Here is a 57,671-nt window from a genome sequence, read left to right on the forward strand (position 1 = left end):
CGGCTGGTGCCTCTTCAACAATTTTCTGATGTCTTCTTTGGAGTGAACAATCTCTTTCAAATAAGTGAACGCCGTGACCGAACGAATCAAAAAGAACTTGAATTTCGATGTGCCGTGCGTGTTCAATCACCTTTTCCATGTACAACGTACCGTCTTGAAAGAAACTTTGTGCTCTTTTTTGATTTCCTTCAAACGCTCGATGCAGCTCTTCGTCGTTGCGGACGAGCTGCATACCAATCCCACCGCCGCCGCTTGATGCTTTTAGCATAATGGGATAGCCGAGTGTCTGTGCTTTATGAACCCCTTCGTCTGCATCATGAAGCGGGGCTGAAACACCAGGAACGATTGGGATGCCCGCTTGTTCCATCGTTTTTCTCGCTTCAATTTTATTTCCCATCTGCTGAATGACTTGTGCAGATGGTCCAATAAAGGCAATGCCCTCGCTCCGGCAGCGCTCAGCAAATGCCGCATTTTCTGATAAAAGACCATACCCTGGGTGGATAGCATCAGCATTTGTTTGTTTGGCAACCTTAATGATCGCTTCCATGTTTAAATAGCTTTCAGAAACTTTAGCGCCGCCGATATAATAAGCGCTGTCTGCTTCTTGCACATGAAGTGCATGCTGATCAGCCTCTGAATAAACGGCAACGGTTTTGATTCCGAGCCGTTTACATGTCCGAATCACTCTACGGGCAATTTCGCCTCGATTGGCGATCAATACTTGTTCAAACATCGCTGCCTTCACTCCTTTATTAGATCAAGCGCCTGCTTTTTCAAGCGGAATTTCTGAATTTTGCCTGAGGCGGTCATTGGGTACTCATCTGTAATGAAAAAGTATTTCGGGATTTTGTAGCGTGCCATTTGTGACTGACAATAGCTCGTTAATGTCTCAATTGAGACCGACTTCCCTTGTTTCAGCCGAATGAATGCGGCTGCTTCCTCGCCGTATGTCTCGTCAGGAATACCAACGACCTGTGCGTCAAGAATGGCAGGGTGAGTGTATAGGACATCCTCAATCTCTTTTGGGTACACATTCTCTCCGCCTCTGATGATCATATCTTTGAGCCGGCCTGTGATTTTCACATAACCGTCATGATCCATCTCAGCTAAATCCCCTGTATGAAGCCATCCGTCCTCATCAATGACTTCATTTGTTGCTTCTTCGTTTTTATAATAGCCCTTCATGACATGGTAACCTCTTGTACAAAGCTCTCCTTGCTGTCCTCTTGGCACTTCTTCTGATGTCCCTGGTAAAGCAATTTTGACTTCAATTTGAGGAAGCGCACGTCCGACCGTTTGAACACGTCTTTCAAACGAATCATCGGTTCTTGTTTGGGTAATGACGGGTGAACTTTCGGTTTGACCATAGGCAATCGTGAGCTCTCTTAATCCCATTTTTTCAATGACTGCTTTCATGACGTGGGATGGGCAGAGTGAACCGGCCATAATCCCCGTTCGTAATGTGGACAGGTCATAAGAGTGGAAATTTGGATGATCGAGCTCTGCGATGAACATGGTTGGTACACCGTGAAGAACCGTGCATTTTTCTTTTTCTACTGTTTGAAGGACTCGTTCTGGATGGAATGATTCAAGTGGAATGATCGTTCCCCCTTTTGTGAGACAAGCAAGTACACCAAGAACAGAGCCGAAGCAATGAAAAAACGGCACTGGGATACACATACGGTCCTGCTCTGTTAATTTCATACAATCTGCGATCTGACTCGCATTACAGACGATGTTTGTGTGGCTGAGCATGACGCCTTTTGGATAGCCGGTTGTGCCTGAAGTGTACTGCATATTAATAACGTCATCAGGCGTGAGCTCATTCATTCGCTTCTCCCATTCATGATCTTCGGTTCTTTTGGCTGCCACTTGAAGACGATCCCAGCTGAGCATGCCGTTTGGTACATGCTGACCGATATAGATACATCTTTTTAAATAAGGAAATTGTGTGGAAGTGATTTCCTCTTGATGAGCGGTTTGAAGTTCTGGAATCAGCTCTTCAAGCATGTTGACATAGGACGTTTCTTTAAAGCCGTCTACAATAAACAACATTTTGCTGTCAGAATGCTTGAGTAAATAGGCGAGTTCCTGTGATTGAAAATTGGTATTCACAGTGACAAGAACAGCACCAATGGAGGCGCAGGCAAATTGAAGAATGAGCCATTCAGGTATATTTGGTGCCATAATGGCGATGTGATCTCCCTTTTGAACCCCTAATGCCATGAGACCTTTACCTGTTGCCTTGACCTCTTGATAAAACGCTTCGTACGAATAACGTAAAGAACGTTCTGGGTAAACAATGGCTTCATGTGCTGGATGCTGTTCTTTTTTTTCTCTTAATAGGGAGCCAATCGTTTGCGGATGAATCGACATCATTGCTTTCCTCCCTCATGCATAGTAAGCGTTTTCATTAAGGTATTACGCTAACAGCTGTCTTGCGATCACGAGCCGCTGAATTTCAGAGGTTCCTTCTCCGATTTCCATCAGCTTGGCATCTCTCACAAGCCGTTCAACACCGCATTCTTTCATATAGCCTGTTCCGCCATGAATTTGGACCGCATCAAGACTCGCTTTTGTGGCCATTTCTGAAGCAAACAGTTTGGCATAGGCCGCTTCTTTTGTAAATGGTTTGCCTTGATCTTTCAGCCAAGCGGCTTTCCAGACCATTTGTCTTGCAAGCTCTATTTGCATCGCCATATCCGCCAGCTTAAACTGGATGGCCTGGAAGGATGAGAGCGTCTTTCCAAATTGCTTTCTTTCTTTTGCATAGGAAAGTGAAGCATCAAGTGCCGCTTGTGCAATTCCGACAGATAAGGCTGCAATGGAAATTCGTCCGCCGTCTAATGTATATAAAAATTGCTTGAATCCTTTCGATTTGTCTCCCAATATATGATGCGCTGGTACACGTACTTCGTCTAAAATGATTTCAGCTGTATCTGAACCGCGAACCCCCATTTTGTCATATGGATTTGTAATCGACAGTCCCTTTTGCCCTTTCTCCACAATAAAGGCGGAGATGATCGGACGTCCGTTTTCATCATGATCTGTTACAGCGGTGACAATGATCGTTCTGGCATAATTGGCATTTGTGATCCAGCACTTTTCCCCACTGATGACATATTCTTGTCCGTCTTGAATGGCTTTTGTTTTTGTTCCTTTTGCATCTGATCCAGCGTTTGGTTCTGTTAATCCGAAGGAGCCAAGCGCTGTTCCAGAGGCTAATGGAACAAGATGGTCCATCTTTTGCTCCTCCGTCCCGAAGTAATAAAGTGGACTTGCGCCTAAGGAAACCGCTGCGGCATAACTTAAACCTGTACTCGCACACTGTTTTCCAATTTCCTCGACTGCCAGTGCATACGAGATCGTATCTCCTCCAGATCCTCCATATTTCTCTGGAAAGGGTATACCCATAAAACCGAGCTCCCCCATTTTTTGAAATGTTTTTACGGGAAATGCTGCCTGTTCATCAACAGTTTGAGCGTGCGGTGCAATTTCTGTTTTTGCAAATTCTTTGACCATCTGACGGATCATTTGCTGCTCTTTCGTTAATTCAAAATCCATTTTGCTTCCCCCTTTGGCGCTTTTCTATCATATTTATTATTGAAATAGCTGCTTCATGCCAAGCTTGATTGAATTCAGAAAATTAAAATAAAAATAGTAGAAAAATAGAGAAAGCAAAAAAGCATAAATGGAGGAAAACCCTCATTTATGCTGTCTTTGTTATTTTACTGTTTTTGTAGAAGGTTTGCTTTCATGATGAAGGCGATTGAGTGCCGTCACTTTATAGGTATAGCTCTTCTTTTGATTGGCTAAAATGTCTTTCGTTTGTGTGAAGGAACCTGTTTCTTTTCTGACCGTTTGCACAAATTCGTATGTCCCTTTATTCGACAATCGATAGACTGCATAATAGGATGCACTAGAGCGCGGATCATTTTGTATCTGTAAAACTGCGCCATCCTCTGTCTTTTTCACAGATTGGATGATTGGTTTTTTTGGCGCTTTTTGATGAAGCCATGGCATCTCTGGTATGAGAGCTGGTTTGCTATAGGTTTCTTCTATTAATCGTTTCTTTACATTCAAGGGATTCCGATTGATATCTTTCAGACTAAAATGCATGCTTCCTTGTACGAGCTGTGACTGCCTGTTCAGCTCGATCTGGCGAAAATACTCCTCTGGATCAGACCAAGCAGGATCACTGTTTTGATTGATTTTATACGTCGCTTGACCAATGTACAAATGAACAGGCTGCCCCTTCACTTCATTTGACCACCATTTCGTCAGCACATCATAGGCAGCGGGCTGAAAGCCGATACTCCAATAAATTTGCGGGGTGATATAATCAATATGGTGCTGCTGTATCCATTCTCTTGTATCAGCATACAAATCATCATAATTGGTCATCCCTGCTGTTGTGTTTGAACCGGTTGGGTCATCTTTTATGTTGCGCCATACACCAAATGGGCTAATGCCGAATTTCACATACGGCTTTTCTTTCTTAATGGTGTTATTGATTTGCTTCACTAGCTCGTTCACATTATCTCTTCGCCAATCTTCTATGTGTGTGAATTTCTGCCCGTAAGTTTCATACGTTTCTTGATCTGGAAATGGCACACCAGCGATTTTATTCGGGTAAAAATAATCATCCATATGCACCGCATCAATATCGTAGTTTTTCACTACTTCCTCTATCCCGTCAACAATGAAGTCCTGAGCATCAGGAATGCCTGGATTAAAGTACAGCTGATTTCCGTAGGCGATGGTCCACTCAGGGTGTGCTCTTGCAGGATGATCGGCTGATAACCGGTTGAGATCGGTATGATTCATGGTGATTCGATAAGGGTTAAACCAAGCATGAAATTCAAGGCCGCGTTTATGTGCTTCTTCTATCATAAATTCAAGCGGGTCATATCCAGGGTCTTTCCCTTGTGTACCAGTCAAATATTCAGACCATGGCCCGAATTTCGACGGATAAAAGGCATCTGCTGTTGGTTTAATTTGCATGATGACGGTGTTCATATTCATCGCTTTGATGTCGTCTAACAGTTGAATGAACTCTTGTTTCTGCTCATCTGCGGGCAGTCCTTTCTTTGAAGGCCAATCTAAGTTATAAACTGATGCGACCCACACTGCACGCATCTCTCTTGTGCTCTCAAGCTTCCCTTTTGGCATCGAACGAGCTAGACTGCTAGACGGAATCAATAAGAAGACACCCATGAAAACTAGTGTCAGAACCGTCATACTGATCTTTTTCAGCATGTTTTGCATCACCTCATATTAAGTTTATTCTGCGTTTTGTGATGGAATGCCAGCAGATGGTGTAAGCAAGATGTTTTTTACTTTAAGCAGCTGAGCTTTAGGGACGTCGCAGGCTTCTAGTAAATACCGCTCTGCACTTCCGTATGTATCCATCATCTCATTCAGTACATCTTCAAGATAATCTTGCTGCACACCGAGCAGGGGTTGAATTTGTTCTTTTGACACCCGATATAAACTCATCATACGAACAAATCGTTCTTGTCTTTTCACTAGTATTTTCACGCCTTCATTGGAACGCATGTATTCACTTAAAACGGTATGCACCGGCACACCCGCTGCTAATTGAATAAGAGCAGATAAAAAGCCTGTACGGTCCTTTCCGCTTGTACAGTGAAGCATAAGTGGATAATTTTTTTCATCTGACAGTAATGTAAACAATTGCTGAATCTCTTTTTTTCGCTCATAGAGCATGCTTTGATATACATCTTTCATGATCGGTGTAAAGGATAGAGATTTTCCTTCTGCTATCAGCATACGAAACATGGTCCATTTGCTAGGCATCATGCTGTCAGGCTGCATAGGGATATGAACAATTTTGTCATGTTCCATGATCTTTGGTGGGTGTGATTTTCGTTCTGAGCTTGTACGCAGGTCACAAACCGTTTGAATTCCAAGTGTTGAGAACGTCAATATGTCTTGCTTCGTGAGACGTGATAAATCAGCAGATCGATAAATCATTCCTTGTTTGATGACCATCTGATCCGTTGTTTGGAGTCCCCCTACCTCTCTAAAATTTGCAAGCTTTGAAAATTGTATGTTGCGTTCATTCATAGAAGTGAATATCCTTTCTATCCTCTTTTCTCTATCATACGCTTTTATGAAAAATGAGAAAAGATAAGAGAAAAAGATCATTCGATTCTCGCATGTTGATCAGTGACATCTTTTACGTGGAATTATTGTTATAATAGAATCAGCATATTCGTATTGATTGGAGATTGTAGCATGATAAAAACAAAACGTATTCAGCAAATAAAAGAGTATGTATTTGACCGGGAATCTGCCTCTCTTGATGAGCTTGTGACGCATTTTGGCGTCTCAAAAAACACCATACGCCGAGATGTACAAGCATTGGTAGAATCCGGCGTGCTAAAGAAAGTGTACGGCGGCGTCGCTGTGAATCACTCAACATTGGTGGTGTATCAGGAGCGAAAGACTCGTCAGCTGAGTAAAAAACAATTGATCGGACAGGCTGCCGCCGCTTTTGTTGAACATGGTGATATGATTTTTGTTGATTCTGGTACAACGACACTGGAGATGCTTCCCTATTTGAAGGAGAAACAGATTACCGTTGTGACAAATAACGTGGATTTCATTACACAGGCTATGCCTTATGAACACCTCACCATCTTTTCAACCGGGGGTATGCTAGAGCGAAAAACAAATTCTTTCGTTGGTTATCAAAGTGTTGAACGTCTCAAAGCATACAATGTCAATAAAGCATTTATTGCATCAACGGGTTTATCCATTGATCATGGCGTCACGAATTCCTCCCCGCTTGAGACAGATATTAAAAAAACGCTCGTTGAAAAAAACGCCAAAACCTTTTTATTAGTCGATGATAGTAAGTTTGACCATTATGCCTTGACCACGTTTTGTGACTTAAAAGACATAGACATCGTCGTGACGAATGAACAACCAAATGAAGATTACCTTCAATATGGAAAAGAGCATGATGTGAAGTTTGTCACGCCTTAGTCCAGAGCAAAAAAGCCAAGCGCCAATGTTTTGGCTTTTTTCTTATGCGCAAAAGAGTGAAACGGCGAAGTGTTGGTTACATTATGATTGTACATTTAACACATGTTTGGAGGTTGACCTGATGCCGTTGTTACGTTTTGACGTGATAGAAGGCCGTTCAAAAGAGGAATTAAAAAAACTGCTGGACACTTGCCATGAAGCAATGGTTGATGCCTTTGGGGTACCTGAACGAGATCGCTATCAAATTGTTCATCAGCACCGCCCTGAAGAGATGATCATTGAAGACACTGGGCTTGGTTATCCGAGAACAAAGGATCTGGTTGTCATTAGTGTTGTCAGTAAACAGCGGACGAAAGAACAAAAGGAACAGCTTTATGCACAAATCGCAGAACGTATAGAAAAAGAATGCGGGGTTGCCAAGTCGGATGTGATGATCTCCATCGTGGAAAATGGAGACGCCGATTGGAGCTTTGGGATGGGTGAGGCTCAATTCATAAGAGGATGGCTCTAAAAAAACGGCTCAGGAATGTGAGCCGTTTTTTGATTCATTCATTTTCAAGCTGCATGAGCAAGTTGAATAAATAGCGGTACACTGCTGAGATCACACCAATCAAAGGTGTATCTTCTTTGATGTCCTCTAGTTCAAGAAGCGGAATGTTGATATCAAATAACCCGTCTTGCCCATTAAATTGAAGCTGAGCACCATTTAATGTTGAGAGCATCTCTTTTAGTAATCCAGTATCTTTTTTAGGACGCTTCAATCCGAATAACACGGTATACGTCTGAAATACTTCATCCCATTCTATGGCAAGTCCGTCGGCTCTCACCACATCAAACCACTTCGACTCGATATAAATGAATTCTTTTTGTTGTTTTTTTACGTATGTAAGAGGTGTATTTAAAAAGGAAGCATTTTCTGTTTGAATCATTTCCTCCGATTCCTTGTCTACACGTTCTATATAAACATCAGCAAAGCGTGCTTCTTCTGTCATTTTTGCCCCTTCTAACGGCCAATTTTGACTTGCGGCTTTGTTATATTCAAAGTCGGTGAGCGCCTGCCCTTCTTTCAATAAATCTTGTAAGCGATTTTGCAGTGACATGACTGTATCTCCTTTCATCTACTTCATATGCGTTTTTTATTTTAGCATAACACATGAAAAGAAAGATATGCCTGAGCATATGATGGTATGATAGTGGAAAAAACATCTCGGAGGGGACCGTTTTGCTCACAATGACACTGGCAGAAAAAATCGTAGATGAGGTCAAAAAGGTACTGACGGAAGAAATCATCATCACACAAACAAACGGTACCATTATTGCTGCAACAGATCCAGCACGCATTGGTCAATTTCATGAAGGAGCATATGTCACATCCTTAGAAGGGCAGAAACGAATTCTCACAAAGGATGATGTGCTGCAGATGAAAGGCGTCAAAGCCGGTATCAATCTGCCTATTTATTTTAAACAAGAAGTCATTGGGGTCATTGGAATGACAGGTGATCCAAGGCATGTCTCCCCTTTTGGCGACATTTTACGGAAAATGACGGAGCTGCTCATTCAAGAGCATGAATTTTTTCAAGAAACGGAAACAGATGAACGGCAGCTTGAAGCATTTGTATTCGACTGGCTTCATCTGCCAGAGACAGCGGCAGGTATGACCGAGAAGGCGCAGCGGCTTGGCTTTGATGTCAACAAGCAGCGTGTCGCTATTCTCATTGATTGTCAAGACGAATCGTTTATGAAGCAGGATCAATACAAACTGATGAAGGACAAATTGCACCTGACCAATCAGGAGATCATTGTGCGCTGGGGGCATGCACGTTTTTTGCTCATGCTACAAGCCACACCAGATGGTCGAGAAACATGGCACAAGCGCTTGTTCCATATTCATGCTGCGCTCGCAGCGCTGTCACCATCGAGGATTTTAATGGGGGCAGGAAAACCAGCAGCTTCTCATGTCATGAAGCAGTCCTTTCATCAAGCGTTTCGCGCTTTAAAATTGGCGCATGCTGAAACACCCATTGTGTTTGATGAAGATTTGACGCTTGAACTTTTTATGGAGGAAATCAGTCAGGAAACAAAAGATGCGTTTCTTGATCGAACGATTGCGTCCCTTTTCCCCTATCCAGAACTAGTGAAAACATTGCGGGTACTCATCGCTTCGGATTACTCATTGAAACATACAGCAGAAGCTATGCATGTCCATATTAATACACTTCATTACAGATTAAAACGGATTCAGGATTTAACGACACTTGATCCAAAGCGTATGCAAGATGCGATGCTTTTTTATTTGGCCTTGCTACTTTTAGATCATGATACAAAAAATACGATAAAACAGCCTGATATTTTGTAGAATCGTCTATAGTCATGTGACGGTTCTTTTTTTATACTGGTAGAAACGAGACGTTAAATGAGCGGGAGTGATTGTATATGCTAGATTCAGAATTTTCAAATCAATTAAAAGAGATTGTCGGTGCGCCCAATGTCCAAGACAGCAAGGCGGATCGTCTTGCCTACTCTTATGATGCGACACCAAATTTTCAACAGATGCCAGATGCGATCGTGCGGCCTCACACGGCTGAAGAAGTGCAGCAAATTGTGAAACTGTGCGCCTCTTACAAGGTGCCGATCGTCCCAAGAGGCTCAGGGACGAATCTGTGCGCAGGAACATGCCCTACTCAGGGCGGATTGGTAATTCTCTTTACTAGAATGAACCAATTATTAGAAATAGACGAAGAAAATTTAACCGCAACGGTGCAGCCTGGCTTAATTACGCAGGAATTGATTCATCAAGTAGAGGAAAAAGGCCTCTTCTACCCGCCTGATCCAAGCTCTATGAAAATTTCCACATTAGGCGGCAATATTAACGAAAATTCAGGGGGGCTGCGGGGGTTAAAGTATGGAGTGACAAGAGATTATGTCCTTGGGCTTGAAGTGGTTTTGCCAAATGGTGACATCATCAAAACAGGCGGAAAGCTTGCAAAAGATGTCGCTGGATATGATATGACTCGATTGTTCGTTGGTTCAGAAGGAACACTCGGGATTGTCACAGAAGCGGTGCTAAAGCTCCTGCCGCTTCCAGAAACGAAACAAACAATGCTTTGTTTATACGAAAGCCTGGAAGAAGCTGCGACTTCTGTATCGGCCATCATTGCTGAGCGTATCATTCCTGCTACATTAGAATTTATGGATCAGCCGACCCTTGAAGTCGTTGAAGATTTTGCAAACATCGGCCTGCCCACCGACGTTCAAGCTGTGTTATTAATTGAACAGGACGGCAACCCTGAAGCTGTTTCTCGTGATATCCAAAAAATCGCAGAAGTCTGTGAGCAGCACGGGGCTAAAAGCGTCAAGATTGCACATTCAGAAGAAGAGGCAAGTGCGCTCTTAGCAGCGAGACGCTCTGCTTTATCCGCCCTCGCTCGATTAAGTCCTACAACGATTTTAGAAGATGCGACCGTCCCCCGGTCTGAAATTGCCAATATGGTTCGTGCAATCGAAGACATTGCACGAAAGTACGAGGTGAACATTTGTACGTTTGGTCATGCAGGTGATGGCAACTTACACCCCACTTGTGCGACAGATGCAAGAAATGAAGAAGAAATGAAACGGGTAGAAGCTGCTTTTCAGGCCATTTTTGAAAAAACCGTTGCCCTTGGCGGCACGATTACAGGCGAACATGGCGTGGGTCTAATGAAAGCGCCCTATTTGGAGCTGAAGGTCAAAAAAGAAGGAATCGCTGCCATGAAGGCGATTAAACAGGCACTTGACCCTGCACATATCATGAACCCAGATAAAGTGTTTGGAAAAGCCTCAAGAAAGCGAGTGGTGGTCTCATGAGTTCTTCTTCTAAGCAAAAAGAGATCCAGCAGCAGTTTCAGGAGCAAATGGATGAAAAGGAGCTGCTTAATTGCATGCGCTGCGGATTCTGCCTCCCTTCCTGCCCTACCTATATTGAATCTGGACAACAAGAAACGCACTCTCCTCGGGGCCGAATTGCGTTAATGAAAGCTGTAAGAGATGGCGTCATTGAGCCAGATGAAGATGTTGAACATTCTCTTAATCTCTGTCTTGGCTGTCGTGCATGTGAACCAGTCTGCCCTTCTGGCGTCAAGTATGGACAGCTGCTAGAAGATGCAAGAGACATTATTCAACAACATAAAAAACAATCGTTTCCCGTCAAATTGATGAGACGTGTTGTGTTTAAAGGTCTCTTTCCGTCACAAAGTCGTATGCGACAAGCTGCTAGTTTTCTTCGATTTTATCAAACATCTGGTCTGCAAACAGCCGCCAGGAAGACGCGCATACTGAAGGTGCTTCCCTCCCATTTACAGTTGATGGAACAGGCACTTCCAAAGGTGCCGCCTCAAAAGAAAAAACGTTTGAATGAATATAAAGCCATTGGTCAGGCAAAAAAACGGGTGGCGTTTTTTACTGGCTGTTTAATGGATACAGTTTTCTCAAACACCAATAAAGCGACCATTCATCTCTTACAGCTGGCAGGCTGCGATGTGATCGTTCCTCCTATACAAACGTGCTGCGGCGCGCTACATGGTCATAGCGGAGAAAAAGACCAAGCAAAACAGTTAGCCAAACGGAATATTGAAACATTCGAGAAAACAGATGCCGATGCGATTGTCATGAACGCGGGCGGCTGCGGCGCCTTTTTAAGTGATTACGGTCATTTGCTTCAGGATGACCCAGATTTTCAAAAACGAAGTAAAGCCTTCTCACAGAAAATAACCGATATATCAAGTATCCTTGTAGAGCTGGAGTTTCACCGCCACGTGCCACTTGCTCTGCCAGCGCAAGTGATCACCTATCAAGACTCCTGTCATTTACGAAATGGAATGAATGTACAACAGGCGCCGAGGATGCTCATGAAAGCCATTCAAGGGGTAACGTTTAAAGAAATGAAAGATGCTGGCCGCTGCTGCGGATCTGCAGGAATCTACAATATCTTGCAGCCAGACATGTCGATGCAAATTTTAGATCATAAAATGACTGAAGCGAGCAACACAGCTGCAGCTGCCATTGTGACGTCGAATCCAGGCTGTCAATTACAAATGGCAGCAGGCGTCAAAAAGGCAGGACATATGCCTAGCATGAGAGCGATTCATCTGGCTGACTTTTTATTAGAAGCCGTTCAATATGGAAAAAAAGCGTCCAGCTCATGAAGCTGAACGCTTTTTTTATGCATATCTTCAGACGATTGGTTGGATAATAGAGGAAAATCGCGGAAGGAGATGGTTCAAGTGCTGAAGAAAAACAAATCAAAACAGAAAGACCCGAATTCAGTATTTGAGGCACTATCGCGTTCCTCTGATTTTATCAATGAATTATCAAGTTCCGAAGGTTTCCTTTATAGAATTTCTTTTTTTCGTCCTTTAATTAATGGCAATCTCCTTCATGAACAAATCTTGCCTTTTATTCAGCAATTGCATCTGACACCCACCCTTGAAGAACTGAAAGAACACATCCCAATCGAACAAGCTGTGATTACGAGGGACCTTCAAAAAGTGGAAGAAGCTCTTCATCGAGGCAGTATTGCTGTTCGAATTGAGACAGACTGGGGCAAAGTCCTCCTTTTGCCGATTGAAGAAAAGAAAGGCAGACAAGTGAGTCAACCTGAGATTGAATTCGGGATTATCAGTGCGCAGGAAGCCTTTGTGGAAGGGCTGGATACAAACTTAAACTTGCTGAGACGTAGGCTGCCCACTCCTGACCTTAAAGTAGTTGAACACACAGTTGGTACCCTTTCTCAAACGAAAGTAGCCGTTGTATACATAGAGGATATCGCCAACCCGCAGAACATTGAAACCGTTCTTCAGCGGATTCAAGATGTTGACTATGACCAAATTCTAGATTCTAATTATCTTGCGCAAATGCTTTATGATGTGTCCAATACAATCTTTCCATTGTTTTTAAATACAGAACGGCCAGACAGGGTTTCCTCAGGTTTAACGGAAGGAAAAATAGCCATTATGGTTGACGGTTCGCCTCATACCCTGCTTGCACCTACAATTTTACTCGAGTATTTTTCTACAATGGAAGACTATAACATGTCTTGGATCGCAGCATCCTCCTTTCGGCTGTTACGCATTTTTGCTGTGATTTTTTCTATTTTTGCAACTCCTTTGTATGTAGCTGTTTTAACGTTTCACTATGAACTGATTCCTAAGGACTTATTAGAAACGATTGTCGCATCACGCTATCTCGTTCCCTTTCCGCCTATTATTGAAGCATTATTTTTAGAGATATCGATTGAGCTGCTTAGGGAAGCCGGGTCTCGCCTTCCTGCAAAAGTCGGACAGACGCTCGGGATTGTTGGAGGTATTGTGATCGGACAGGCTGCGGTTGCAGCGGGATTAACAAGTAATATCCTGCTCATTATCGTCGCATTATCAGCTCTTGCCTCTTTTGTCACCCCTATATATAAAATGGGGTCTGCTATTCGTCTCTTACGTTTCCCATTCCTTTTTGCTGCACAAGTGTGGGGAGCGCTAGGGATTTCGCTAATGGGGGCTTTTCTTCTTACACATTTAATGAAATTAACGTCTATAGGCCAGCCTTACTTAGAGCCAATCTTTCCACTTCGATTGGCCGATTTAAAGGGTAGTTTGATTCGTCCCCAGCTCCGCTTTTTGAAAAAACGTCCAGAAAATTTACGGCCGCAAAATGAAACAATACACCGCCAAAAGCCAAAGCAAGGCCGTAAGGGGAAAAATGATTTTTATGAATAAGGAAGTGAAGGCATGAGCTCTTCTTCTGTGAAAGAAAAATTTCAAGTGTCCCCTTTTTTTGTGTTTTTTCTGATCAATGCCAATCAAGTAGGTGTTGGTATTTTAAATTTCCAGACGAATCTTGTCCGGACGATTAATAATGATGGGTGGATCGCCATTTTAATTGCTGGTGCAAGCGTCAATTTGATGATCTTCCTCATTTACTTTTTGTTTAAAAAAGCACCTACTGACGAATTTAGTGACATTACGCAATCTGTGTTTGGTAAATGGCTCGGACAATTCATCAACATTCTCTACATTTTGTATTTTTCTTCATTGTCTTTGATTGTGCTTGTTCATTATATGGATGTGATCCATGTTTGGCTGTTTAAAGAAATTCCTGGTCTTTTATTTGCATCAGTGCTGCTCATCCTCGTCTATTACATTCACACAGGCGGATTTAGAACAATCGCTGGCTGGGCATTCTTTAGCATTGTTCTAACGTACTGGATGACCTTTATCTGCTTTTATGTCATGAAATATAGTCACATCCGGTTTATGTTCCCCATGTTTGATCATTCATTTTCACAACTCATGATGGGGGTCAAAGATGCCTCTTTATCCATGTTTGGTTTTGGAACATTGCTTGTCTATTATCCCTTTATTAAAAAAGCACAAACGTCGCAAAAATTTGCACATATGGGAGTGTTGCTAACGACATGCCTGAATTTGCTTGTATTTCTCGTCTCTATAGCGTACTACTCAAGTGCTCAGCTCGAACTAACGAAATGGCCGACATTGACATTAACCAGCATTGTCAAACTTCCGTTTATCCAGCGCTTTGAATTTATTGAAGTGTCGCTATGGCTTTTGCTTATCGTTCCGAATATCGCTATTCCATTATGGGCAGCCAGCAGAATGGCAAAACAAGTGTTTCACACGAGCCAGCGCACCACGTTAATAGTTCTCAGCCTTCTCATTCTCGTCATGTTTTCATTTTTTATCAGAGCTACCTCATTTGAGACATTTAATAAATGGGTGGAATATAGCGGATACATCCTCATCTATGGATTGATTGGATGTATGATCATTGGGCTGCTGCTGAAAAAAAGGTGGGTGAAAAAACGAACATGAAACATTCTATTCTGATATGTCTCATGTTATTGAGTCTTTTCTTAACGAGCTGTGCACAGCCTCGTCTCTTAGATGAATTAAGTATCTCGCAGGCGGCGGGATTTGACTTATTGGAAGATGGAGAAATGAAGGGCTTCTTTGTTTTCCCTGTTTTTAAAAGCGAAGAACAAGGAAGCTATCAAATTGTAAGTGCTAAGTCAAATACCATTAGTAATATTCAGTTTCTTGTTTCGGAAAAATCGCCTTTCCCCGTTGTCATGGGACAAGTACTCGTGATTTTAATAAGTGAAAAGCTGGCGAAAGAAGTGGGTATGATTGATTTGATGAATTACATCTATCGTGATCCGATCATTGGGTCTCGTCAAGTATTTGCCATAGTAGACGGAGAAGTTGAAGATTTATTGCATACAAAAATGAATCAAACCAACTTAAATATCGGTGTATATCTTTCAGATTTGCTGGCTCAAAACATGCGAAACGGCAATCAACCTGTGACCAATCAGCATATTTTTATGAATCAGATGATGGCAAAAGGCGTGGATGCCTACCTCCCTTACATTAAAAATACAAGCAACTCTATTAAAGTGTCAGGTGTCGCTCTTTTTGATCAAGAAAAAATGGTTGGGCATATTCCAGGGGAAGATACATTTACGTTTAAAGCGATGATTGAAAATCATAAAAATGGGATTTATGAGTTTCGATTTAATGACAGAAAGAAAACCCATGTTGTTATTGAAAATATCAAATCACATGTGTCTTATCACATTAAACCAACTGAAAACCTTTCAAAAAAGCCTCATATCACCATTGATATCAAGCTGAAAGGTGAGTTAAAAGAATTCATGAAATCAAAAAAAATCGATACGCCTTCTATTTTGCAGCATGTTGAAAAAGAAGTGGAGAAGCGTGTGGCCCAGCAAGGGCAAGACCTTGTTCAATCCTTTAAAAAGCAAAAAATTGATCCACTTGGACTTGGTTTGAGATATCGCTCTAAAGATAAAGCCATGACACCGGAGAAATGGCAAAAACTCTACCCTGATGCAGATGTCCAAGTGAATTGTCATATGAACATTGTCCAAACGGGTGTCAGCCAATAAAAAAGACTGTATGAAAAGGTTCTCCCTTCTCGTACAGTCTTTTTTAATCTTCATCTTTTACGTCCGGGTCCTCAGGGATTGGTTCATTTAAGATGTCTTGAATGAGCTCTTTATATTGTTCTAGCTGTTTCATATGGGTTTGAAACTGCCCTTGATAAATGAGATACGATTCCCCGTCAAATACGTAACGAATCTTTTTTTGCTGGATTAATTTTTCAACATATGCTTCTGATACTTCTAAGTATTCAGCTGTTTCTCCAATTGTTAAATACATGCATGTGCACCACCGTTCGTTTCATCTTACAAATTATATCACGAGCTGGTGAAAAAACAGATATCGCTTGTTCATGTTTTTTTCATCTTTTCTTCACTGATTCGTCAACTCGCTTTTGTACAGTATTCATACACCCACTCAAACACTAGGAGGTGATGATCCTTCGCATGACAAAGAAAAATATTCGGACCTATGCCGCATTTTTAACTGTAGGCGCTAGCAATACGATGATTGACTTTCTGTTCTTCTTTTTTTTAACTGCTTGCTTTGTCCCCTCTTTTCTTGCACAGTGCCTGTCCTATACCGCAGGAATGCTGAACAGTTATGTTTGGAATCGAAAATGGACGTTCCAAGTGAAAAAGAAAGCGGACAAGTGGGAATGGATCAAGTGGGCCACAGTCAACGGCGCAGCGTGCCTTCTCACCTATGTTGTCTTATATGTCATGCAGCAAGCAGGTTTCTCATTATTCATTAGTAAAGCGATTGGTACCCTTCTTGGCATGATGATCACTTTTACTGGAAGCCGCCTATGGGTGTTTCCATCAGAAAATAAACCATCAGAAATGGAGCGATGATTCAATGAATATCAAAAAAGCCGTTATACCAGCAGCTGGATTAGGCACACGTTTTTTACCCGCAACGAAAGCACAGCCAAAGGAAATGCTGCCGATTATCGACAAACCCGCCATTCAATACATAGTTGAGGAGGCTGTTCAATCAGGCATTGAAGATATACTAATTATCACAGGAAGAAATAAAAAATCGATTGAAGACCACTTTGACCGTTCGATTGAGCTAGAACACACGTTGCTTGAAAAAGGAAAAAATGAACAGCTGGCTGAAATCAAACATATTGCGGATATGGCCAATATTCATTATATTCGTCAAAAGGAGCCCTTAGGTCTTGGACATGCGGTATTATGTGCACGTCATTTTACTGGCAATGATCCTTTTGCGGTCCTTTTAGGTGATGATGTCATGGTGTCAGAAAGACCTGCACTTTCTCAGCTCATGGAAGTCTTTGAAGACAAACAAAGAGAGGTCATTGGCGTCCAGCAAGTGGATCGTCTAGATGTCAGTAAGTATGGTATGATAAGACCAGCTAGAGTAGACGGTCAAGTGTTTGAAGTCACAGACTTAGTGGAAAAGCCAGCTATTCATGAAGCTCCTTCCGATTTTGCCGTGATGGGCAGGTATTTGTTAACACCATCGATTTTTCCTATTCTACAAGGAATCGAGAGAGGTGCTGGGAACGAAATCCAGCTGACAGATGCGCTGAAAATCATTGCACATGAATCACCCATTTATGCAAAACAATTAGATGGGATGAGATTTGACGTTGGTGATAAGCTGGGCTCATTTAAGGCAGCGGCTGAAATTGGATTGATGCGTCATGATATGCGGACAGCCATGCTAGCATATATGCAAAGCATACTCATGAGAGAAGCAAAACAAGCATAGGCTCTTATAAGGATGCTTGAAGAAAATTCGTATTTAAAGGCAGAGTGAAATGAATGGGAACCTTGTTTAATGAAATTTTAACCTGGCTGACAAGCCTTGGTTACGCAGGTGTTGCACTTGGACTGATGATTGAAATTATCCCGAGTGAAATTGTACTTGCCTACGGCGGATATATGGTGTCAACAGGCAGCATAGGATTTGTTGGAGCCGTCATCGCTGGGGTGATTGGAGGAACACTTGCCCAGTGCTTTATTTACTGGATCGGCCTTTACGGCGGAAGACCTTTTTTAACAAAGTATGGGAAGTATTTATTCATCCATGAGCATCATATTGCCACGGCAGAACGCTGGTTTGACCGATATGGAACTGGTGTCGTATTTACAGCTCGATTTATACCAGTCGTGCGCCACGCGATCTCAATTCCAGCTGGTATTGCAAAGATGCCATTTCTGAAATTTGTTCTTTTGACCGGATTAGCCGCCATCCCTTGGTCCATCCTATTTATTTATCTTGGAATGCAGCTTGGGACAAAATGGGACCACATTCAAAGTGTCGCTCACACGTATACAACACCAATTATGGTCATTGCCATCGTTCTCATCGTACTGTATTTCGTTTTGAAAAAAATTCGCACAAATCGAAAACGGACAATCTAACGAAAACGCCTTTCACTCGTCATGTGAAAGGCGTTTTTTCTATGCGTGCGTCGATTGTTTTTTCATATATTGAGATAATTCCATAATCATTGCACCCATTCTTTCAAGTGAAGGGGCTAGAATTCGGCTTATCCCCTCTTCTTTTAATGCTTCAGCTGTGACTTTTCCAACAGCTACAGCTAATACATGCTGCTCGAATAGAAGTTGCAGTTCTTCTTTTTTGCCCCATTCTTCTGCTAGTTTGAAAAAGGCATGAACCTGAACAGCAGTTGTAAAACAAACGGCATGGATCTTCCCTTCTTTCATTTCTTGAAGCAAAGTGTCTGCCGCCTCTGGTTCAGGGGGCGTGTGCTGATATGGCATGAGCTGCAAAACGTCTGCTCCCTTGTGATGTAAAAAATCAATGAGAGCTGGTGCATTTTCGCCGTGAAGCTGTACCATGACCCGTTTACCTTGAAGTTCTTTGTCTTCTAACTTTGAAATGAGGTCACGAACGGTTCCATCTTCATCAGAAACATCTGGCTGAATGCCGTGTTTTTTTAGAGCCGCAAACGTTTTGTATCCTCTTGAAGCGATATGGGCACTTGATAAAATGTTCATAAATGCTTCTCCAAGCTGGAGCTCTTCTGCACTTTCAATTAATGTGTCTGTGCCGATACCCGTTGTTAAAATGACCCAGTCAGCTCCCTTCTTTACAAAGGTTTCTATGCCTGGCTTCAATTCCTCTTTGGCTAAAAATACAGTGCCCTGAAGAGAACGAATAACAGCTTGTCCTCCTTGCTTTTCAACAAGTGTACGCATTTCTTCTGTTTTTCTTGTTCCGCATATGGCAATGGTCTTTCCAGCTAAGCCTTTACTCATTCTCATCCCTCTTTTTCTATCACATGTATGATGTATTGTATTAAATATAGATTTATTTGGAAGACGTTGCAAGTGTCTACTAAAAAAGAGCTTGACGTTTCTATCGAATTCGAGTATCTTTTGTAAGTGCAAATTGTAGGAGGTCATTATGGAAAAACAGAATGTTCAAGCAATTCGATTATCAATCGCTGACCCAACACCACTTGGTTTGTTTGGTTTAGCAATGGTGACGCTTGTTGCGTCTTCACAAAAACTAGGAATCACAGATGGCACATCTCTTATTTTACCTTGGGCTATCTTCCTTGGAGGAATCGCGCAGCTGATCGCGTCCATACAAGATTCAAAGCATCATAATATTTTTGGAGCCACTGCCTTCGGCGCATTCGGTCTTTTTTGGATGGGTGTTGGAACCACTTGGCTCATTCAAGCTGGCGTTTTTGGGAAAACGCTTGCGGGAGCTGCGGACTCAAAACAACTAGGTTTTGCTTTTATTGGTTATTTGATTTTCAGCTTATTTATGACGATCGGTGCAATGGAAACACATAAAGTATTGTTTTTGATTTTCGTCTTTATTGATTTCTTATTCATTGGCCTGTCTCTAAGCTCGTTTGGTGTGATGTACGATGTGACTCATACGATGGCTGGTATTGCAGAATTGATTATTTCTCTTCTTTCATTTTATGGTTCTGCAGCTGTTGTGCTGAATACACATTTTGGTCGTACAGTACTGCCAGTTGGACAACCATTTCGCGTGTTTACTAAAGCATAAATAAAAAAGAACTGCTCTTGGCAGTTCTTTTTTTATTCTTATTTTTCTTGTTCCTCTTGAAATATCTCTGCAATGATTTCATAAGAACGCATTCTTTCTTGATGGTCAAACATATCAGAATTAATCATGACTTCATCTGCTTGAGTTGCTTCAATAAAGGCTTCTAACTCTTTTTTCACCTTTTGTTTATCCCCGATCATCGTCGAACTTAATTGTTCGTCCACCATCGCCTTCTCATATGGACTCCATAACCCATCCATACTTTCAACAGGGGCTTTGAGTTTTCCTGGTGTATTGCGAATGAGGCTCAAGAAGCGCTGATAATGAGACGTCGCCAAATATTCAGCCCGCTCTGTTTGATCAGCAGCAAAAACCGTCACACCAACCATCGCATAAGGTTCTTTTAACACATCTGAAGGTTGAAATGACTGTCTGTATAATTCTAAAGCAGGAATGGTATTTTTAGGGGAGAAATGTGCCGCAAAGGCAAATGGCAGTCCCAGTTCTCCTGCAAGCCTTGCACTAAAACCACTTGAACCAAGAAGCCAAATTGGTATATCCAATCCTTCTCCCGGAACGGCTCTTACATGTTTTTTGACCTGACCAGTCGGTTTGAAATATTGCCGAAGTTCTTCAAGCTGCTCAGGGAAATCCTCCCCATTATGAAGATTACGTCTAAGTGCCCTTGCCGTTAACTGATCTGTTCCTGGTGCCCTGCCAAGACCTAAATCAATTCTCCCTGGATACAAAGTCTCCAGTGTTCCAAATTGTTCTGCAATAACGAGTGAAGAATGGTTTGGAAGCATAATCCCCCCAGAACCAACCCGGATCTTTTCAGTCCCTCCGGCAATATATCCAATTAAGACGGATGTTGCTGAACTCGCAACCCCTTCCATATTATGATGCTCCGCAAGCCAATATCTATGGTAGCCCCACTTCTCAGCTTTTTTTGCTAAATCCATACTATGTTCAAATGACTCTTTGATTGTGCCACCTTCTGTTACAGAGGATAAATTTAACACGGAATATGCTGCACGTTGTAAAACTGATTGACTCATACATGATGCCCCATTTCTTTCAAAAATCATACTAGTTTCATTCTTTCAACACCATAACATAAAACGATTTAACTTTTAAATGATTTGATTCGATGATTTTCGAAATGATGAATTTTCTAGGTTTTACTTCCGATTTAAAAATTCGTACATAGAATGAAATATCAATTTTAGGAGATGGGCAATTTGTACAATCAATTCGATCACAAATGTCCCTTTTGCGGTAGATATCATGAGCAGCCTCATTACAAAAGATCACGTCATGATCGTCCTCAAAGAAGAGACTGTCCTTTTATTAAACAAGAACATTCAAAACAAAACAGACCTCAAGGGGATCCGTCTTGTGCAAAAGGAGAAAAACAATCAAAAATAATTCAAAGGGTTGGACGAAGAGGCCCAGCAGGTCCGGTTGGGCCTACCGGACCAACCGGACCTGCTGGCGGATTAACCGGTGTCCTCCCTTTTAACCCCTCACAATCACAAGATTACGAGGCTGGTCAAGTTGTCACGTATAATGGCAGTACTTATATTGCTAAGGTAGATGCTCCCTCAGGAATACCTGGACTTTCCCCCGACTATACCCTTTTGGCGGCTTCTGGGAAAACTGGCCCAACTGGCCCTACAGGGGTAGGATTAAGTGGTATTGAAACATATGATCCAGAAAGAGCATCAATGTATTCAGTCGGTCAAGTGGTCACTTATGAAGGTGGTACGTATATTGTGAACTCTGCTCCACCTTTAGGTACGCCAGATACGTCCCCGGATTATACGCTTTTGGCAGCATCTGGTGCTCCAGGTTCTACTGGAGTAACGGGCAGCACTGGAGCTACAGGAATTACTGGTTCAACCGGACCTACTGGGGCAACGGGAATCACAGGTGCAACTGGATCTACTGGTGCTACAGGTATCACAGGTTCAACCGGACCTACTGGCGCCACGGGTATCACAGGTTCAACCGGTCCGACTGGGGCCACGGGTATCACAGGTTCAACCGGACCTACTGGTGCCACGGGTATCACAGGTTCAACCGGAGCTACTGGTGCCACTGGAATCACGGGTGCAACTGGAGCTACTGGTGCCACGGGTATCACAGGTTCAACCGGTCCGACTGGTGCTACAGGAATTACAGGTTCAACTGGAGCTACTGGGGCCACAGGTATCACGGGTGCTACCGGCCCGACTGGGGCCACGGGTATCACAGGTTCAACCGGTCCGACTGGTGCTACTGGTATCACAGGTTCAACCGGACCTACTGGTGCTACAGGTATCACAGGTGCTACCGGAGCTACTGGTGCTACAGGTATCACGGGTTCAACCGGTCCGACTGGTGCTACTGGTATCACAGGTTCAACCGGTCCGACTGGGGCCACTGGAATCACGGGTGCAACTGGAGCTACTGGTGCCACGGGTATCACAGGTTCAACCGGTCCGACTGGTGCTACTGGTATCACAGGTTCAACCGGACCTACTGGGGCCACTGGTGTGACGGGCAGCACTGGACCAACTGGTCCGACTGGAGCTACGGGAATCACAGGTTCAACCGGTCCGACTGGTGCTACTGGTATCACAGGTTCAACCGGTCCGACTGGTGCTACTGGTATCACGGGTGCAACTGGAGCTACTGGTGCTACAGGAATTACAGGTTCAACCGGTCCGACTGGTGCTACAGGTATCACAGGTGCTACCGGTCCGACTGGGGTCACTGGTAGCACAGGTTCAACTGGAGCTACTGGGGCCACGGGTATCACAGGTTCAACCGGACCTACTGGTGCTACTGGTATCACAGGTTCAACCGGACCTACTGGGGCCACGGGTATCACAGGTTCAACCGGATCTACTGGTGCCACTGGTATCACGGGTGCAACTGGAGCTACTGGGGCCACGGGTATCACAGGTTCAACCGGACCTACTGGGGCCACTGGAATCACGGGTGCAACTGGAGCTACTGGGGCCACGGGTATCACAGGTTCAACCGGAGCTACTGGGGCCACGGGTATCACAGGTTCAACCGGAGCTACTGGTGCTACTGGTATCACAGGTTCAACCGGACCTACTGGGGCCACTGGAATCACGGGTGCTACCGGAGCTACTGGGGCCACGGGTATCACAGGTTCAACCGGACCTACTGGGGCAACGGGCAGCACTGGACCAACTGGTCCGACTGGAGCTACAGGAATTACAGGTTCAACCGGAGCTACTGGTGCTACTGGTATCACAGGTTCAACCGGAGCTACTGGGGCCACTGGTATCACGGGTGCTACCGGTCCGACTGGTGCCACGGGTATCACAGGTTCAACCGGTCCGACTGGTGCTACAGGAATTACAGGTTCAACTGGAGCTACTGGGGCCACAGGTATCACGGGTGCTACCGGTCCGACTGGTGCCACGGGTATCACAGGTGCTACCGGTCCGACTGGTGCTACTGGTATCACAGGTTCAACCGGACCTACTGGTGCTACAGGTATCACAGGTGCTACCGGAGCTACTGGTGCTACAGGTATCACAGGTGCTACCGGTCCGACTGGGGTCACTGGTAGCACAGGTTCAACTGGAGCTACTGGTGCCACGGGTATCACAGGTTCAACCGGTCCGACTGGTGCCACGGGTATCACGGGTGCAACTGGAGCTACTGGGGCCACGGGTATCACAGGTTCAACCGGAGCTACTGGTGCCACGGGTATCACAGGTTCAACCGGTCCGACTGGTGCTACTGGTATCACAGGTTCAACCGGACCTACTGGGGCCACTGGTGTGACGGGCAGCACTGGACCAACTGGTCCGACTGGAGCTACGGGAATCACAGGTTCAACCGGTCCGACTGGTGCTACTGGTATCACAGGTTCAACCGGTCCGACTGGTGCTACTGGTATCACGGGTGCAACTGGAGCTACTGGTGCTACAGGAATTACAGGTTCAACCGGTCCGACTGGTGCTACAGGTATCACAGGTGCTACCGGTCCGACTGGGGTCACTGGTAGCACAGGTTCAACTGGAGCTACTGGGGCCACTGGAATCACAGGTTCAACCGGAGCTACTGGTGCTACTGGTATCACAGGTTCAACCGGACCTACTGGGGCCACGGGTATCACAGGTTCAACCGGATCTACTGGTGCCACTGGAATCACGGGTGCAACTGGAGCTACTGGGGCCACGGGTATCACAGGTTCAACCGGACCTACTGGGGCCACTGGAATCACGGGTGCAACTGGAGCTACTGGGGCCACGGGTATCACAGGTTCAACCGGAGCTACTGGTGCTACTGGTATCACAGGTTCAACCGGAGCTACTGGGGCCACTGGAATCACGGGTGCAACTGGAGCTACTGGGGCCACGGGTATCACAGGTTCAACCGGTCCGACTGGTGCCACGGGTATCGCAGGTTCAACCGGTCCGACTGGTGCTACTGGTGCTACAGGAATTACAGGTTCAACCGGATCTACTGGGGCCACAGGTATCACGGGTGCAACTGGAGCTACTGGGGCCACGGGTATCACAGGTTCAACCGGACCTACTGGTGCTACTGGTATCACAGGTTCAACCGGATCTACCGGGGCCACGGGTATCACAGGTGCAACCGGTCCGACTGGTGCTACTGGTATCACAGGTGCAACCGGACCTACTGGGGCCACTGGTGTGACGGGCAGCACTGGACCAACTGGTCCGACTGGAGCTACGGGAATCACAGGTGCAACCGGTCCGACTGGTGCTACTGGTATCACAGGTTCAACCGGTCCGACTGGTGCTACTGGTATCACAGGTTCAACCGGACCTACTGGGGCCACGGGTATCACAGGTTCAACCGGTCCGACTGGTGCTACTGGTATCACAGGTTCAACCGGTCCGACTGGTGCTACTGGTATCACGGGTGCAACTGGAGCTACTGGTGCTACAGGAATTACAGGTTCAACCGGTCCGACTGGTGCTACAGGTATCACAGGTGCTACCGGTCCGACTGGGGTCACTGGTAGCACAGGTTCAACTGGAGCTACTGGGGCCACTGGAATCACAGGTTCAACCGGAGCTACTGGTGCTACTGGTATCACAGGTTCAACCGGACCTACTGGGGCCACGGGTATCACAGGTTCAACCGGATCTACTGGTGCCACTGGAATCACGGGTGCAACTGGAGCTACTGGGGCCACGGGTATCACAGGTTCAACCGGACCTACTGGGGCCACTGGAATCACGGGTGCAACTGGAGCTACTGGGGCCACGGGTATCACAGGTTCAACCGGAGCTACTGGTGCTACTGGTATCACAGGTTCAACCGGAGCTACTGGGGCCACTGGAATCACGGGTGCAACTGGAGCTACTGGGGCCACGGGTATCACAGGTTCAACCGGTCCGACTGGTGCCACGGGTATCGCAGGTTCAACCGGTCCGACTGGTGCTACTGGTGCTACAGGAATTACAGGTTCAACCGGATCTACTGGGGCCACAGGTATCACGGGTGCAACTGGAGCTACTGGGGCCACGGGTATCACAGGTTCAACCGGACCTACTGGTGCTACTGGTATCACAGGTTCAACCGGATCTACTGGGGCCACGGGTATCACAGGTGCAACCGGTCCGACTGGTGCTACTGGTATCACAGGTGCAACCGGACCTACTGGGGCCACTGGTGTGACGGGCAGCACTGGACCAACTGGTCCGACTGGAGCTACGGGAATCACAGGTGCAACCGGTCCGACTGGTGCTACTGGTATCACAGGTTCAACCGGTCCGACTGGTGCTACTGGTATCACAGGTTCAACCGGACCTACTGGGGCCACGGGTATCACAGGTTCAACCGGTCCGACTGGTGCTACTGGTATCACAGGTGCTACCGGTCCGACTGGGGTCACTGGTAGCACAGGTTCAACTGGAGCTACTGGGGCCACGGGTATCACAGGTTCAACCGGTCCGACTGGTGCTACTGGTATCACAGGTTCAACCGGACCTACTGGGGCCACGGGTATCACAGGTTCAACCGGAGATACTGGTGCCACTGGAATCACGGGTGCAACTGGAGCTACTGGGGCCACGGGTATCACAGGTTCAACCGGACCTACTGGGGCAACGGGCAGCACTGGACCAACTGGTCCGACTGGAGCTACAGGAATTACAGGTTCAACCGGAGCTACTGGTGCTACTGGTATCACAGGTTCAACCGGACCTACTGGGGCCACGGGTATCACAGGTTCAACCGGAGCTACTGGGGCCACTGGAATCACGGGTGCTACCGGAGCTACTGGTGCCACGGGTATCACAGGTTCAACCGGACCTACTGGGGCAACGGGCAGCACTGGACCAACTGGTCCGACTGGAGCTACAGGAATTACAGGTTCAACCGGAGCTACTGGTGCTACTGGTATCACAGGTTCAACCGGAGCTACTGGGGCCACTGGTATCACGGGTGCTACCGGTCCGACTGGTGCCACGGGTATCACAGGTTCAACCGGTCCGACTGGTGCTACAGGAATTACAGGTTCAACTGGAGCTACTGGGGCCACAGGTATCACGGGTGCTACCGGTCCGACTGGTGCCACGGGTATCACAGGTTCAACCGGTCCGACTGGTGCTACTGGTATCACAGGTTCAACCGGTCCGACTGGTGCTACTGGTATCACGGGTGCAACTGGAGCTACTGGTGCTACAGGAATTACAGGTTCAACCGGTCCGACTGGGGTCACTGGTAGCACAGGTTCAACTGGAGCTACTGGGGCCACGGGTATCACAGGTTCAACCGGAGCTACTGGTGCTACTGGTATCACAGGTTCAACCGGACCTACTGGGGCCACGGGTATCACAGGTTCAACCGGATCTACTGGTGCCACTGGAATCACGGGTGCAACTGGAGCTACTGGGGCCACGGGTATCACAGGTTCAACCGGAGCTACTGGTGCTACTGGTATCACAGGTTCAACCGGAGCTACTGGGGCCACTGGAATCACGGGTGCAACTGGAGCTACTGGGGCCACGGGTATCACAGGTTCAACCGGAGCTACTGGTGCTACTGGTATCACAGGTTCAACCGGATCTACTGGTGCCACGGGTATCACAGGTTCAACCGGTCCGACTGGTGCTACAGGAATTACAGGTTCAACTGGAGCTACTGGGGCCACAGGTATCACGGGTGCTACCGGTCCGACTGGTGCCACGGGTATCACAGGTGCAACCGGTCCGACTGGTGCTACTGGTATCACAGGTTCAACCGGACCTACTGGGGCAACGGGCAGCACTGGACCAACTGGTCCGACTGGCGCTACGGGAATCACAGGTTCAACTGGAGAAACTGGTGCCACGGGTATCACAGGTTCAACTGGAGCTACTGGTGCTACAGGAATTACAGGTTCAACCGGACCTACTGGGACCACTGGCAGCACGGGTGCAACTGGTGCCACTGGAGGCACCGGTCCAACTGGAGCTACCGGAATCACTGGTGCCACTGGAGCTAGCGGTCCAACTGATACGGCACTTTATGCTGGAAATACAACAGGTCCTACAATCATTACTATTGCTGGTGGTACGAACATTGCTTTACCAAGTAATCAAAATATTAATGGATTTACGCCGAATGGTTCAAATGATACATTCACAGTCCAGCAAACAGGTAAATACTATATCACATATCAAGTAAATACCACTACTGCACTTTTAGTGAGCACAAGGCTATGGTTGAATGGATCAACTGCTATTCCAGGTTCAATTCAGTCCTCTGCCGTATCCACAACTTTTATGAGCAATACAGTTATTGTCAATTTAACAGCAGGAAATACAATTTCATTACAATTTTTCGGAGCGGTTGTAACAGCCATTCTAATAGGTGGTGGTGCAACCGGTGCATCGCTTACCATCATTAGACTCAGCTAAGTGAGACGAAGATAAAAAAAGAAAGGCTCTGTCAGCCTTTCTTTTTTCTATCTTCAATTACGCTTATACAATGGTCAATATCAGGAGATTGCAAAAGGTGAAAAATAGACTGTATGAAAGAAAACTCTAAATTCCACCATTCTAATAACTGAAGTTTTTCAATGATATCCGAAGAAAACCGATATTTCATGAGCCGCTGCGGGTTCCCTGCGACAATCGCATATGGAGGCACATCTTTTGTAATCAGACTATTTGCTCCAATGACTGCCCCGTTTCCTATCTGTACTCCTGACATGATTGTTGCTCCATATCCAATCCAAACATCGTGCCCTATACACACATCCCCTTTTGATCGTGGATGTCCTTTAATATGGGCAGCATCTGTGAAAATTTGATTGAAGGGATATGTGGTGACCCAATCTGTTCGGTGTTCACCACCAAGAAAAACTTTTACTTCGTTTGCGATGGAACAAAACTTCCCTACATTCAGCGTTGTTCCTTCTCCCCACGTCAAGACTTGAAAATCTGGTCCGGCATAAGTGAAGTCACCGATATCATACGAACTGAGCTCACTTCTTTGATTTAAAAACATAGAAGATCAGACCCCCTACAAAGTAATCGATCTTCGTATGTATATGCCAGATGATAGGCTCACATTATGATTGGACAAGTGCAACGATCTGCTTTTTCTTCCATACCAGTCGATAATAGCTGTATTGGAGCAATAAGTTTACAAAAAAGGCTGCAGGATATCCTATCCATATTCCTTTGATCCCAAGCGATGTATGGTGTGATAGCACATAAGCCACTGGTACTTCAACAAGCCAAATGGAACAAATACTAAAGATGGTCGGCCATAGAACTGTGCCACTTGCTCTCATTGTGGCTGCAACGATTTGTGCTGTTCCAAAAATGAGATAGCTCCATAGGGTGATCACGACCAAACTATATGCAACATCAATTGTTGCAGGATCTGTTAAAAAGATAGATAAAATTTGTGGTGCGAAAATATAGACGAAAATAATAATCAATCCGCCTATCGCAAAGTTTAGCCCCAGCCCAATTTTAATGACATCTTTCAAACGATTCATGTTTCCTGCGCCAATGAATTGTGCGGCGAAGATAGAAACAGCAATACCAAGGCTCACTGCGGGCATCTGTACATAACTTACGACTTGGTTAACAACGCCATAAGCTGCGGTCGCCTGTGATCCATAATCGTTGACAAAAGAAATGACAGCAATTTCTGATAAAGAAATGAGAATCATATTAATACTAGAAGGGATACTTAACTTTAATAGCGTTTTTAATAAATCCCCTTTCATCAATAGATGCTTTCTAACCGACGCATCAATGCGCAGCGGGTGCTTTGTTTTATAAAGGTAGATATGAAGAATGATAAACGTAACGATTGTAGAAATCACAGAAGAATACGCAGCACCATATAAACCAAATGCCGGTAAACCAAGCCAGCCGAATAATAAGATCGGTAGCAGTAAAATATTTGTTCCTGTACTAATCATTAAGAAATAAAATGGAGTTTTCGAATCTCCTGTTCCTCGTAAAAAAGTTGTATAGACAAAATAAAGAAATAAGATGGGCATGGAGATGAATAGGATTCTGGCATATGCCGCACTTTCCTCCACAATATTTGCAGGTGTCCCCATCAAATGTAAAATATCTGTGGCAAAAAAACCTCCAATGACAGCTAAAGAAAGTCCGATTAAAAAGGTGAACGAAAGCGTTGTACCGATAATTTCCTTTAACCTCTGATCATTTTTTGCTCCGTATGCTTGTCCAATCAGGATCGAGCTCCCTGATCCAATCCCAATGGAAAAAGAAACAAGTAAAAAGAAAAGTGGAAAGAATGCCGAAATCGCAGCTACTGCATCCTCTCCAATCCATCTACCGACAAGCACAATGGAAACAAGCTGTCCAATTGATTGCAAAATATTGCTTAATAAAAGTGGAATTAGAAAGATCGACATGGTTTTTACTAAAGATTGATTATTATCTAACGTCATGATGGTTCTCCTTCTCTGTCTAAAGATCCTCAGCTAACATGCTGACAATGCGGTCTTCTATCTCTTTTCCTTTTTCGTCATCAACGAGATGATTCAATAAGATGGAAAAAGCAAGCGTTTTTCCACTCTGCGTTTCAATATATCCAGATAGTGTGCTGACCGTTGATAGTGTACCTGTTTTTGCACGCACTTTTTCTAGTGTAGCTGGTTCTTTCAATCTATTTCTTAATGTACCTCCCACCATACGCTCACTTGCCCCAGCTAACGGAAGTGCATGGACATAGGTGTTAAACCATTTTTCCTTTTGAATGTTTGTCAAAAATAACGTGAATTGATTTGCAGAAACAAGGTTAATCGGTGATATGCCTGATCCGTCTCTCAACACAGTCATAGATGCATCTATGCCATAGGCAGGAAGACGTTCATTCAGCACGTCAAGCCCTTTGTCAAAACTCCCTTTGTTCTTTACCCGCTTCCCAAGTTCTTTTAACAGAATTTCTGCATGTGTATTGTTGCTTAATTTCATCATCGGAACAAGAAGATCGGATAAAGGCATTGATGTATGGGAAGCGATTTTTTTCGCTTTTTTAGGAACTTGTTTTGTTTTGAGTGGTCCTTTCAGCTGAATCCCCTCAGCCTTTAATGCTCGTTTCATTAAGTCTAAAGCATACGTTGTCGGTTCCCATAATGCGACCCATTGTTTAGACGAGGATGCTTTTAGCGGAATCGTTCCAGTCAGTGTAATTTTGTTTGTACCGTGAGAGCGTTTAAAAGATATTTTCTTCTTTCCGCCTTCTGGCACAGTTTTCACTTGATTGACAACTTGAGCGACGTCAGTCTTCGGGATCATCTCATAGCTGGCCTTCTGCCCTGCTTTCTTTCCCGGCTTAACTTCGAGAATGATCGTCCCTGCATCATAATCCTCATTCGGTGAAGCAGTAAGAGCAGATATTTGAGCGCCGTAATATTGATCTTCATCACTCCACGGCAGATCGATGGAATACCTTGTGTCATCAAACCAAGTATCATCAGCTGCAAGCTGTCCACGAATCGTATGTATTCCGGCCTTTTTGACTTGTTTGGCTAATGCGGCAAAATCGCTTTCTAACAATGTCGGGTCTCCAGAGCCTCGGAGATAAAGATTGCCGTGCAATGTTTTTTTGTGAATTGAACCATCTATCCAAACGTCTGTTGGAAAAGTGTGTGTTTCACCCAGTAGATCGAGTGCGATAGCAGATGTGAGTAATTTCATATTAGAAGCAGGAGTCAGACGGATGTCCGCTTGATGTTCATAAAGAAGAGAAGTGTCAGAAGTATCGCGTACGCTGATGCCAGCAATTGCGCCCTCTAAATCAGGTGCTGTTCGAATGAATTCGTCTAAAGAAGTGATCCATTTTGATTGATCATCATGAGCTGTTAGTTGTTCATCTTTCACTGAAAAAGGGAGAAATAACATCGACAAAATACATAGTTGTAAAAACATGACCTGTGAGAAACGTTTCACGCAATCCCTCCTTTTTAGAAAAGCAGCCAAATTTAGCAGATTATGTTCATTATACACAAAAGAACGTTTGTTCTCAAAGGTTTTTTAAACAGAAAAGTCAGCTTTCTTTGACGAAAACTGACAAGCCTCTTTTACCTTTTTTCAGGATTCCAGCCATCGCTTCCGCTAAGCACGGCTTGAACGGTGATTTGACTTGCTTCGTTTTTTGTTAATATCGTTGACCACTTCACCCGGTTTGCCACATGACTCCCTGCGCCCGTTGATCCATATTCTTGATATCTAGCCGTTCTTTCGTTGTCTTTGTTCTCCCAGTTATGCCATCCCTCAGCTTTAATATGTTCATCCATTTTTGTTTGGAGGAACGTGACAGCCGAATGAGGTCTCCACGGACGGCCTAAGTACACAGATTGAGACGCAGACGTTCCTTTATTTAACGTGGAATCAATAAAAACGTAGCCATACTTTTGCGCTTCTGTTGTGGATGCCGCTGTAATATATCCATTTCCAAGACTTTTTATTTCAGCTCTTTTAAATACAGCCGTTGCTGAACCAAAGATGAAGTCAACCGTGCCCTCGATATAGCAATCTTCATAATATTGTCTCCCTGTGCCTGTGGCATAAAGTGTATCTTGATAACCGAGAACACGTACGTGTTTAAACACAGCCCGGTCCCCGGATACATAAAGGGCAACCGCCTGCCCTGCGTTTCGGCCAGCTGTATTTTGAAACGTGATATTTTCTGCGTAAAAATGATTTGCCCGAATCATTGTACTAGAGCTATTGGTTGTGCTACCGCTGCTTGCATTTGTATCATCATACGTCAGAATCGTCTGATACTGATTTTCTCCAATAAAGGACACATACGGCTTATTTTGCGGAAGGAGAATCTTTTCTTTATACACACCATTTTTAATATATATCGTCGTTTGCTGTTGATTGTTCACTGGTATCGCATCAATGGCAGATTGAACCGTTCGAAATGTCCCAATTCCTTTTTGGTCGACAATAAGCACGCGGTTTGTTTGATGGTTGTGTCCAGCTGCTTGCGCATAAGCTGAGTCAAAAAGCAGTAAGGCCAATACCATCATCAGCAGTCGTTTTCCATACTTCATCACACATCTCCCCCTTATATTGTGAACGTTTTCATTGACGTATTCTTTTTGATCCTATTCAGTTATAAAACAAAAAAACACAAAAAAACATCCACTGTGTTAGGTTGTGGATGTTTTTTCATATTTCATCGCATAAATTCCTTCATTTTCAATCCATTCACAAAATAGGACGTCTTTATAGGAGGATATGTGCTGTTTTTTCAATTGCTCTCTCAGCCACGCTTCATCAAATCCAGCTTCCTTTAAATCTTTTTTTAAAATCTCTCCGTCGATAATAAACGTTCTAGGCAATGTGACTTCTTTTCCTTTCACGTTCACATCTTCGGCTGTAGCTGGTGCATATTTCATTTTCGGAAGCACACTCACAGACCCATCCGTTTCCAAAATGGCAAATTCAATTTCATTAAGAGCAAAATGCCCTTTCGCCCGAATCAGTGTCTGCAGCTGATTTAAATCGAGCATATTTTTCTTTAATCGATTGTAGTGAATCTTTCCTTTATCAATCACAAGAGTCGGTCTTCCTTCTAAAAAGGCGCGAATGGATTTGAATTTTTGTGAAAGCCATTCAACTGTGTAGATTAAAACGCCCCAGACTGCAACTGCAAAAAGGATATGTAGCACGCTGACTTCTGGATCAAAAATGGCGTTACCGACCATCTCCCCTAAAATCAGTGCAGAAATAAAATCAAACGGCGTGATTTGTGCAAATTGTGTTTTCCCTAATAGCTTTGTAATGGAAAATAAAGCGAAAAATCCGATAAAGAGTTCAATCAAAATATTAAAAAATGGCACACATATACCTTCCTTTCTCACTGCATGTACTTACAAGCATGTACAGGAAAGGAAGGTTCTAAACCATTTATGAAGGCAGTAAAATAAAGACGTCGTCTCCCTCAACCAATGCTTCATATGTTTTCACGCATCCATGATCTGGTTCTTGAACATTTCCTGATGAAAGATTGATTTTCCAATCATGCATTGGACAGAAGACATGATCTCCGCTCACCATTCCTTCAGCTAGTACACCGCCTTTATGAGGACAGCGATTTTCAATGGCTTTGAACTGCTTGTTAGAGGTTTGAAAAACAGCTAATTCAAGTGGACCGGCTGCGACTGTTTTCCCTAGCTGCAACGGGAAATCTGATATTGTACCAATATGAACTTTTACAATTGAAACTGTCATCTGATCTCATCCCTTCAATTGATTTAGACGGAAGCAGTTGCCTTTTGAAATAATTGTCTTGTTTCTGTTTCGTTCTCTCGAATCTCTTGCCACGGTTCTTCATAAGTTGAAAGTGCGATGTCCATTCTTTCGATTAATGCTGCACGTTTCTTGTCATCTAGCAGTACCGTTTGGATATGATTCAATCCAAGCCGTTCAACCCAAGCGGATGTTCTCTCTAAATAATTTGCGGTTTCTCTGTAATATTGAAGGTAGGCTGCGGCCATTTGTTCTACTTCTTCTGCTGTACTTACTTTCATTAATAAGTCTCCAGCTCGTAAATGTGTCCCTCCATTCCCGCCAGCATACAATTCAAATCCCCCATCGATACCTACGATGCCAAGATCTTTAATCCCAGATTCAGCACAGTTTCTTGGACAGGCTGATACGGCCATTTTGACTTTGTGCGGTGTGGCAAGTCCTTCAAATTTCTTTTCAAGTGCGATCCCAAGAGAAATGGAATCCTGCGTTCCGAATCTGCAAAATTGTTCTCCAACACAAGTTTTGACGGTTCTTAATGATTTTCCGTAAGCATAACCAGACGGCATATCTAAATCAGCCCATACTTTTGGTAAATCTTCTTTTTTGACACCTAAAAGGTCGATTCGCTGCCCTCCAGTCATTTTCACAAGCGGTATCTCATATTTGTCAACGACATCCGCTATTTTTCTCAGGTCATTAGCATTTGTCACGCCTCCGTACATACGTGGAACGACCGAATAGGTACCATCGTTTTGGATGTTGGCATGCATTCGTTCATTCACAAATCGCGAGCTTTTTTCATCTTTGTAGTCAAGCGGATACATCATCCCTAAATAGTAATTCAGTGCAGGCCGGCACTTTGAACAGCCTTCTTCTGTTTCCCAGTCAAGTACATTCATCACTTCTTTGACATGCTGCAAACCTTTCTCTTTTATTTCATGAATCACTTCATCTCTTGATAAGGTGGTGCAGGCGCAGATGGTTTCTTTTTGCGCAGTGCGGTTTGCATCATCGCCTAAAGTGTGCCATAAAATCTCTTCCACAACAGGTTGGCAGCCTCCGCATGACCGAGAAGCACTTGTACATTGCTTGACCTCTTGTATAGTCGTTAGGCCTTCTTTTTGAATAGCTGCCACTATTTGACCTTTTGAGACACCATTACAGCCACAAACGATATGGTCGTTTGCCATTTGTTCAATCGTGTTTTCTTGCGCCAGCTCATTTGATGTTAAGACAGATACTTTTTCCATATCTGACATATCAACACCTTCTCTAATGTACGAGAATAAACGTGGTCCATCGCTTGTTTCTCCAAACATGACGGCGCCGACTAATCGGTTTTGCTGGAAGACTAGTTTTTGATAAATACCTTGCTGTTCATCAAAAATTTTAATCGCTTTTTTCTCATCGTTTTCGATAAAATCTCCAGCTGAAAATACATCAACCCCTGATACTTTTAGCTGTGTCGATAGTACAGATCCTTCATAAGGCGTCGGGGCCATATCACAAACATGCTTCGCAAGCACGTTTGCTTGATCGTATAATGGCGCAACAAGACCGTACGTTTGTCCTCTATGTTCAACACATTCTCCGACTGCGTAAATCCGCGGGACACTTGTTTCCATGAAATCATTGACGATAATCCCCCGGTTCACTTCAATGCCGCTCGTTTCGGCAAGCTTGTGATTCGGTTTAATTCCTGCTGCCATGACCACCATATCTGTCTCTAATGTAGAACCATCTGAAAATGTTAGCCCTTCTACCCTTGTATCTCCTAAAATCTCATTTGTCTGTTTTCCTAATAGAAAGCTCATGCCTTGTTTTTCTAAAGCTGCTTGCAGAAGCTGACCTGCCACCGGATCGAGCTGCCGGTCCATTAGATGAGAGCCAAGATGAATGACGGTCACTTCCATTCCTAAGTTTAGTAGACCACGCGCGGCTTCAAGTCCAAGGAGCCCGCCTCCAATGACGGCTGCTTTTTTGTACATCATAGATGCTTTGACCATTTCCTCTGTGTCTTGTAATGTACGAAAAGCTGTTACCCCTTTTTTATCGCTCCCTGGAATGGGCGGGATGAACGGGAGGGACCCTGTCGCTAAAATTAAACGGTCATAATGCACGGTCCGTCCTTGATCACTCATAACGGTTTGATTGTCTGGATCGATCTTCACAATGGTCTCATTTGTAAACAGCTGAATATGATGTTCTTTGTACCAATTCCAATCGTTTAACGTAATATCCTCTGTCTTTGTATCCCCTTGGAGAACTTTCGATAAAAGAATCCGATTATAGTTAGGATACGGCTCAGTTCCAAATACAGTCATGTCGAATCGTTCATTGTCTGTTTTTAAAATGTTTTCGAGCGTTCGGATACCAGCCATACCATTCCCTACTAATACGAGTTTTTCTTTCATGAAAAACACCCCTCATGTGATCGTTTTTTAGAAAGTACCATAATCTAAACAAAGATGGAAAATACATGTTAAAATTTCTCACATAGTTTTCAATTCTTGTAGGCTGACAGCTGTACAGGACAATATTTAAAACCTGGCATTTTACTGTGTGGATCTAACTGTTTACCAATTAATAGGTTAATTGATTGATGTTTATTCCAGTGAAACGGAACAAACACAGTATCTTTTCGGATGCTATCTGTTATGTGGCACCTCATGATGACACTACCTCGTTTTGACTGGATGGTGACGAGCTCCCCGTGCTGAAGTCCATAAGCTTCGGCTGTGTCAGGATGAAGCCCTACATAAGCTTCAAACTGCCGGGCAACAAGAGAGGTGCTTTTTCTTGTTTGAACGCCCGTTTGGTAATGAGCCATCACCCTGCCGGTCGTTAAATAGAGTGGATATTCTGGACTGACTGGTTCTTTTGCACCCTGTTGTCCATGTGCAACGACTGCAAATTTTGCTAATTTATCAGGATGTGAGAATTGATGCTCAAATAGTCTTTCTGTTCCTCGGTCTTCCAAATGAGAGCAGGGCCATAATATGCCTTGCGTCTTCCTTAACCTGTCATAGGTCATACCGGAATAATCGGCTTTGGCTCCTTTCGTTGCTGTTCTCAATTCCTCAAAGATGTCTTCTGCAGATGAAAAAGAAAAAGAGCCGCCTTTGCCTAATACTGCTGCTATTTCACAAATGATTTGCCAATCGTGCTTTCTTTGGTGTTTGAGTGGATAGGTTGCTTCTCTCAGCGTAACGCGTCCTTCTATGTTCGTCATGGTCCCTTCGTCCTCTAAATATGACGAAGCTGGTAAAATAACATCTGCGAGTGCAGCCGTCTCAGAGATAAATAAATCAATTGCGACAAAAAAGGACAGCTGCTCGATGGCTTTTTTGATAAAGCTTGCATGCGGACCTGATTGAACAGGATTAGAACACATTAAAAAGAGCGCTTTTATCTCTCCTTTCTGCATTTTTTCAAACATTTCAAAAGCAGATACACCTTTTCCAGGCAGTTCTTTTTCATCGATCTTCCATATTTCGGCCATTTCTTTTCTATGTACTGGGTTTGTGATATCACGGTAACCAGGAAGCTGATCTGCTTTTTGTCCATGCTCTCTTGCACCCTGTCCATTTCCTTGCCCAGTAATGGCACCATAGCCACACCCAATCCGGCCAATCTTCCCAGTAACAAGCAGAATATTCAGGAAATTACGAACGGATGCTGTCCCGTCTATTTGCTGCTCAATGCCTCTTGCAGTCAGAATCATGCCTGTTTTTTCGCGGGCGAATTTTCTCGCTATTTTTTGAATGACTTTCATCGATACACCGGTTTGCTGCGTAATGTCTTGCAGGGACATGTGTGAAATATGCTGTTTCATTTCTTGAAAACCTGATGTTCGTTTTTTAATAAATTCTTCGTCTAGTAACTGTTCATGAAGCATGACGTGTAAGATTCCATTTGCGAGTGCAGCATCTGACCCAGGCCTTAAGCTGACATGTAAGTCAGCTAGTTTGGCTGTTGCTGTTTTTCGCGGATCGATCACGATGAGAAATGCCCCGTTCTTTTTAGCTTCTTCCAAATACGGTATGAGGGTCGGCTGACATTCCGCTATATTGGTTCCAACCAATAGTAAAACCCGGGCATGCTTGATGTCACGAAGCGGAAAGGTTAGACCCCGATCAAGTCCAAATGTTTGGTTAGCTGCTGTTGCTGCTGAAGACATACACAGTCTTCCATTGTAATCAATGTATTTCGTTTTAAGGGCGACCCTTGCAAATTTTCCGAGTAAATAAGCTTCTTCATTTGTAATCGATGCACTACCATACACACTGATAGCATCGTTCCCATGTTCCGTCTGAAGGGTTTGAGTGCGTGCTTTGATTTCGTCAAGTGCCTCTTGCCAAGTCACTTTGACAAATTGACCGTTTCTTTTGATGAGGGGGTGATTCAATCGTTCCTTGTGCAGTGCGTGCTGGTGGGCATGCTGCCCTTTCATACAGATCCTGCCGAACGTGGTTGGATTATGAATACCTATCGTCTGGTAGCGTGTTCGCCCTTCTGCGTGCTGCTCGACTAATTGCATTTTGCACTGCATACTGCAAAACGGACATTGAGATGGGAACACCCTTTTTCGCTCTTGCTGCTCTGATGTTTGCTGCACATATTGTAAAAAAGATTGATTCATACATTCACACCCTTTTGTCTACTTTGCTCAAATTGCTCGCAGAGCTCTTCTCTCATTTCCTCATCGAGCAATTTTTCTCGGATGGAAATGATGCCGTTTTTTTGGATCCAGTCTCCAATAGATTCTTGAAAATATGCACGTTTTCTATAGTCTTCAAGCAGTGCTTTTAAAAAAGGAATCAGCTCATCCGTTCGGCTCACAGAATAAAAAAGCTGACCTGCCTTAGGTTGACGTATGCTGCCTCCTATATAAATGTCCCATTCATCCAGCTGCTTCTTGATGCAGATGTCATAGATGGGGCTGAAATGACATACGCAGGAAGGACCAGCGATATGAATCGATGTGACTGCAGGTAAAAGCGTGTTTTCTAGTTGTCTTTCGATCTCCATGACAAGTGTTGTGACAGATGGATCGTGACGACAATCACATGATAGAACATGAGAAAGTCTCTTGCTTTCTTGTGGCATGATGTGTCCATGTTCTTTTACAATATGGTCGGCCTCTTGTGAAATACCGATCAGCCGAATTCGTTTATTCTCCGTTAGTTCTACGTGCTGAATTTGCTTTTGCTCTAATAATCCGGTTATCATCTGTAAAAATGTCAGATCAAGACGGCCACCATATAACTGAGGCATTAGTATGTGCTCATGATCTGATGGGCTGTCTTTTACGAAAAGATCTTGAAACTGCTCAAGATAGTATGGAATGGCTGCTCGGCACTTGTCACAGCCGTTATCTGTCATCCAATCAAATTGTCTTCTTACTTGCTCTTCATTCAGCGGCTGCTGCTTTTTTACATACGAAAAAATGGTCTCTTCCTCTACATTTGTGCACGAGCAAAACGTGTCCAGTGCTTCCGTTAGCTGATTTGATGAGACATGGCAGCAGGCACGAACAAGCTCTTGACAGCCTCCGCAGCCCGTTGCGGCCCCTGTCTGTTTTTTTATCTCTTCTAAATTTGTCAGCTGATGGACCGATATGCTTTTGAATATCGCTCCCTTCGTCACCGTGTGGCATTGGCAGATGAGATCCTCTGTTTTTAATGAATCTAAAGGGGATATCTGCTCTTCATTCAGTGATTTCATGACTACGCTTTTATCACGCCCCACTTTTACATCCTGCAAAAGCTGCTCAGCTCTCTCAAGTTGACCAACTAATACAACGCCTGTGAGCACATCATGTTCAAACACTAGTTTTTTATATACTTCTTGTTCTTCATCTAAGTAAGTCACCACTGAAGCGGAGGGGGATCGGTTTACAATACTGCCAGCAGAATAAATAGATATGTCATTTGCTTTCAATTTTGTTGAATAAATGGCAGGAGGTAAATTCGTGACCAGTTCATCTAATAAATGATTCGCAAGCACGTTTGCTTGTTCATAAATAGGCTGCACAAGACCGTGCACCATTCCCTTATGCTCTGCACATTCTCCAATAGCATAAATATTCTCAACGTTTGTCTGCATGACATCATTTACAACAATGGCTTTTCTTGTATGAATGCCGTGCTGTTTTGCAAGCTCTATATTCGGACGGACCCCTGTTGTGAAAACCACGAGATCAGCATCCACGATGTCTCCACTTTTTAACAGAACGCCTTCTACTCTCTCGTTTCCTAAACATGCAATCGTATGAGCATTTGTTTTTACCTGAATCCCCTTGCGACTTAATTGTTGAGACAAAAGCCCTGCAGCGGTTTCATCTAATTGGCGTTGCATAAGCCAATCCGTGTGATGAATCAAGGTTGTCTTCAGTCCAGCGATCTGTAAACCAGCGGCCACTTCCACACCAAGTACACCACCTCCAATGACTGCTGCACGCTCATAGCGTAAAGAATCAGCGTAAATGGCCTCATAATCGTCAATCGTACGAAAAGCATAGACCCCTTTTTTGGATACGCCTTGTATAGGTAGAAAATGAGGCGATGAGCCTGTGGCGATAACCAGTTTGTCATACGGGATATTCCGGCGTGCTTCTGTCATGAGCAATTGACGCTTTGTATCGATGTGGACAACTGCTTCGCCTGTTTGGATGGTGATGTCATGTTTGGTGTACCATTCTTTTGGCTTTAGTTCAATTTGAGACAATGATTCACTTTTTTGTAAAACCGATGAAAGTTTTATTCGGTTGTAGGCCGGGTGCTTCTCTTTTCCAATGATCGTGATGGAATAGCGTTCTGGCTGATTCTTTACGATATGCTCGATACATTTCATACTCGCCATGCCGTTTCCGATAAACACGAGTTTACGTTTTGCCATGTGAGATCAACCTTTCTAGCTTTTTGCGCCAAAGCAATGTTTGCCTAGATTATGGCACACATTTGTAAAAAAGTGTTTATCCATGTCATTTTTTCTAACACAATACTTCCATTCCTTCTATCAACTCGCTATCTTTAAGTCAGAAAATTCAAAATAAAGGAGTGGTTTTGTGAAACTCTCAGAATTGACTTCTAGTGGTCATCCTAAGACATTGTTTGGTTCATTTTTATATTTTGACGTGAGTTTCATGATTTGGGTTTTGCTGGGGGCACTCGGTGCTTTTATTGCACAAGATTTTGCCTTATCGACAATAGAAAAAGGCATGATTGTAGCCATTCCGATTTTATCCGGATCTTTTTTTCGAATTGTGCTAGGCCTATTAACAGACCGAATGGGACCTAAAAAAACAGCGATGATGGGCATGATTTTGACCACCATTCCGCTTATATGGGGGTTTTTCGGTGGTACAACCCTTTCAGAGCTAGTACTGATCGGGATTTTATTAGGGGTTGCAGGTGCGAGTTTTGCGGTCGCTTTACCGATGGCAAGCCGCTGGTACCCTCCTCATTTACAAGGGGTAGCGATGGGAATTGCCGGCGCCGGAAACAGCGGAACACTGATCTCGACACTCTTTGGACCAAGGCTTGCGGAGATGTATGGCTGGCATACAGTGATGGGGCTCGCTCTTATTCCTTTAAGTTTCGTCTTTTTGTTTTTTATTTTCACAGCAAAAGATGCACCAAACCAGCCCGCCCCTCAGCCGCTTCGGTCCTATTTTTCAGTCTTTCAAGTGAAAACAACGTGGTTTTTCTGCCTGCTTTATGCGATTACATTCGGTGGTTTTGTCGGCCTTTCAAGTTTCTTGAGTATTTTCTTTGTGGACCAATATGCGATTTCAAAAATTCATGCCGGTGATTTTGTGACGCTTTGCGTGGCGGCAGGCAGCTTCTTTCGGCCAGTTGGCGGTTTGATTGCCGATAAAATTGGCGGGATGAAAGTACTGCTCGGTTTATTTGCTTTGATTGGTATCTGTTTAGGGGCAGTGAGTAGTCTACCTGCTTTACCAGTGGTCATTGCGCTTTTATTTGTCGGAATGATGTGTCTTGGTATGGGGAATGGGGCGGTGTTCCAGCTTGTGCCGCAAGTGTTTCATAAGGAAATTGGGATTGTGACTGGAATTGTAGGGGCTGCAGGAGGCATTGGGGGATTCTTTTTACCAAACGTTCTTGGCAGTTTAAAAGAAATGACGGGCTCCTATACATTTGGCTTTTTGACCATTTCTCTTTTTGTTCTTGCTGTCTTCCTCTGTTTGGTTGTCTCCCAGTTCAAACGTAAAAAAGTCATTATCCAGCCAACCATGTCTGAATCATAAAAAGCCATGACCACTCTTTGGTCATGGCTTTTCTCTATATATGGTAAACACCCTTTGTTTGACCTATTTTGGCAGAACCGAACTCCCCATTAAATAACGGTCTACCTCATGCGCCACTTGTCTGCCTTCGTTAATTGCCCAGACAATCAAGCTTTGACCGCGTCTTGCATCTCCCGCTGCAAATACGCCTTCTACATTCGTCGTATATTCCCCATATTTTGCGTCAATCCGATTGTTTTTGCTGTCCACGCCAAAGTGTTTCACTAGCGGCTGTTCAGTTCCCTCAAAACCAATCGCAATAAAGACTAGCTGAGCTGGCCATACCTTCTCTGTTCCTGGAATCTCATGAAATTCAAACTTCCCTTGCTCGTTTTTCACCTTTTCCATTTGAATGGTATGAAGCTCTTTTAACTTCCCATTTTTATCAGCCACAATCTTTGTGGTTTGAATCGAATATTGCCGCGGATCTTCTCCAAATTTTGCTTGTGCTTCTTCGTAAGCATAATCTAGAGAGAAGACATAAGGCTGTTCTGGCCACATGTTATCCCCTACACGTGTATCTGGAAGCTTTGGATGCTTTCCGAATTGAACAACACTTTTTGCTTTTTGGCGAAGTGCAGTTGCGACGCAGTCAGCGCCTGTATCTCCTCCGCCAATCACAATGACGTCTTTCCCTTTTGCGTCAATAAAGTTTTTATCTTTGAATCCTGAATCAAGCATGCTTTTTGTTGCGAGTGTTAAATAATCCATTGCCAGGTGAATCCCTTTTGCTTCCCTGCCTTCAATTAACAGGTCACGCTGCTTTTGTGCACCTGTACAAAGGATGACCGCATCAAATTGCTCTTTCAGTTCATCAGCCGTGATATCCACACCAATTTCTGTATTGGTCACAAAGTCAATGCCTTCTTGTCTTAGCAGTTTAACTCTACGCTCAACGACTTCTTTGTCGAGCTTCATATTCGGAATACCATAAGTGAGCAGTCCGCCTAGACGATCAGATCGTTCAAACACGGTTACAGCGTGTCCGGCTTGGTTTAGTTGGTCTGCACTTGCCAGTCCTGCTGGTCCTGATCCGACAATGGCGATCTTTTTCCCTGTACGACTTGAAGGAATTCTTGGTGTAATCCAGCCATTTTCAAAACCTTTATCAATGATCGTCCGTTCGATATTTTTAATCGATACTGCTGGATCATTGATCGCGACGGTACATGAGCCTTCACAAGGTGCTGGACATACTCTTCCAGTAAATTCAGGGAAATTGTTCGTTTTTTGTAGTCTTTCAAGCGCTTCTTTCCATCTGCCCCGGTAGACAAGGTCATTCCATTCTGGAATTAAATTGTAGATCGGGCAGCCAGAAACGCCGCCCCTGATCTCCATCCCAATTTGACAAAACGGTGTTCCGCAATCCATACATCTAGCACCCTGCTGTTTCAATACCTCATCTGTATAAGGAGCTGAATATTCTTTCCAGTCATTTTGACGAGTGAGAGGGTCACGTTCATTTGGCTTTTCTCTTTTATAATCCATAAAACCTGTTGCTTTGCCCATTGTCCTCTCCCCTTTCTTAATGAGCGAGGGCTGCTTTTTGCCCGTTTGCCGTTTCTTTATTTTTCGGTTTTGTGTTTGCTTCAAATGCGAACATAACAGCTTCCTCGTGGCTGAGGCCTGCTTGTTTTTGTTCCTCAATACTTTGAAGCATCATTTTGTAATTTCTCGGAATGATCTTAATGAATTGATTCTTTTCTTTTGCCCAGTTCTCTAGAAGCGCAGCTGCTTTTGAGCTGTTTGTATAATCAAGATGTTCCTGAATCATTTGCTTCACTTCTTGTTCTTCTTCGTGATCTGTGAGTTTTTCAAACATGATCATTTCCATGTTGCACATTCTTTTGAACTGTTTTGCATCAGATGTATGCACGTAAGCGATACCGCCAGACATCCCTGCGCCAAAGTTTTTCCCGACGTCACCTAAAATGACAACACGTCCGCCAGTCATGTATTCACAGCCGTGATCACCGATTCCTTCAACGACCACATTGACACCTGAATTACGAACGGCAAATCGTTCACCTGCACGGCCGTTAATATAAGCTTTTCCGCTTGTCGCGCCGTAAAATGCAACGTTACCGACAATCACGTTCTCATGTCCATTTTGTACAAAGTGATCAGATGTTTTGACAGCAATTTTGCCCCCAGAGAGTCCTTTGCCGATATAGTCATTTGAGTCACCTGTTAAATATAAGGACATCCCCTTTGGAACAAATGCGCCGAAGCTTTGTCCAGCTGAACCAGTGAACCGAAGTGTGATCGTATCCTCTGGCAGACCTTCTTCTCCGTAGCGCTTAGACACTTCACTGCCCGTAATCGTTCCAGCTACACGGTGAATGTTGCGAATGTTTAGTGACAGATCAACTGGTGTTTGATGATCGAGCGCTTCCTGTACGTAAGGGAGAATCTCATTCATATCCAGTGATTCATCAATTTTATGATTTTGTGGCGTTCTGAATGTGCGTGCTCCCTCTGGCTGATAAAGCAGGGTTTCAAGGTTCAGCTGTCCTGCTTTCCAGTGTGCTTTTGCTCTTTCACTTACTGATAAAACATCTGTACGCCCAATCAATTCATCCATTGATGTAAAGCCAAGTTCAGCTAAAATTTCTCTTACTTCCTCTGCAATAAACATCATGAAGTTGACAATGTGATCAGGGTCACCCATGAATTTTTTGCGAAGTTCCGGGTTTTGAGTAGCGACACCGACTGGGCAAGTATCTAAATGACATGCTCTCATCATGACGCATCCTAATACGACAAGTGGAGCTGTCGCAAAGCCGTATTCTTCTGCTCCTAAAATCGCTGCCATGACAACGTCGCGTCCTGTCATTAATTTGCCATCCGTCTCAAGAACAACTCGCTCTCGAAGGCCGTTTAAGACAAGGGTTTGATGCGCTTCTGCCAATCCAAGCTCCCAAGGAAGTCCTGTATGTTTAATACTTGTTTTCGGAGAAGCCCCAGTACCGCCATCATATCCACTAATTACGATGACATCAGCTGTCCCTTTTGCAACACCTGCTGCAATCGTTCCAACGCCAGCTTTAGAAACTAGCTTGACACTGATGCGTGCATCACGGTTTGCGTTTTTCAAATCATGGATCAATTGAGCCAAATCCTCGATTGAATAAATATCATGGTGAGGAGGTGGTGAGATTAGGCCAACACCTGGCGTAGAACCACGTACGTCTGCGACCCAAGGATATACTTTATTTCCTGGCAGCTGTCCGCCTTCTCCCGGCTTTGCACCTTGCGCCATTTTAATTTGCAGTTCATCTGCATTGACTAAATAATGACTTTTCACGCCAAAGCGGCCAGAAGCAATCTGTTTAATCGCACTTCTGCGATCATCCCCGTGCTCATCTACTGTGAAGCGTGCAGGGTCTTCCCCGCCTTCTCCGCTGTTGCTTTTGCCGCCAATTCGGTTCATCGCAATCGCTAGTGCTTCATGCGCTTCTTTACTTAATGAACCAAATGACATCGCACCTGTCTTAAAGCGGCGTACAATGGATTCAGCAGATTCAACTTCTTCCAGACGAACTGGCTTTTGTTTTGAACGAAAAGCAAATAGATTTCTAAGGAAACCAATTCGTTCTTCATCCGCTGCCTTCGTATATTGCTTAAATAAATCATAATCTTCGTTGCGGCATGCCCACTGAAGGGTATGAATGGTTTTTGGGTTAAAAGCATGATGCTCTCCATTTTTTCTCCACTGGAATTCACTGCCTGATTCTAGCGTTTGATCAGTTGATGCCTGATACCCAGCCTCATGACGAAGCTTTGCTTCACTTGCAATGGTGTCAAGATCAATTCCACCTAGCTGTGAAGCTGTTCCTGTGAAATACGCCTGGATGACGTCTTCACTAATGCCGACTGCTTCAAAAATTTGTGCGCCTCGATAGCTTTGGACAGTGGAAATTCCCACTTTAGACATTACTTTAACTACGCCCTCAGTCACACTTTTCCCAAACTTTGTGACAGCCTCATCAAAGCTAATCGCAATCGCTTCTTCAGCAATAAGCTGTTTGTATGTTTCGTAAACGAGGTACGGATGGATCGCATCTGCACCGTAGCCAATCAGTGCGGCAAAATGATGAACCTCTCTTACTTCTCCAGATTCGACGATTAAGCTCACCTTTGTTCGTAAGCCTTGACGCACAAGATGCTGATGAAGTGCACTCAATGCAAGAAGTGGTGGAATCGGCACTTTTTCTTCCGTCATGTCACGATCGGAAAGAATTAGTAAAGATACCCCTTCACGAATGGCTTTTTCTGCCTCTTCAAACATCGCATCAAGACCACGTTTTAGGTCATCAGTGAAAAGTGTATGAATCGTTTTGCTTTTAAAGGCATTATGAACAATCGTTTTCAAGCCGTTAAACTGCCCGCTTGTTAAAACGGGTGTATAAAGTTTAATTCTTCGGCATGAATATTCATTTGGATGTAAAATATCTCCCTCAGCACCTAACCAAGTCATGGTCGATGTGACAAGCTGTTCACGAATGGCATCAATCGGCGGATTCGTGACTTGAGCAAACAGCTGTTTGAAATAAGAAAACAGCGACTGCGCACGATCTGATAACACAGCAAGCGGTGTATCACTTCCCATCGAGCCTATTGGGTCCTTGCCTTCTTCTAGTAAAGGAATTAAATACTTTTGAATGTCTTCGTACGTATAATGGAAAGCACGCTGACGCGTTAACAAATCACTCATTATACTAGAATTTTCTGAATTTTCTTCCGAGCGATTGACGTGAACCATTTCTTCATCGAGCCATTTTTGATAAGGAAGTTCATTCGCAATCGAAGATTTCACTTCTTCATCAGAAATAATGCGTCCTTCTTCTAAATCGATTAACAGCATTTTACCTGGTTCAAGACGGTCTTTATACTTCACATCTTCTTCATTTGTGTCGATGACGCCGACCTCAGATGAGAAAATGATATGATCGTCATTTGTCACATAGTATCTCGCGGGTCTTAATCCGTTCCGGTCTAAGATGGCGCCGATTTGTTTACCATCCGTAAACGAAATCGCTGTCGGGCCATCCCACGGCTCCATTAACGAACTATGGTATTCATAAAATGCCCGTTTCTCTTTTGACATGTGCGTATTCTCCGTCCACGGCTCAGGAATCAGCATCATCGCTGTATGAGCAGGAGTCCGCCCTGCAAGCACGAAAAATTCAAAGGCATTGTCTAAAATGGATGAATCACTTCCGTCTGCATTCAGCACTGGCAAAATCTTGTCTAGATCTTCTCCGAAGGCTTCAGACACGAATTGTTGTTCTCTTGCTCTCATCCAATTGATGTTTCCTCTTAATGTGTTGATTTCTCCGTTATGAATTAAGTAACGGTTTGGATGCGCTCGTTCCCATGTCGGGAATGTATTTGTACTAAATCTTGAATGAACGAGTGAAAATGCAGAAACAAATGTTTCATCCTGTAGATCAAGATAAAAAGCATCAACTTGATCTGATGTTAAAAGCCCCTTATATACAATGGTTTGACTAGACAGACTGACAAAGTAAAATTGTTTTTCCTCTGCTGTTCCCCAGTTTTCAGCCTGCTTGCGGATGACGTATAATTTTCGTTCAAATGACAAACGGTCTGTTACGTTGTCGTTTGCTCCGATGAACACTTGCCGGACAACCGGACAGCTCTTCGCTGCAACCGTTCCAATTTTCCCAGCATCAACAGGGACCGTTCTCCAGCCAATTAATGTTTGCCCTTCTTGTTTAATGAAGCCGTTGATCTTTTGTTCGATCGCTTGACGCGTTTTGGCATCATCATCTTTTGAAAAGAACACCATTCCTACCCCGTAACGGCCCTTTTCAGGAAGTGCAAAGTCTTGGCAGTTCTTTCTAAAAAAAGCGTCTGGCAGTTGTACCATTAATCCGGCACCATCACCTGTATACGGATCACTGCCTTGCCCGCCGCGGTGATCAAGCTGGCACAGCATTTGCAATCCCTTTTTGACGATGCTATGTGTCGCCTCCCCTTTTAAATGGGCGTACAGTCCGATTCCACATGCATCATGTTCAAATTCAGGACGGTAGAGACCTTGTGGTTGTGGTAGTTGATTATAAGTCATCGTTTCTCTCCCCCGTTTAAAAGATCCGTTTTTTCACAGTAATAAAATCTCACAAACTCTGTAACTTATTTTAAGTTTTCAAATTAATATAAACAATATATAATTTAGATCAAAACAATCTCTTTTTGAGATAGATGGGTGTGAAGTGCAAAAATGGAGCTTCGTCAATTACGTTATTTTGTAGAAGTTGCTGACCGTGAACACGTGTCAGAAGCGGCTGAAAACTTACACGTTGCCCAATCTGCCATCAGCCGGCAGATTGCCAATTTAGAAGAAGAACTTGGAGTGGCTTTATTCGAACGAGAAGGACGAAATATCAAATTAACGAAAATCGGCAGACAATTTTTGGACCATGTGAGAACTGCCCTAAAAGCGATAGATTACGCCAAAGAACAAATTGATGAATACTTAGACCCCCACAAAGGGACAGTGAACATTGGATTTCCTACAAGTCTAGCAAGCCAAGTGCTCCCTTCTGTCATTTCCGCATTTAAGCTGGAATATCCAGAGGTCGATTTTTTACTTCGTCAAGGTTCCTATAAGTTTCTGATTGAAGCTGTCAAAAATCGAGACATTGATCTTGCCTTTTTAGGACCCGTCCCGACAAACGATCCTCAAATAGAAGGAAATATCTTGTTTTCCGAAAGCATTTATGCCCTTTTGCCTATTAGTCACCCCTTTAGCGGGCAAAGAAGTATTCATTTAAGTGATTTGAGAAAAGACCATTTCGTTTTATTTCCTGAAGGGTATGTGCTGAGACAAATTGCGGTTGATGCCTGTAAGCAGGCTGGCTATGAGCCTACTATCTCATCTGAAGGAGAAGATTTGGATGCCATTAAAGGTCTTGTGTCAGCGGGTATGGGCGTTACCTTATTACCCGAAAGTGCTTTTTATGAAACAACACCGCGATTTACAGTGAAAATTCCCATTGATTTCCCTCAAGTGAGAAGAACGGTCGGAATTATTGCGTCTAAATCAAGAGAGATGTCTCCTTCTGCCCATGATTTTTATATGTTTGTAAAAGACTTCTTTTCAAAAATTGAACAATATAAATAATTCACTAAAACAAGACATTTCATTTGTAGAAATAATCCCTCTTTGTATATGATGAGTTACAGAACAACAGACTATATGGAAGAAAGGTAATCGTATGAAATCAATTTTATCGTTTTTAAAGCCCTATCGGCTATCCGTTGTGTCCATTGTGGTTCTCACCTTTTTAAGCAGTATGCTCCAGCTGTATTTACCGACGCTTACAGCAGATATCGTTGATGTCGGGATCGTCCAAGGAGATGTCGCTTATATATGGAAGGTTGGGGGCTGGATGGTGGCTTGTTCTTTACTTGCCATCTTGCTCACGATTTGGAAGTCCTACTTGTCATCTAAGACAGCTCTAGGCTTCGGGCGTGATATGAGAAGACAGCTGTTTGTGCATGTCGAACAATTCTCATTAGAAGAATTTCAAAAAATCGGGACATCTTCCTTTATTACAAGATCAACAAATGATGTGAAACAAGTTCAAGATGTCACGATCATGATCTTACAAATGATGACACGGGCGCCTCTAATGCTCGTTGGTGGAATTATTTTGGCTGTATCTAGAGATGCTGTGTTATCTCTCATCTTTTTAGCAGCTCTTCCCCTTCTTGGTGGGTTCATTTATTTGGTATCAAGAAAAGCGATCCCCCTCTTTGGCCAGCTTCAGAAAAAAACGGACCGGCTGAACTTGATTATGAGAGAGTCGCTTTCAGGCATTCGGGTCATTCGTGCGTTTAACCGAGTAGATGACGAAAAGGAACGTTTTCAAGAAGCCAATACATCGTATAAGGATACTGGTCTTAAGGTCAATCGATTAATGGCGTACTTGTTCCCTTTTATGCTCATTATCATGAACTTCACGAATATCGGCATTGTCTGGATTGGCGCTAATCGGATTGATGCCGGACAGATGGAAGTCGGGAATCTGATCGCCTTCATTCAATATGCGATGATGATTTTAATGGCACTCATTATGCTTTCTATGAGTTTTATTATGGTGCCTAGAGCTCAGGCATCAGCTAAACGGATGAATGAAGTGTTAAATCTAGAACCAAAAATTAAAGACAAAAAAGAAGCTGTCACTAAACTTGATCAGCCAGCCCAGTCCATTCGCTTTGAGGATGTGTCATTTTATTATTCAAATGCTGAAAAACCAGCCGTTCAAGACATGACGTTTGAAGCCAAAAAGGGTGAAACGACGGCGATCATCGGCAGTACAGGTTCCGGGAAAACGACCCTTCTTCAGCTGATGACACGTTTTTATGAAGCCACAGAAGGAAAAATTACATTAGATGGTGTCGATATTAGAGAATTGCCTCAAGAGAAACTGAGAAGTCAGATGGGTTATGTTTCTCAAAAAGCCATTTTATTTAGCGGAACCATTGCTGATAATGTGCGCTTTGGCAAACGCGATGCAACAGATGACGAGATTTGGCAGGCACTGCGGACAGCACAGGCCGAAGAATTTGTTTTGCAAAAAGATGGCGGAATTCACGCAGAGATAGACCAAGGGGGTTCGAATCTCTCTGGCGGTCAAAAGCAGCGTCTTTCGATCGCAAGAGCACTCGTAAGAAAACCTGCATTCTACCTGTTTGACGATAGCTTCTCTGCCCTTGATTACAAAACGGATGCAAAACTTCGGTCAGCGCTAGAAGCTGAAAAAGAGCATGCTGCTTTGATTATTGTGGCTCAAAGAATCAGCACAGTGAAGCATAGCGATAAAATCATTGTGTTAGATGATGGAAAAATAGCAGGTATCGGTACACATGAACAGTTACTGAAAGATAACCTTGTCTATCAAGAGATAGTCGCATCACAGGAAGGTCAGGAGGTGGAGCAAGGATGAGTAAAAAAATGTCTTCTGGAATGGGACATAAAGGCGGTCACCCAAGGGGTCCAGTACAAAAACCGAAGGAATTTAAAAAAACACTTCTTCGTTTAACGGGCTATTTAAAACCGAGGAAATTTCAGCTGATCATTGTCCTGATTGCAGCGATCGGTTCAACCGTTTTTAATGTCGTCAGTCCAAAATTACTTGGGGATGCCACCTCTTCCCTATTTGAAAGTTTTACACAAGGAACTGGCGTTCAATTCGATGTCATTTCACGCATTTTATTGCTGCTTGTTCTATTATATGTCGTAGCATCTCTCTTCTCATTCGTGCAGCAATATGTAATGGCGGGTGTCTCGCAGCAGACTATTGCTGAATTAAGGCAAGAAGCAAATGACAAGCTCACACGTCTCCCCCTTCGTTATTTTGATAAAACAACACATGGAGACACGCTGAGCCGGGTGATGAACGACATTGATAATATTAATACTTCTTTACAGCAGGCACTCACGCAAGTGATCACATCTGTCATTACAGTCATTGGAATTGTCGTCATGATGCTTTTCATCAGTCCGCTGCTGACACTGCTTGTTTGTTTGACGCTGCCTCTCAGTTTGTTTGCGATTCGAGGCATTACATCATTTTCGCAAAAGCATTTTAAAGCACAGCAAAAAGAACTAGGGATGATCAATGGACATATTAATGAAATGTTCACAGGACATCAGACGGTTCGTGCGTATGGCTATGAAAAGAAAGCCATTGATACATTTGATCAATTAAACGAACAACTATATGAATCTTCAAGAAAAGCACAATTTATCTCCGGCTTAATGATGCCGATGATGACCTTTATTGGGAATCTTGGCTATGTGGCGGTAAGTGTTGCTGGCGGAATTCTTGTCATTAACGGGAATATTCGTGTTGGGGATGTGCAAGCATTTATCCAATACACACAGCAAATGTCGCAGCCGCTTGTGCAAGCCTCCAGTGTTGCAAACTTAGTTCAATCTGCTATCGCTTCAGCTGAACGGGTGTTTGAAATTCTGGATGAGGAAGAAGAACATGCGGAAGAAGATGCAGCGATTGATCTTAAATCCCTTTCCGGAGATGTGGCCTTTGAGCACGTGCACTTCGGTTATGAGAAAGATCAACCCATTATTAAAGATTTGAATTTACATGTCCGAGAAGGACAAACGGTTGCCATTGTTGGGCCAACAGGCGCTGGAAAAACAACGATTATTAATCTGTTAATGCGCTTTTACGAGCTAGATCAAGGCTCCATTCGCATTGGCGGCGTAAAAACAACCGACCTCAGCCGAGAGCAAGTGCGTGACTTATTTGCGATGGTTCTTCAGGATACATGGCTCTTTGAAGGCACAATTTATGACAACATCGCATATGGCAGACCGAATGTTTCAAAAGAGGATGTGTTGAAGGCCGCTAAACATGCCTATGCAGATGATTTCATCCGTACCCTTCCAGATGGATATGACACACTCTTAACAGAAGATGCCGGCAACCTCTCGCAAGGTCAGCGTCAACTGTTAACCATCGCCCGTGCCATCTTATCTGATCCGAAGATATTAATCTTAGATGAAGCAACAAGCAGTGTTGATACACGGACAGAGATGCATATTCAAAAAGCGATGAATGAATTAATGAACGGCAGAACAAGCTTCGTCATTGCACATCGACTTTCAACGATTAAAGATGCCGATCTCATTTTAGTCATGAAAGATGGCACGATTATTGAAAAAGGAACTCATCGTGAGCTTTTGAAAGAAAAAGGTTTTTATGCCGACCTCTATATGAGTCAATTTGCCGAAAACCAAGTCGGTTAAACATCATCAAAAAAGATAGACAGCATGTAAAAATGCCTGTCTATCCTTTTTGTGATGCCTTAAGCTTCCCGTTTTTTGACTTTCACACTAAGTTTCGTCATGTAATCCGCTTCATTTTTAGACATCAGAGAATGAAGTAAATACTCTTCAAAGACATCTCCATCCAGTATCATATCCTCTGCTTCGATTTGATCTAATAAACGTGAATAGGCAGTCTCCATCTCTTCATATGTTCCTTGTTGATACATGACTGCATATAGACCCGCTGGCTTTTTGACTGCATCCGGCCCTTCCATTCGGCAAAACAGCCTATCAGACTGATGATAATGACGCTGCAAAAACTGCTCCTTGTTTAAAACAGAACCATTTGCCGCAGCACCTTTAATCCCAATTCCTTTCAGAAATTCTCCTACAATTCGAGAAATTTCTTCTACAGGTGTGTTTGAATCAATCGGGTTTGATGTACTGAGGACGATCGGTTCCTCTGGCAGTTCTTGAAACAAGATCTCCCCTGTTTTCACTGATGATAATTCATTCGTTGTCTCGATCACACGAAAAAGAAAAGATTGAATATCCTGTAGTTTTTGGATCTCCTCCCCGACCTTTTCTGCTTGCTCAACCGCAAGGCTTTGCAATTTCTCCTGAGAAGGCTCAGTAAAGTATTGTTTTAATTGTTTGATCGGAAATTGAACAGCACGAAGGGATTGAATGGCCATGAAATGATCAAACTGTTCAAATGTATAATAACGGTACCCATTTTCCTGAACACCTGCCGGCTTAAACAAATCGATTTTATCATAATAGAGCAGTGTATCTTTTTTCACTTCAAATAATGACGCAAATTCTCCAGTTAAAAATGTTTTTTGAACATCGCTCATCATTTTTAGGGCTCCTTTCTTGACTATGGAGTTACTCCATCCTTTATGATAACATGCATAAACACCACGTATGTGGAGAAAGGATTTACACATGAACAAAATCGCACAAGATCAAGTCACATTATCACTTGCAAAACAAGAGGACTTCCCTTTGATGAAAAAAGAACTGCAAGATGCTTTTACAGCTGGCATCATTGATGCATTTGGCGATGCAGAAGGTGGACCAATTCCTCCTGATGAGTCGATTGATGAATCTTTTTATTCGACTGAGAACCTTGTCTATCATATTTTACTAAACGGTCAAAAGGCAGGAGGGGTTGTTTTAAAAATCAACCCTCTCACACACCGCAATTCGGTGGACCTATTATACATTTCTTCATCATCTCACAGCCGAGGCATTGGTCAGGCAGCATGGAAAGCCATTGAGGCGCAATATCCAGAAACGAAGGTGTGGGAAGTTGTCACTCCTTATTTTGAAAAGCGCAACATTCATTTTTATGTGAACAAATGCGGGTTTCAGATTGTTGAGTTTTATCACTTGCACCATCCAGATCCGAGCTTGCCTCATGAGAACGATCAAGAAAATAACCCTTTAGCGCCTGAGACATTTGAATTTTTCAAATTTGAGAAAGTCATGAAAAAAGACCGTTCAAGTTCATAAAAAAACTCCCTCTTATGGGGAGTTTCAGATTGTTGACAAAGGGCTAAAATGGACTTTATTTTAGCCCTTTGTCTTCTTTTTCAAGAGTTGTCAGTGCTTCAGCATCGTTTCCATGTCGTTCCCTTTTTTCTCTCTTCTTTCATCAGTCACTAAAAAACACTACCTCAAGTTAGAAAGGTAGTGTTCTTTACATTCATTCTAGCTTCTAATCTGACCATCACCAGATAGAAGCAGCTTTGTCGTTGTCAGTGCAGGAAGTCCCATTGGCCCTCTTGCGTGCAGTTTTTGAGTAGAAATGCCAATTTCAGCGCCATATCCTAGTGCACCGCCATCTGTAAAACGTGTAGATGCGTTATGATAAACAGCGGCTGCATCGACTTCGTTTAGAAAGATTTGTGCGTTTTTTTCATCCTCTGTTACGATGGCTTCTGAATGTTTCGTTCCGTACTGATCAATGTGGTGAATGGCGTCCTCAATTGAGTCAACGACTTTCACCGCAAGATCAAGACTTAAATACTCATCTGTCCAATCTACTTCCTCCGCAGGAACCGCTTCGGAAAAGAAAGATTGAGCGTCTTGATCTCCATGCACAGTGACATGATGCTGAAGGAGTGCTTCATTCAATGCTGCACCATTTTCTTTCAGCCAATCGCGATGAACGATCAGAGTCTCAAGCGCATTACAAACGGCCGGACGATTTGTTTTCGCATTGATGACAATCTGAATGGCTTTTTCTACATTCGCTGTTTGATCAATAAAGATATGGCAGTTCCCTGTCCCTGTTTCAAGAACTGGAATGGTCGATTCTTCTACAACTGTTTTGATTAACGAAGCCCCGCCTCTCGGAATTAAAACATCGATCCATTCTTTTAGATGAAACATCGCTTGAACCGATGAACGGTCTGTTTGTTCAATAAACTGTACCGCATCACGAGGGATCTTTGTTTGATCCAATGCCTCATGAATGACGCGGACGATGGCTTTGTTGGAAGAAATAGCGGAGGAACCGCCTTTTAAAATCACTGAGTTGCCTGCCTTGAGGGCAAGCCCTGCTGCATCGACAGTGACATTCGGTCTCGCTTCATAGATCATCCCGATCACGCCGAGCGGTACTCTTCGACTTTTCACATGTAAGCCGTTCTCAAGAGTCCATTCATCCAATATTTCTCCAACAGGATCTGTTAATCTCGTCACAAGCCGCAAACTTTCCGCAAACTCATGAATTCTCTCTTCATTTAACATTAATCGATCCATTAATGCTTCAGAGAAGCCCTTTTCTTTTCCTGCCTCTAAATCCTTTTGATTTTCCTGTAAAATAAAATCACTTTGCTGTTCGAGTGTTTCTGCTATTTTCAGCAGCGCCTCATTTTTTTCCTCTGTTTGAAGTAAACCTAGTTTTTTTGATACGTGCTTTGCTTTTTTCGCTTTTTCTTTGACCGATGTGACAACTTCAGCTGTCAGTGTCATGAAATTCCTCCCTTATGATTAGCAAACTGGTATTGATAAATCTAAATGACAAACAAACGCTTCAAGATCTACGACATGCACCACTTCATCCTGTAGCAAGTCACCGTTCAGTGCGAGTTCGTCGGACGCATAATTGACAATGCCAAGCCCTATTTCTCTTTCATCTTGATCTAAAATACGGACAACATCGCCTTTTTTAAACGAACCCTTTACATTGACTATGCCGTCAGAATCCAGACTTTTCTCACGATGCATGAGAAGCTCCTGTGTTTTCTCTTGAACAACGATTTCGCCTTTTGGGCCAGAATGAAAAGCAATCCACTGTTTTTTATAATTCAGCGGCGCTAAATTTTCGTCAGCTGTAAAATAAGTGCCGTCCTCTGTCCCATTAATGGCTTTGTCTAAAATGTGAGGCGTATCGGCTTTTCCCAAAAAGCCATTGATGCCTGAGGCCATTGAAATTTTAAAGGCGTCGAGTTTTGATTTCATTCCGCCTGTGCCAACGCTGCTTCCCGCATCTCCAGCGGCTGCTTCGATGTCTTCTGTGATTTCTGTGACTTCTAGAATTCTCTTCGCATTCGGATTTGTATGAGGGTTATCTTCATACAAGCCGTCAATATCAGATAAAATAGCGAGGAAATCCGCATCAATCAGTCCAGCTACTTTTGCAGACAATGTATCATTATCTCCAAACTTCAACCGATTGATCGTCACTGTATCATTTTCATTAATAATCGGGATGATCCCTCGATCTAATAACACATTCATTGTATTTCGCACATTTTGATAGCGCGTTTCATCTGAAAAATCGCTTCTTGTAATTAATAGCTGTGAAGCAATATAACCGTGCGATAAAAATAAAGTAGAATATGACTCCATTAAAAGCCCTTGCCCTATTGAGGCAGACGCCTGTTTTTCTGGCAGTGTTTTCGGTCTATCAATAAATCCTAATTTTCGGTAACCAGCTGCAACCGCACCAGATGAGACCAAAATGACTTCGTGTCCTTCATCTTTGAGTTTTACAATTTGATTGACGAGGTTTTCTAGTTTTTTTAAACTAATCTCACCTTGAAAGCTAGTAAGAGAGCTGCTTCCGATTTTCACAACAATTCGTTTTCTCTCTTTATCTGCGTACACCTTATCACTCCTGTATTGAGGCTCTATTTATATCGTTACTTTTTGTTTTTGCTGTTCACTTATTTCTTTTGATCGATTGGCAGCATGTTTGACAGCCTGTTTGATGGCTTCTCCTCCGCCAAAATCATCTAATGCATCTAGTCCTGCAGCCGTTGTTCCATTAGGTGACGTAATTTTTTCTCTGAGGACAGAAGGATTTTCAGCTGTTTCTTGCAGCATCTTCGCTGCACCGAGAAGTGTCTGTGTACCGATTTGACGGGACATTTCTTTTGATAAGCCAGCTTCTTCTCCAGCCTCTTCGATTCTTTCCATTAAGAAATAAAAATAAGCTGGACCGCTTCCGGCAATTCCTGTGAAAATATCCATTTGCTCTTCCTGAATGGTATACACTTCTCCCATTTCAGATAAAAGAGCCCGACTCATGCTTACATGTTCATTTTTCACATAACGTCCAGCAGATAAAGCGGTCGCCGACGCCCCAATCGTACTTGACGTATTTGGCATTACTCGCATAACAGGCTGCCCTTCATGCAGCATGTCTTCAATATACGATGATTTCACACCTGCAAGTACAGACAGGATGAGCTGATCTTTCTGAATATGAGGTTTTAATGATTCAAGTGCTGTTTCAGCATCCTTTGGCTTCATTGCCAGGATCAACATATCCA

At 43.7% G+C, this 57,671-nt stretch carries 42 protein-coding genes (2 of these 42 running past the window's edge); 18 read left to right on the forward strand and 24 right to left on the reverse strand.

Features of this window, described 5'->3' with window-relative positions; genetic code table 11:
- The 5 genes from ID12_RS13900 to ID12_RS13920 all read right to left on the reverse strand — a co-directional run.
- Positions 1-733 carry the 5' portion of an acetyl-CoA carboxylase biotin carboxylase subunit gene (locus ID12_RS13900; protein WP_025207460.1) on the reverse strand. It extends 617 nt beyond the left edge of the window, so 733 of the gene's 1,350 nt are visible here — the first part of the coding sequence; the start codon lies at positions 731-733; its stop codon lies off the left edge, out of view.
- A gap of 8 nt (positions 734-741) precedes the next feature.
- A complete protein-coding gene (locus ID12_RS13905; protein ID WP_025207461.1) occupies positions 742-2,379 on the reverse strand; it encodes an AMP-binding protein in 1,638 nt (545 codons plus the stop codon).
- Between the two features lie 42 nt (positions 2,380-2,421).
- On the reverse strand, positions 2,422-3,564 hold the full coding sequence (locus ID12_RS13910) for an acyl-CoA dehydrogenase family protein (protein WP_008346640.1): 1,143 nt from the start codon (positions 3,562-3,564) through the stop codon (positions 2,422-2,424).
- 159 nt (positions 3,565-3,723) lie between these two features.
- Positions 3,724-5,259: a glycoside hydrolase family 10-like protein gene (locus tag ID12_RS13915; protein WP_025207462.1), complete on the reverse strand. Its 1,536-nt coding sequence runs from the start codon at positions 5,257-5,259 to the stop codon at positions 3,724-3,726.
- A gap of 24 nt (positions 5,260-5,283) precedes the next feature.
- Complete coding sequence (locus ID12_RS13920; RefSeq protein WP_025207463.1) at positions 5,284-6,171, reverse strand: tyrosine-protein phosphatase; 888 nt, start codon at positions 6,169-6,171, stop codon at positions 5,284-5,286.
- A gap of 90 nt (positions 6,172-6,261) precedes the next feature.
- On the opposite strand from ID12_RS13920, the gene ID12_RS13925 reads away from it, so the two are divergent.
- Together ID12_RS13925 and ID12_RS13930 are read left to right on the forward strand one after the other, a co-directional pair.
- Entirely contained in the window at positions 6,262-7,014 is a 753-nt protein-coding gene (locus ID12_RS13925; RefSeq protein WP_008346634.1) for a DeoR/GlpR family DNA-binding transcription regulator, read from the forward strand.
- Between the two features lie 121 nt (positions 7,015-7,135).
- Entirely contained in the window at positions 7,136-7,525 is a 390-nt protein-coding gene (locus ID12_RS13930) for a tautomerase family protein (RefSeq protein WP_025207464.1), read from the forward strand.
- A gap of 34 nt (positions 7,526-7,559) precedes the next feature.
- On the opposite strand, the gene ID12_RS13935 is transcribed toward ID12_RS13930, so the two are convergent.
- Positions 7,560-8,114: a hypothetical protein gene (locus tag ID12_RS13935; protein ID WP_017367394.1), complete on the reverse strand. Its 555-nt coding sequence runs from the start codon at positions 8,112-8,114 to the stop codon at positions 7,560-7,562.
- Between the two features lie 122 nt (positions 8,115-8,236).
- Here ID12_RS13935 and ID12_RS13940 point away from each other — a divergent pair, with 122 nt between their 5' ends.
- The 6 genes from ID12_RS13940 to ID12_RS13965 all read left to right on the forward strand — a co-directional run bounded on the left by ID12_RS13940 (position 8,237) and on the right by ID12_RS13965 (position 15,970).
- The gene (locus ID12_RS13940; RefSeq protein WP_007499203.1) at positions 8,237-9,370 is read left to right on the forward strand and encodes a CdaR family transcriptional regulator; all 1,134 of its coding nucleotides are present in this window, start codon (positions 8,237-8,239) and stop codon (positions 9,368-9,370) included.
- Between the two features lie 77 nt (positions 9,371-9,447).
- A complete protein-coding gene (glcD, locus tag ID12_RS13945; protein ID WP_025207465.1) occupies positions 9,448-10,857 on the forward strand; it encodes a glycolate oxidase subunit GlcD in 1,410 nt (469 codons plus the stop codon).
- A complete protein-coding gene (locus ID12_RS13950; RefSeq protein ID WP_025207466.1) occupies positions 10,854-12,194 on the forward strand; it encodes a (Fe-S)-binding protein in 1,341 nt (446 codons plus the stop codon). Before glcD ends, ID12_RS13950 begins: the two co-directional genes overlap by 4 nt.
- 78 nt (positions 12,195-12,272) lie before the next feature.
- Complete coding sequence (locus ID12_RS13955) at positions 12,273-13,760, forward strand: spore germination protein (protein ID WP_038475228.1); 1,488 nt, start codon at positions 12,273-12,275, stop codon at positions 13,758-13,760.
- A gap of 12 nt (positions 13,761-13,772) precedes the next feature.
- Positions 13,773-14,873: a GerAB/ArcD/ProY family transporter gene (locus tag ID12_RS13960; protein ID WP_025207468.1), complete on the forward strand. Its 1,101-nt coding sequence runs from the start codon at positions 13,773-13,775 to the stop codon at positions 14,871-14,873.
- On the forward strand, positions 14,870-15,970 hold the full coding sequence (locus ID12_RS13965) for a Ger(x)C family spore germination protein (RefSeq protein WP_025207469.1): 1,101 nt from the start codon (positions 14,870-14,872) through the stop codon (positions 15,968-15,970). The genes ID12_RS13960 and ID12_RS13965 overlap by 4 nt, the downstream gene beginning before the upstream one ends.
- A 43-nt stretch (positions 15,971-16,013) precedes the next feature.
- Here the strand turns inward: ID12_RS13965 and ID12_RS13970 are convergent, their stop codons facing one another.
- Complete coding sequence (locus ID12_RS13970) at positions 16,014-16,244, reverse strand: excisionase family DNA-binding protein (protein ID WP_008346618.1); 231 nt, start codon at positions 16,242-16,244, stop codon at positions 16,014-16,016.
- Between the two features lie 167 nt (positions 16,245-16,411).
- Here ID12_RS13970 and ID12_RS13975 point away from each other — a divergent pair, with 167 nt between their 5' ends.
- The 3 genes from ID12_RS13975 to uptA are packed head-to-tail and all read left to right on the forward strand — an operon-like array spanning position 16,412 to position 18,361.
- Complete coding sequence (locus ID12_RS13975; RefSeq protein WP_025207470.1) at positions 16,412-16,819, forward strand: GtrA family protein; 408 nt, start codon at positions 16,412-16,414, stop codon at positions 16,817-16,819.
- A gap of 4 nt (positions 16,820-16,823) precedes the next feature.
- Positions 16,824-17,705, forward strand: a complete 882-nt coding sequence (gene galU, locus ID12_RS13980; protein WP_017367402.1) for a UTP--glucose-1-phosphate uridylyltransferase GalU — start codon at positions 16,824-16,826, stop codon at positions 17,703-17,705.
- Between the two features lie 53 nt (positions 17,706-17,758).
- Positions 17,759-18,361, forward strand: coding sequence for an undecaprenyl phosphate transporter UptA (gene uptA / locus ID12_RS13985; RefSeq protein WP_007499192.1), 603 nt, complete (start codon positions 17,759-17,761; stop codon positions 18,359-18,361).
- A 39-nt stretch (positions 18,362-18,400) separates the two neighbouring features.
- On the opposite strand, the gene ID12_RS13990 is transcribed toward uptA, so the two are convergent.
- Entirely contained in the window at positions 18,401-19,222 is an 822-nt protein-coding gene (locus tag ID12_RS13990; RefSeq protein ID WP_008346611.1) for a uroporphyrinogen-III synthase, read from the reverse strand.
- 148 nt (positions 19,223-19,370) lie between these two features.
- Between ID12_RS13990 and ID12_RS13995 the strand changes: the two genes are divergently transcribed.
- Positions 19,371-19,991 (forward strand): acetate uptake transporter, encoded by a 621-nt coding sequence (locus ID12_RS13995; RefSeq protein WP_017367404.1) that lies wholly within the window; start codon positions 19,371-19,373, stop codon positions 19,989-19,991.
- Positions 19,992-20,029: 38 nt separating this feature from the next.
- Here ID12_RS13995 and ID12_RS14000 read toward each other — a convergent pair whose 3' ends face one another.
- Positions 20,030-21,049, reverse strand: a complete 1,020-nt coding sequence (locus ID12_RS14000) for an LLM class flavin-dependent oxidoreductase (RefSeq protein ID WP_008346608.1) — start codon at positions 21,047-21,049, stop codon at positions 20,030-20,032.
- 174 nt (positions 21,050-21,223) lie between these two features.
- Between ID12_RS14000 and ID12_RS14005 the strand changes: the two genes are divergently transcribed.
- On the forward strand, positions 21,224-27,898 hold the full coding sequence (locus ID12_RS14005) for an S-layer family protein (RefSeq protein ID WP_080688170.1): 6,675 nt from the start codon (positions 21,224-21,226) through the stop codon (positions 27,896-27,898).
- 31 nt (positions 27,899-27,929) lie between these two features.
- Here ID12_RS14005 and ID12_RS14010 read toward each other — a convergent pair whose 3' ends face one another.
- The 9 genes from ID12_RS14010 to nirB (ID12_RS14050) all read right to left on the reverse strand — a co-directional run bounded on the left by ID12_RS14010 (position 27,930) and on the right by nirB (ID12_RS14050) (position 40,642).
- Complete coding sequence (locus ID12_RS14010) at positions 27,930-28,490, reverse strand: CatB-related O-acetyltransferase (RefSeq protein ID WP_008346603.1); 561 nt, start codon at positions 28,488-28,490, stop codon at positions 27,930-27,932.
- A 64-nt stretch (positions 28,491-28,554) separates the two neighbouring features.
- The gene (locus tag ID12_RS14015) at positions 28,555-29,922 is read right to left on the reverse strand and encodes an MATE family efflux transporter (RefSeq protein ID WP_008346601.1); all 1,368 of its coding nucleotides are present in this window, start codon (positions 29,920-29,922) and stop codon (positions 28,555-28,557) included.
- 19 nt (positions 29,923-29,941) lie between these two features.
- Complete coding sequence (gene dacB / locus ID12_RS14020; protein WP_008346599.1) at positions 29,942-31,426, reverse strand: D-alanyl-D-alanine carboxypeptidase/D-alanyl-D-alanine endopeptidase; 1,485 nt, start codon at positions 31,424-31,426, stop codon at positions 29,942-29,944.
- 131 nt (positions 31,427-31,557) lie between these two features.
- The gene (locus ID12_RS14025) at positions 31,558-32,538 is read right to left on the reverse strand and encodes a pectinesterase family protein (RefSeq protein ID WP_025207472.1); all 981 of its coding nucleotides are present in this window, start codon (positions 32,536-32,538) and stop codon (positions 31,558-31,560) included.
- A 99-nt stretch (positions 32,539-32,637) separates the two neighbouring features.
- Positions 32,638-33,330 (reverse strand): DUF421 domain-containing protein, encoded by a 693-nt coding sequence (locus ID12_RS14030; protein WP_008346595.1) that lies wholly within the window; start codon positions 33,328-33,330, stop codon positions 32,638-32,640.
- A gap of 67 nt (positions 33,331-33,397) precedes the next feature.
- The gene (gene nirD / locus ID12_RS14035) at positions 33,398-33,721 is read right to left on the reverse strand and encodes a nitrite reductase small subunit NirD (protein ID WP_008346593.1); all 324 of its coding nucleotides are present in this window, start codon (positions 33,719-33,721) and stop codon (positions 33,398-33,400) included.
- Between the two features lie 23 nt (positions 33,722-33,744).
- The gene (gene nirB / locus ID12_RS14040; protein ID WP_017358862.1) at positions 33,745-36,156 is read right to left on the reverse strand and encodes a nitrite reductase large subunit NirB; all 2,412 of its coding nucleotides are present in this window, start codon (positions 36,154-36,156) and stop codon (positions 33,745-33,747) included.
- A gap of 89 nt (positions 36,157-36,245) precedes the next feature.
- Positions 36,246-38,384 carry an assimilatory nitrate reductase catalytic subunit NasC gene (nasC, locus tag ID12_RS14045; RefSeq protein ID WP_025207473.1) on the reverse strand — a complete coding sequence of 713 codons (2,139 nt, stop codon included), beginning with the start codon at positions 38,382-38,384 and terminating at the stop codon, positions 36,246-36,248.
- Positions 38,381-40,642: a nitrite reductase large subunit NirB gene (nirB, locus tag ID12_RS14050; protein ID WP_025207474.1), complete on the reverse strand. Its 2,262-nt coding sequence runs from the start codon at positions 40,640-40,642 to the stop codon at positions 38,381-38,383. The genes nasC and nirB (ID12_RS14050) overlap by 4 nt, the downstream gene beginning before the upstream one ends.
- 169 nt (positions 40,643-40,811) lie before the next feature.
- On the opposite strand from nirB (ID12_RS14050), the gene ID12_RS14055 reads away from it, so the two are divergent.
- On the forward strand, positions 40,812-42,014 hold the full coding sequence (locus ID12_RS14055) for a nitrate/nitrite transporter (protein ID WP_008346586.1): 1,203 nt from the start codon (positions 40,812-40,814) through the stop codon (positions 42,012-42,014).
- 63 nt (positions 42,015-42,077) lie between these two features.
- Here ID12_RS14055 and gltD read toward each other — a convergent pair whose 3' ends face one another.
- Complete coding sequence (gltD, locus tag ID12_RS14060; protein ID WP_024718332.1) at positions 42,078-43,562, reverse strand: glutamate synthase small subunit; 1,485 nt, start codon at positions 43,560-43,562, stop codon at positions 42,078-42,080.
- Positions 43,563-43,578: 16 nt separating this feature from the next.
- The gene (gene gltB, locus ID12_RS14065) at positions 43,579-48,150 is read right to left on the reverse strand and encodes a glutamate synthase large subunit (RefSeq protein ID WP_025207475.1); all 4,572 of its coding nucleotides are present in this window, start codon (positions 48,148-48,150) and stop codon (positions 43,579-43,581) included.
- Between the two features lie 153 nt (positions 48,151-48,303).
- Here gltB and ID12_RS14070 point away from each other — a divergent pair, with 153 nt between their 5' ends.
- From ID12_RS14070 to ID12_RS14080, 3 genes are all read left to right on the forward strand, one after another.
- Complete coding sequence (locus ID12_RS14070) at positions 48,304-49,206, forward strand: glutamate biosynthesis transcriptional regulator GltC (protein WP_024718330.1); 903 nt, start codon at positions 48,304-48,306, stop codon at positions 49,204-49,206.
- Positions 49,207-49,300: 94 nt separating this feature from the next.
- Entirely contained in the window at positions 49,301-51,034 is a 1,734-nt protein-coding gene (locus ID12_RS14075; RefSeq protein WP_025207476.1) for an ABC transporter ATP-binding protein, read from the forward strand.
- Positions 51,031-52,860, forward strand: a complete 1,830-nt coding sequence (locus ID12_RS14080) for an ABC transporter ATP-binding protein (protein WP_025207477.1) — start codon at positions 51,031-51,033, stop codon at positions 52,858-52,860. The genes ID12_RS14075 and ID12_RS14080 overlap by 4 nt, the downstream gene beginning before the upstream one ends.
- 59 nt (positions 52,861-52,919) lie before the next feature.
- On the opposite strand, the gene ID12_RS14085 is transcribed toward ID12_RS14080, so the two are convergent.
- A complete protein-coding gene (locus ID12_RS14085; RefSeq protein ID WP_025207478.1) occupies positions 52,920-53,741 on the reverse strand; it encodes a MerR family transcriptional regulator in 822 nt (273 codons plus the stop codon).
- Between the two features lie 88 nt (positions 53,742-53,829).
- Here ID12_RS14085 and ID12_RS14090 point away from each other — a divergent pair, with 88 nt between their 5' ends.
- Positions 53,830-54,399 (forward strand): GNAT family N-acetyltransferase, encoded by a 570-nt coding sequence (locus tag ID12_RS14090; RefSeq protein ID WP_025207479.1) that lies wholly within the window; start codon positions 53,830-53,832, stop codon positions 54,397-54,399.
- A gap of 198 nt (positions 54,400-54,597) precedes the next feature.
- Here ID12_RS14090 and ID12_RS14095 read toward each other — a convergent pair whose 3' ends face one another.
- The 3 genes in view from ID12_RS14095 to proC are tightly spaced (at most 27 nt apart) and all read right to left on the reverse strand, a layout consistent with a single transcriptional unit that may run on beyond the window.
- Positions 54,598-55,866, reverse strand: a complete 1,269-nt coding sequence (locus tag ID12_RS14095) for a glutamate-5-semialdehyde dehydrogenase (RefSeq protein WP_025207480.1) — start codon at positions 55,864-55,866, stop codon at positions 54,598-54,600.
- A gap of 18 nt (positions 55,867-55,884) precedes the next feature.
- Positions 55,885-57,003 carry a glutamate 5-kinase gene (gene proB, locus ID12_RS14100; RefSeq protein WP_025207481.1) on the reverse strand — a complete coding sequence of 373 codons (1,119 nt, stop codon included), beginning with the start codon at positions 57,001-57,003 and terminating at the stop codon, positions 55,885-55,887.
- 27 nt (positions 57,004-57,030) lie between these two features.
- A protein-coding gene (proC, locus tag ID12_RS14105) for a pyrroline-5-carboxylate reductase (protein WP_008346567.1) crosses the window boundary here: on the reverse strand, positions 57,031-57,671 show its 3' portion. Its footprint extends 157 nt past the window's final position; only the last 641 of its 798 coding nucleotides appear in the window; the start codon falls outside the window, past its right edge; it ends in the stop codon at positions 57,031-57,033.

Origin of the sequence: Bacillus altitudinis (genome assembly GCF_001191605.1) — a bacterium.
GTDB lineage: Bacteria > Bacillota > Bacilli > Bacillales > Bacillaceae > Bacillus > Bacillus altitudinis.

Coding starts and splice junctions, on each gene's coding strand:
- gltB (WP_025207475.1), bottom strand. CDS start 48,150: ATGACTTATAATCAACTACCACAACCACAAGGTCTCTACCGTCCTGAA.
- ID12_RS13990 (WP_008346611.1), bottom strand. CDS start 19,222: ATGAGTAAAGGCTTAGCTGGAAAGACCATTGCCATATGCGGAACAAGA.
- gltD (WP_024718332.1), bottom strand. CDS start 43,562: ATGGGCAAAGCAACAGGTTTTATGGATTATAAAAGAGAAAAGCCAAAT.
- ID12_RS13960 (WP_025207468.1), top strand. CDS start 13,773: ATGAGCTCTTCTTCTGTGAAAGAAAAATTTCAAGTGTCCCCTTTTTTT.
- ID12_RS13995 (WP_017367404.1), top strand. CDS start 19,371: ATGGAAAAACAGAATGTTCAAGCAATTCGATTATCAATCGCTGACCCA.
- glcD (WP_025207465.1), top strand. CDS start 9,448: ATGCTAGATTCAGAATTTTCAAATCAATTAAAAGAGATTGTCGGTGCG.
- ID12_RS14005 (WP_080688170.1), top strand. CDS start 21,224: ATGGGCAATTTGTACAATCAATTCGATCACAAATGTCCCTTTTGCGGT.
- nirD (WP_008346593.1), bottom strand. CDS start 33,721: ATGACAGTTTCAATTGTAAAAGTTCATATTGGTACAATATCAGATTTC.
- ID12_RS14095 (WP_025207480.1), bottom strand. CDS start 55,866: ATGACACTGACAGCTGAAGTTGTCACATCGGTCAAAGAAAAAGCGAAA.
- ID12_RS13930 (WP_025207464.1), top strand. CDS start 7,136: ATGCCGTTGTTACGTTTTGACGTGATAGAAGGCCGTTCAAAAGAGGAA.
- ID12_RS14070 (WP_024718330.1), top strand. CDS start 48,304: ATGGAGCTTCGTCAATTACGTTATTTTGTAGAAGTTGCTGACCGTGAA.
- ID12_RS13935 (WP_017367394.1), bottom strand. CDS start 8,114: ATGTCACTGCAAAATCGCTTACAAGATTTATTGAAAGAAGGGCAGGCG.
- ID12_RS14000 (WP_008346608.1), bottom strand. CDS start 21,049: ATGAGTCAATCAGTTTTACAACGTGCAGCATATTCCGTGTTAAATTTA.
- uptA (WP_007499192.1), top strand. CDS start 17,759: ATGGGAACCTTGTTTAATGAAATTTTAACCTGGCTGACAAGCCTTGGT.
- ID12_RS13975 (WP_025207470.1), top strand. CDS start 16,412: ATGACAAAGAAAAATATTCGGACCTATGCCGCATTTTTAACTGTAGGC.
- ID12_RS13910 (WP_008346640.1), bottom strand. CDS start 3,564: ATGGATTTTGAATTAACGAAAGAGCAGCAAATGATCCGTCAGATGGTC.
- ID12_RS13915 (WP_025207462.1), bottom strand. CDS start 5,259: ATGCTGAAAAAGATCAGTATGACGGTTCTGACACTAGTTTTCATGGGT.
- ID12_RS14080 (WP_025207477.1), top strand. CDS start 51,031: ATGAGTAAAAAAATGTCTTCTGGAATGGGACATAAAGGCGGTCACCCA.
- ID12_RS14025 (WP_025207472.1), bottom strand. CDS start 32,538: ATGAAGTATGGAAAACGACTGCTGATGATGGTATTGGCCTTACTGCTT.
- ID12_RS13925 (WP_008346634.1), top strand. CDS start 6,262: ATGATAAAAACAAAACGTATTCAGCAAATAAAAGAGTATGTATTTGAC.
- nasC (WP_025207473.1), bottom strand. CDS start 38,384: ATGAATCAATCTTTTTTACAATATGTGCAGCAAACATCAGAGCAGCAA.
- ID12_RS13920 (WP_025207463.1), bottom strand. CDS start 6,171: ATGATCTTTTTCTCTTATCTTTTCTCATTTTTCATAAAAGCGTATGAT.
- galU (WP_017367402.1), top strand. CDS start 16,824: ATGAATATCAAAAAAGCCGTTATACCAGCAGCTGGATTAGGCACACGT.
- nirB (WP_025207474.1), bottom strand. CDS start 40,642: ATGGCAAAACGTAAACTCGTGTTTATCGGAAACGGCATGGCGAGTATG.
- ID12_RS13965 (WP_025207469.1), top strand. CDS start 14,870: ATGAAACATTCTATTCTGATATGTCTCATGTTATTGAGTCTTTTCTTA.
- ID12_RS14010 (WP_008346603.1), bottom strand. CDS start 28,490: ATGTTTTTAAATCAAAGAAGTGAGCTCAGTTCGTATGATATCGGTGAC.
- ID12_RS13950 (WP_025207466.1), top strand. CDS start 10,854: ATGAGTTCTTCTTCTAAGCAAAAAGAGATCCAGCAGCAGTTTCAGGAG.
- ID12_RS14075 (WP_025207476.1), top strand. CDS start 49,301: ATGAAATCAATTTTATCGTTTTTAAAGCCCTATCGGCTATCCGTTGTG.
- ID12_RS14090 (WP_025207479.1), top strand. CDS start 53,830: ATGAACAAAATCGCACAAGATCAAGTCACATTATCACTTGCAAAACAA.
- ID12_RS14085 (WP_025207478.1), bottom strand. CDS start 53,741: ATGATGAGCGATGTTCAAAAAACATTTTTAACTGGAGAATTTGCGTCA.
- ID12_RS13970 (WP_008346618.1), bottom strand. CDS start 16,244: ATGTATTTAACAATTGGAGAAACAGCTGAATACTTAGAAGTATCAGAA.
- ID12_RS14015 (WP_008346601.1), bottom strand. CDS start 29,922: ATGACGTTAGATAATAATCAATCTTTAGTAAAAACCATGTCGATCTTT.
- nirB (WP_017358862.1), bottom strand. CDS start 36,156: ATGAAAGAAAAACTCGTATTAGTAGGGAATGGTATGGCTGGTATCCGA.
- ID12_RS13905 (WP_025207461.1), bottom strand. CDS start 2,379: ATGATGTCGATTCATCCGCAAACGATTGGCTCCCTATTAAGAGAAAAA.